Genomic DNA, 57671 nt, shown 5'->3' on the forward strand with positions numbered 1-57671 from the left:
CGTTTTGGACCCACCTGATTCCATGCCGAACTCAGAAGTGAAACGAAATAGCGCCGATGGTAGTGTGGGGCTTCCCCATGTGAGAGTAGGACATCGCCAGGCTTTAAATTTAAGAAGCCCGCTCTTTCGAGCGGGCTTTTTTGCATCTATAGCGTTTTAAAATTAGCCCACTTTATACCTAAAAAGTGTTCATCTAAGGTGCGATATACTTGCTCTCTGCAACCTTCCAAAAGGCTTTAACAAGCGGATTCTCCAGCTGAGTTTTGTTGCAGCAAACACCAAGTTTAAAAGGTTTAATTGGTAAGACTTTTAAACGATTTATCTTTTCTCTTACCGGACTATTGTTGATTACAACATCAGGTGCGATACCTACTCCACACCCCAATGCAACCATACTTACGATGGCTTCATGTCCGGAGGTTTGTGCGTAGATCTTTGGCTTTATTTTCATTTGTTTGAGCCAAGTATTGGCCCTGTCCCTTGCCGTTCCTGCTTCTGGGAGTATGAATGGAATGACCGACCAGTCTGGTTTTTCTTTTTGTAGCTCTTCAGCAAACGCACTAACCCCAACAGGTACGATGACAGAAAGTGGGATTTCACTGATCGTTTCAAATGCGATTTTATTTGGCATCTGTTCTGACTTGGCTGATATGGCAATATCGGCTTCATCTGCTAGTATTTTGTCGATCGCTTGAGCTGGATCGCCGGTTGATAGTTTGAACTCAATGAAAGGGTTCTGAATACGAAAGTCAGAGATTAGCTCCGGAAGATGGCTGTAGCTTGCAGTAACAGAACAAAAGAGACGGATTTCTCCTTTCAATTCATCCTCGGTTCCCTTCAGGTGACTCTGATACTGCTGCCATTCGCCAAGAATCTTTAAGGCAACTGGGACTAGCTTTTTACCTTGGATAGTTAAATCAACGCTACGGTTGTCGCGTAAAAACAATTGTTGGCTGGTTTCCTCCTCTAATTTTTGTATCTGTCGGCTTAAGGCTGAAGGGCTAATATGCATTGCCGCTGCGGTCTTGGCGAAACTTTTACTCTCACAGAGATGAATGAAAAGTTGCAGGCTTTTGATATTCATTAAATTTTCATTTCCATGTTGCATAAATTGCAATAACTAATTGTGAATATATCACTTTAAGCAATCTCATGTCTGTTTTAGTATGAAGTTATTCGGTAAGGCAATTACTGACCTCAATGGAAGAATCTCAAAGGAGCACCCAGATGGCTAATTATTTCAATACCCTAAACTTGCGCGAGCAGTTGGACCAATTAGGTCGTTGTCGTTTTATGGACCGCAGTGAGTTCGCTTCAGAAGCGGATTATCTGAAAGGTAAGAAAGTAGTCATTGTAGGTTGTGGTGCTCAAGGTCTTAACCAAGGTCTGAACATGCGCGACTCTGGTCTAGACGTTGCTTATGCGCTTCGCCAAGCCGCGATTGATGAGCAACGCCAGTCATTCAAAAACGCAAAAGACAACGGTTTTGAGGTAGGTAGCTACGAAACGCTAATTCCACAAGCTGATCTAGTAGTAAACCTTACTCCAGATAAGCAGCACACAAACGTTGTTGAGACGGTAATGCCGTTAATGAAAGAAGGCGCAGCACTAGGTTACTCTCACGGTTTCAACGTTGTTGAAGAAGGCATGCAAATCCGTAAAGACCTAACGGTAGTAATGGTTGCACCTAAATGTCCAGGTACGGAAGTTCGTGAAGAATACAAGCGCGGTTTCGGTGTACCGACTCTTATCGCTGTTCACCCAGAGAACGACCCAAAAGGTGAAGGTTGGGATATCGCGAAAGCTTGGGCTGCAGCAACAGGTGGTCACCGTGCAGGCTGTCTAGAGTCTTCTTTTGTTGCTGAGGTGAAATCTGACCTAATGGGTGAGCAAACTATCCTTTGTGGCATGCTACAGGCTGGCTCTATCGTATGTTACGAGAAGATGATTGCTGATGGTATCGATCCTGGCTACGCTGGTAAGCTTCTTCAATACGGTTGGGAAACCATCACTGAAGCACTGAAGTTTGGTGGTATCACTCACATGATGGATCGCCTAACTAACCCTGCAAAAGTGAAAGCATTTGAGCTTTCTGAAGAGCTAAAAGAACTGATGCGTCCGCTATACAACAAGCACATGGATGACATCATCACCGGTCACTTCTCTAGCACTATGATGGCTGACTGGGCAAACGACGATGCAAATCTACTAGGCTGGCGTGCAGAAACAGGTGAAACTGCTTTCGAAAACTACCCAGAAACTGACGTAGAAATCTCTGAGCAAGAGTACTTCGATAACGGTATCTTGATGGTTGCTATGGTTCGTGCGGGTGTTGAGCTAGCATTCGAAGCGATGACGGCATCTGGCATCATCGATGAGTCTGCTTACTACGAGTCTCTACACGAGCTGCCACTTATCGCAAACACTATCGCACGTAAGCGTTTATACGAGATGAACGTGGTTATCTCAGACACTGCGGAATACGGTAACTACCTGTTCGCTAACGTAGCAACGCCGCTTCTACGTGAGAAGTTTATGCCAGCCGTAAATACTGACGTAATTGGTAAAGGTTTAGGTGAAACGTCTAACCAAGTGGATAACGCGACTCTTATCGCTGTGAATGAAACAATCCGTAACCACCCTGTAGAGTACATCGGTGAAGAGCTACGTGGTTACATGACTGATATGAAGCGTATCGCGGTGGGCGGCTAAATGACTGGCCTTAAGGCTCCATTTCGGTGTCGAAGGTGCTTGTTTACTATCGTAAAGTCCGCGCCTTCTCCTAGAAATGAAACCTTAATACAGCGTAATTTACTTAGTCTCAAGTAACGCAGTAGATAAACTCCAGGCAGACTGGAGTGATAAATACAAAATAAAACACAACATCTAATCAAAAGGCTTGGTCGCCGTTGACCAAGCCTTTTTGTTTTTAGCCGATTTATCTGCGCGCCGATAAGAAAAACGCTCCTTTGTGAGGAGCGCTTTGATACTTATTTTTCAGCAAGCTTTTCTTCAAGTTGCGCCAACTTCTGTTCCATTTCTGTTAGCTTTTGACGTGTACGTAGTAAAACTTGAGTTTGAACATCAAACTCTTCGCGACTTACAACATCTAGCTTGTTTAGCTGGCCTTGGATTACTTGACGAACTTTCTGATCGACATCAGAGCCCAATTCTTTTACAGGTTGAGGCATTGAGTCGTGAATCTGTTTAGCAATTTGCTCTAATTTCTTTGGGTCAAACATAGTGGCTAAAACTCCTTTTGATTTGTCCTCATTTTAAGTAAATGATACGTGAAAGTCGCCACTTAGATGGCAAAAAAGAGAGCGGCAATAAAAAAGGCCACCGAAGTGACCTTTTTGAATGCCTTAATAGCTTATCTGTTATCCGCTAATTCACGATGAGCTGCTTTCGCTTCGTCAACTCGCGCTAACTTCTCCAAGTCTTTGTCTTCAACAAATACTGGCAGAGGTTTGTGTTTTTCAGCTAGGTAGCTGTAAATCACAGGTAGTACGAATAGTGTGAACAGTGTACCGATTGCAAGGCCAGCAACGATGACGATACCGATACTGAAACGTTGCGCGGCACCTGCACCTGTTGCGTACATCAGCGGGATCAGACCTGCGATCATCGCTGCAGTGGTCATTAGGATAGGGCGAAGACGCACTTTCGCAGCTTCCATCACCGCATCAATACGAGACAGTTTATTATGTAACTGCTCTTCCTTGGCGACTTCACAGATCAAGATACCGTGCTTGGTTATTAGGCCGACCAGCGTGATCAAACCAACCTGCGAGTATATGTTCATCGAGGCCGTACCCCAGGCCAATGCGATCAAGGCACCACATATTGCCAGAGGTACAGATACCATGATGACAATAGGATCGCGGAGTGATTCAAATTGAATCGCCAGAACGAGGAAGATGATCGCAAGTGCAAGACCGAAGGTTGCATACAAGGCACTACCTTCCGTTACAAACTGACGAGATTCGCCCATGTAATCATGGTTATACCCTGCAGGCAGTTTGGTTTGTGCAATATTTTCAAACCAATTAACTGCATCCCCCATCGAAACACCAGGGCCTGTAACAGCACCCACAGTTGCTGAGTTTAGCTGGTTGAAGTGTGGCAAAGAGCGAGGCTCAGCCACCACATCAATGGTAATCAGACTGCCTAATGGAACCGCTTTACCATCCACAGAGCGTACATAGTAGTTCTTCATCGATTCTGGGTTTAGACGCCATTTACGCTCAACTTGAGGAATCACCTCATACGAGCGACCATTCAGGTCGATTCGGTTTACATAACCATCTGCCATCATGGTGCTGAGGGTGATACCAATGTCTTGCATAGTCACACCGTAGGCACCTGCTTTGTCTTTATCGATCTTGATCTTCATCGTTGCAGAATCATATTTCAGATCCAGATCGGAATAGACAAACATTGGACTGCTTGCTACTTCCGACAGAATGTCATTTGCAACGGTAAACAAACTTTCAAAGTTGTTTGGCGTTGTAATTACGAACTGTACAGGAAGGCCTGAACCAGCACCTGGTAGCTCCGGCATTTCGTAGGCAGCAATAGACATTCCCGGAATGCTCGAAACAAGCCCACCAACACGCTGTTTGATTTCTGCTTGGCTCGCTTCTCGTTCGCCCCATGGTTTGAGTGTAGCTAAACCAAACGCTTGATTAGAATCCGGTACACCGTTAAATACCTGAGCGTATTCCACTTCTGGTTGATCAGAGAGAATCTTATTCACATCATCCATGGTGTTTTGGATGTAGTCCAAATTCGAATTTGATGGTGCGGTCCCTATGAGTACTACAACACCTTTATCTTCAGATGGAGCTAGCTCGCTAGGAATAAACTTGAATAGGACTGGTAAACTTGCGAATACAATTATCGCAAACACGATCACCACTGGTCGGCTAGCCATTATTGCTTTTAACATGCTTGCGTAGCGATTAGTCATGCCATCAAGTACATGGTGAACTTTTTGCTCAAACTTGCTTGGCTTCTCGTTCGCCTTCAGCATCTTCGAACACATCATTGGTGATAGTGTCAAAGCGATGATGCCGGATACGAATACTGAACCTGCCAGTGTCAAAGCGAACTCTTTGAACAATGAACCGGTGATACCACCCATCAATGCGATCGGCGCGTACACTGCACCTAGCGTCAATGTCATCGCGATAACTGGAACCGCAATTTCACGCGTACCAATAATTGCAGCTCGGAATGGCGATTCCCCTTCTTTGATGTGACGGTCAACGTTTTCTAGTACAACGATCGCGTCATCCACCACCAGACCGATGGCAAGCACCATCGCCAGTAGCGTCATCAAGTTCCAAGAGAAACCCATTGCCTGCATCACCATTGCCACACCAATCAATGAAAGTGGAATGGTCACGATAGGAATGATTACCGCGCGGAATGAACCTAGGAACAGTGTGATAACCACAAGTACGATGACCGCTGCTTCAAGAATCGTTTTCACTACTTCGTGAATCGATTCGTTGATGGCGATAGTTGAGTCGTACATCACGTTCATTTTGATGTTACTTGGTAGGTTGCGCTCAAGCTGAGGCAACAGTTCAAGTACGTCTGCTGCAATGTTGATTGGGTTAGCGCTTGGTGCTGCGTTGATCGCCGCAACCACGGCTTCTTGACCGTTTGCACTTGCGCGATAAACGTCGTGACTCTTCTCCAGCGTTACTTTAGCGATATCACCTAGGCGGATGACATCCCCTTCACCAGTTTTCACGACCAATGCTTCAAGTTCAGCAACGTTTGATACCTGAGTATCTGCGCTACCGTTATAAAGTACGAACTCACCCGTCGCTTGACCGGTTGCAGATTGGTAGTTGTTGGCGTTAAGAACGCTCATCACATCCGTAGCGGTCAACTTCAAAGCGCCCATTTTGGCAGGATCTAGCCATACGCGCAGTGCGTACTTCATACCACCATACAGGTCAACTTTGGATACACCGTTTACAGTGAACAACTGCGGGTTGATTACACGCTCAAGGTAGTCAGTGATCTGGCTTGAAGATAACTCGTCACTCGTAAAGCCGATGTACAGTACCGCCGTTGTCGAACCTGTCGACATGGTTACGGTTGGATCTTCGGCTTCTTTTGGAAGCTGAGAACGTACTGAGTTCGTTTTCGCTAAGATATCAGCCAATGCTGCATTCGGGTCAGTATTCAACTTCATGTTGACAGTAATGGTTGATTTACCTAGTACCGATTGCGAAGTCATGTAATCAATATTATCGGCTTGCGCCACCGCTTGCTCCAATGGCTGAGTAATAAAGCCTTGGATCAAGTTGGCACTTGCACCGTAGTAACTGGTGGTCACGGTGACCACCGTATTCGTCATTTCAGGGTACTCACGAACTTGCATTTTGAACACCGCTTGCAAACCAAGCAATGCAATCAAAAAGCTGATCGATACCGCTAAAACTGGACGTTTTATAAAAACATCTGTAAAGCGCATGATGCCTCCAACTTAAAGCATTGGTGTTTCAGCAGGTGGGGTAGTTGCATCGCTTTCGACAATGCTTACTTTCGCATGGTTACTCAAACGGACTTGACCCGATGTCACTACCACATCACCTGGCTTCACGCCTTCTAGAATGTGTGCGATATCTTTAGAGCGTTCGCCAACTTTTACCACATGCTGCTTAACGCGTTTTTCGCCATCTTCTTCTGTTACGATGTAAACATTGTCGCCATATAGCGTAAATGTGATCGCGGTTTGAGGTAGAGTGACCTGATTTTCTAACTTAGGCAGAATGATGTTTGCACGCGCGAACATACCACTACGCAGTTTGCCGTCACTGTTAGGGATATCCGCTTGAACTTGAATCAAACCACTTTGTACGTTAACCGCAGGCTCAATCGCAGAAATTGAACCTTTGAAAGGCTGTTCTGGGTAGGCATCCACGAAGATATCCACTTCTTGGTCGATATTGATACGTGAAATATCGGTTTGCGGCACGGTAAAGCGTAAACGCATCACGCTGGTGTCTTCCAGGCGAACAATATCGGTACCCGCTTGTAGGTACTGACCGAGGTACACGTTACGAATACCTACTACACCATCAAATGGCGCTTTGATTTCGCGTCGGTCGATGGTCGCTTTCAAGCTTTCAATGTCCGCTTTTAAGGAGAAGTAGTTCGCTTCTGCTTCGTCATACGCTTCTTTAGAAATAGAGCCTTTTTTAAATAGCCCTTGGTAGCGTTTGTATTTCGCTTCTGCTGCTGGCAACTTGGCTTGCGAGCTCTTTAAATTCGCTTTCTCAACGTCAGAGTCAAGCAGTACTAGTGGCTGACCTGCTTTGACTTGAGTACCGGAATCAAATGCGATTTTATCGATAACACCGCTCGTTTCGTTCGCTACCGTCACGCCTTGATTTGGCTCGATAAAACCAATTGCCTCGATGACTGGTACCCAATCCACCGCTTGCACTTCAGTTACGGTTACTGGGAATGCTGGTTCAGGGCGATTGGCAAACTGCTCCATTTTGTCTTTGATATCAATTAGTCTGTATGTAACAACGCTACCAAAAAGTAATAAAACAATTGATAGCATCAAAATCCACTTTTTCATTCTATTAAGAACTCCAAGTTAGTGTTTAATAATTGCATCCCAACTGGCTTCAATAGCGGCCTCTAATGCCGTCTTATCCAGTTGATAAAATCCCAAAGCGTGTTTCCGAGCAAGTGCAACACTTGCCTCAAAACTTAATCCAGAAAGTACTTCGTTATCGAGAAGCTTGAATACTCCCTCGTCTTTACCCTGATTAAAAAGAAGATCTACTTGGGCAAACATTTGTCTCTCAAGTTCCCGAGCTTTGCTACTATTTGAACAGGGTAAAGATTCATATTGGACTCGGTTGCTGATCGCACTTAAGTTCGAGCTCGCTAGATTCCAAATATTGAGCCACATGGTTCGATAACGCTGTTTTAAAGGCATCTCTTCACTAACACCTAGTTGCACCGCAGTAGCCACACGCTTAGCAACGTTAAGGCGTAGTTCCTCTAAAAGATGTTCTTTATCTGAGAAATAACGGTAAATCGTCCCTGCTGCGACACCTGCCTCATTGGCGAGCTTTTGCATGGAAAGCCCTTGAAAGCCAGATTCAGCAATGAGTTGTTCAGCAGCGACTAAGATTTGTTCTCGTTTATCTACAGCAGGGTTATCCTTCATAATGTCACCCTTTAGTGAATGAACGTTCATTCATTATAGCTTAAATACCCGCCATTTATGCAACAGAATATTGCACTTAATTGGTGTAAAAATTACAAGAAATCAGCATAGCTTTCACGAGGCCACCCCTTTATCATAGGCGCCACATTCATCACCCGCAGAGAATTTCTATGAAGCTGAACCCTAGTCAAGATGAAGCCGTGAAATACGTGTCTGGTCCATGCCTAGTGCTAGCTGGTGCTGGCTCGGGCAAAACTCGTGTTATTACCAATAAAATCGCTTATCTGGTTCAGCAATGTGGTTACAAAGCGCGTAACATTGCGGCGGTGACGTTTACCAACAAAGCGGCACGTGAAATGAAGGAGCGTGTAGGTCAAACGTTAGGGAAAGGTGAGTCTAAAGGTTTGATGGTATCAACATTCCACACTTTAGGATTGAACATCATCAAGCGTGAGTACAAGCATTTAGGGTTGAAAGCGGGCTTCTCACTGTTTGATGACCAAGACCAGCTAGCGCTGCTCAAAGAGCTTACTGAAAAGCAGCTTGATGGTGATAAAGATCTGCTACGTCAGCTTCTGAGTTGTATTTCCAACTGGAAAAACGACATGTTGACGCCAGAGCAAGCCAAAGCGCGTGCGCAAGGTGAACAGCAACAATTGTTTGCGTTCTGTTTTGATATGTACCAAAAGCAAATGAAAGCCTATAACGCGCTTGATTTTGATGACCTAATTTTGATGCCCGTTTTACTCTTACGTAATCATGAAGACGTTCGTCAGCGTTGGCAGAATCGTATCCGTTACCTACTGGTTGACGAGTATCAAGATACCAACACGAGTCAGTATGAGCTGGTCAAATTAATTGTCGGAGAACGTGGACGATTGACGGTTGTAGGGGATGACGATCAGTCTATTTATTCATGGCGTGGTGCGAAACCTCAGAACCTCGTGTTGCTGGGTGAAGATTATCCGAATTTGCGTTTGATTAAGCTAGAGCAAAACTACCGTTCAACGAGTCGAATCCTGCGTGCGGCCAACATTTTGATAGCTAACAACCCTCACGTCTATGAGAAGTCCCTGTTCTCTGAAATTCCTGACGGTGAAAAACTCAAAGTGTTGTTGGCTAAAAATGAAGAGCACGAAGCAGAGCGCGTAACGGGTGAACTAATTGCGCATAAGTTCCTAAACCGTACCGAATATAAAGATTATGCGATTCTATATCGTGGTAACCACCAATCACGTTTGATTGAAAAGTCTCTGATGCAAAACCGTGTACCGTATAAAATTTCTGGCGGCACCTCGTTTTTTGCGCGCGCAGAGATTAAAGACATCATGGCGTATTTGCGCGTTTTGGTTAATCCGGATGACGACAATGCATTTTTGCGCATTGTGAACACTCCGCGACGTGAAATTGGCCCAGTAACGTTAGAGAAATTAGGCAGTTATGCCAATATGCGAGGCAAGAGCTTGTTTGAGTCGAGCTTTGAAATGGGGCTCGAACAGCACCTAACGGGACGTGGCCTAGAAAACCTGCGTCGTTTCACCCAATGGCTAGTGGCGATTGCTGATCAAGCTGAGCGTGGTGATACCGTCGAAGCGGTTCGTTCGCTAGTTCGTGATATCCATTATGAAGATTGGCTATACGAAACTTCAGCAAGTCCGAAAGCCGCTGAAATGCGAATGAAGAACGTTTCTGATCTTTATTCATGGATAGTGGCGGACCTAGAGGGTGACAACTACGATCAAGAAGAGAAAACGTTAAAAGAAGTCGTTCAACGTTTGACCTTGCGTGACATGATGGAGCGCGGTGAAGAAGATGAAGACAGTGATGCAGTACAACTGATGACCTTGCACGCATCAAAAGGCCTTGAGTTCCCATATGTATACTTAATTGGGTCCGAAGAAGGTATTTTACCGCACCAAACCAGTATTGATGAAGATAACGTGGAAGAAGAGCGTCGCCTGATGTACGTTGGTATTACTCGAGCGCAACGTGAACTGACTTTCACTATGTGCAAAGAGCGTCGGCAGTTCGGCGAGTTGATCAAACCGACTCAAAGCCGCTTTTTGGATGAGTTGCCATTTGATGACGTTGAATGGGAAGTAAACAAAAAGCCAGTATCAGCAGAAGAGCGTATGGCGAAAGGTCAAGCACATATTGCCAATATTCGAGCAATGTTTAAGAAGTAAAGTAACCTTGTTCTCACTGACTAAAAACAAAAAGGCTTGCCAACTGGCAAGCCTTTTTCGTTGATGTCTTTACTTATAGACCTTCAATCATGTGGTCAATTGCTGCGATGATTTCATCGTCAGAACAGTCCATACAGGTTCCTTTGGCTGGCATCGCATTGAAGCCTTCTAATGCGTGCTTCACTAACGTATCTTTGCCTTGTGCAATACGCGGTGCCCAATCATCGGCATTACCTGTTTTAGGTGCGCCGTTTACACCAGATGCGTGACAAGCAATACAAAAAGTACCATAAACTGTGGCGCCATCACGTGGACCGGTTGGTTCTTCTTTCACTGGCTCAGAACCCGCTAGATAAACATCACCGACAGGTTGGATGCGTTCTGCGATCGCATCGTATTCAGTTTGGCTGATGTCAGAAGCTAAAGCTGCCGTAGAAAACGTTAAGGCAGCGAACAAAACGCTAATCATTTGTCGAGACATATCCATTAAACCCACTTCACATTCCCGAGGTAAGTGACTTACCTATTTATATAGTTAGAGTATTAATGCCGAGCAGAGAAATCATTAAATTCCACTGAATGGCATAGAATGATTAGACAACTTGGTTGCAGCTGTTAAATCAATGTAAATAATGGGTGATTATATCCCGATAACTTGTTGCAATAAACAACAAGTTATCCATGACAGGGCGTGAATCACATCAAAAATCCACTTTAACGGAAGATAACTGTCGAAAAAGAGACCAAACGATAAAAAAAGTAAAAAAAGTACTAGACGGCATAGTGTGATATCCGTATTATTCCACTCCGCCGATAGGGCATGCGCCCGTAGCTCAGTTGGATAGAGCGTTGGCCTCCGGAGCCAAAGGTCGAAGGTTCGAATCCTTTCGGGCGTACCATTGCCTCGGAGGATACATCGGTAAAAATCAGTGGTGGCTATAGCTCAGTTGGTAGAGCCCCGGATTGTGATTCCGGTTGTCGCGAGTTCAAGTCTCGTTAGCCACCCCATTCTTTCTTTTTTAGATTGAATGCGGTAGCATTGCTCCCAATCTTGATTCAATCAAGATAAAACATCGTCGGTGAATAGCGCAGCTTGGTAGCGCATCTGGTTTGGGACCAGAGGGTCGGGGGTTCGAATCCCTCTTCACCGACCACTATTTAGTTTATGGCTCTAATAGAGCGGTAAACAGCAAAAATTGATGGTGGCTATAGCTCAGTTGGTAGAGCCCTGGATTGTGATTCCGGTGGTCGCGAGTTCGAATCTCGTTAGCCACCCCATTAATTAAGGTGACTTCTTAGTTGAAGTGTCCTGTCTGATTTGAGAAAATCAGTAAATACAGTTCGGTGAATAGCGCAGCTTGGTAGCGCATCTGGTTTGGGACCAGAGGGTCGGGGGTTCGAATCCCTCTTCACCGACCACTATTTAAAGCCTCAGTCGAAAGACTGGGGCTTTTTTACATCTCTCCTGAAAAGAATCGGCATTCCATTTCAATTTTCCCCAAAAGTGTACAGCTCTAGGGGCTTTTGACCACCTATGATCTAAATGCTTTTCGAGCTGACAAAATAAACCCCAGAGCAGTGTCTGGGGGGTTGTAGTTTTCTAATCCGCTGCTTTTATTGGGCGAGTGTTTTAAGGATTTCTTTTACTTCTACCGTTTTTTGGATTTCAAAACTTGGCGTTATATCCGTTGAGTTACTTGCGCCTGTCGCATTCACCCACACACTCAAAATGCCCATATTGTTAGCGCCAGCAATGTCAGCAGGTAAAGAGTCGCCCACGTGTAGAGCCTCTTCTGGTTTTACTTCGACCAAGTCGAGCGCTTTTTGGAAAATACTTGTAGCAGGTTTCTCTTCTGGCTCTTCTCCTCCCACAATAATATGGTCCACCCAGTTGCTCATTTGTGTCGCGTTTAATTTAGGGTGTTGAGAAAAAATCGGGCCGTTAGTGATCACGACGAGTTTGTAATGTTGACGAAGGTCGCTGAGCATTTCTTTTACACCAGGGAAGAAAGTGAACGCGCCCATACGTGCAGAGTCAAAGTAGTCTTGAGCTTGTTGAGCCTCTTTTGCAGTGATGCTGACGCCTTGCTCCGCCAAGATGTTTTGGATCAGGCCACAACGGAAAGCATTTTCATCGGGTAGCAGAGCCACAAGGTGAGGGAACTCAGCATTCAGCTTTTTGTATACACCCTGCAAGTAGCGCTGCAAAAACGCTTTTGGCTCGGTAACTTGTGGGTAGGTCTTATGAATCCAAGTTGTAAACGCTTGTCCTGCAACTTTATCGGCTTGTGACGTTGCACATAAAGTCTCGTCCATATCAAAAAAAATCGCTTTAAGCACAGGAGCTCCTTTTATTTACGGCTTGGCTTTGACACTGTTCATCTATTATCCCACTCTCAATTGTGTCGTAAAGGGTTAAAATCGGCGAGTTTTCTTATGACGTACGAATGAGGATAGCGGTACTTTCCTTTGCTTAGTCAATAAACCGCTTAAGTGGCGCATAATCTGCGTTGGAGCAGGATTTGTGTGGTTTTGCTGTTTTGTTCACGTTTTGACCGATCCTTTCTCTTCCTAAGTTTGGCTTTTTGTATTTGCCGACTATTTTATTAATAGTTTTTTATGTTGAAAAAACACTTTTTGCATATGATATTGTTTGTTAAATGTTAATAAATGCACATGAATAATATGGTTAATGATCTTGTTTAGCTCATGTTTACTTTTAGAGCATTTTTCTAGTTTTATTGGTGCATGACGCACAAAAATAGTGTGATATGAAAATGGTTAAATACTTGTTAATGCATTTTTATTCGCTAATTGTGCGTTTATTTAATGTTTTTTCGGCGGAATATACTTTAATTGTTGCTTTTTTGTGTGATTTTTGCCAAATTATTTCCGCATTAAGATTTCAGAGTATTATTCTGAATTTGAACGGATTCATTCAGGTGATGAATGGTGCCTTTGGCATGATTCGATACCACAGACAAGGCAGTAGAGGTCTGAAATGTCACTATTAGAAGTGAAAAACCTTCGTATTGAATACCCATCCCGACACGGCGTTCACGCTGCCGTGAAGTCACTTTCTTTTCATATTGAACGTGGTGAAATCGTGGGTGTTGTTGGCGAATCAGGTGCGGGTAAATCCACCGTTGGTAACGCCGTTATTGATTTGCTTAGCCCTCCAGGTCGCGTTGCTAGCGGTGATGTATTCTTGGATGGAGAAAAAATTTCTGGCCTATCACCAGAAGCGATGCGTAAGGTTCGCGGCTCGAAAATAGGTTTTATTTTCCAAGATCCGATGACCTCGCTCAATCCACTTTTTACTGTTGAGCAACAGCTGAAAGAGACGATCCACGCTAACATGAAGGTCTCTGATGAAGAGGCGTATCAGCGCGCGCTTTCTCTTATGCAGCAGGTTGGTATTCCTCAACCAGAAAACCGCTTAAAGCAGTACCCGCACCAATTCTCTGGTGGTATGCGTCAGCGTGTTGTCATTGCCATTGCTTTGGCTGGTGAGCCTGATCTCATCATTGCGGACGAACCAACTACGGCGTTAGACGTTTCTATCCAAGACCAAATCCTCAACTTGATCCGCGAGCTGTGTATCAAGAACAATGTCGGCTGTATGTTGGTTACTCACGATATGGGTGTCGTCTCCAACGTCACCGATCGCGTGGCGGTAATGTATCGTGGTGACTTGGTGGAGTTTGGACCAACAGCCAAAGTATTGGGCGATCCTGATCATTCTTATACTCGCAGTCTAATTTCAGCGGTACCACGTTCAGACAGAAAGCTAGATCGTTTCCCGTTAGTAAGCTATATCGAAGAAGCGGCGGAAATGGAGCCACTCGATATCAAGAACCACTGGTTAGGACAAAGCCAAGATGAGCGTGAGTACACTGGCCCGCTTTTGGACGTGAAGAACGTCAATCTTCGCTTTGTGACCAAAGACTCTTTGTTCGAGAGCCGCCGAGAATACGTGCAAGCATCTAATAATGTGAGCTTTGAAGTGCACGAAGGCGAAACCTTTGGTTTGGTGGGCGAGTCTGGTTCAGGTAAATCGACCATTGCACGTGTGATTGCTGGTTTATACCAACCTAACTCTGGTCAGGTGAAATTCGAGGGCATTGACCTGACCGCTTTAACCTCTGAGAAAGAGCGCCGCCCGATGCGTCGTCAAATGCAGATGGTGTTCCAAAACCCATATACTTCAATGAACCCTCGTATGAAGGTATTCGATATTATTGCTGAGCCAATCCGTTTCCATAAATTGACGAAAAACGAGTCGGAAACTCGCCAAATCGTGAATGACCTATTGGATCATGTTGGTTTGGGTCGAATGGCTGGGCTTAAGTACCCTCATGAATTCTCCGGTGGTCAGCGTCAGCGTATTTCTATTGCGCGTGCGTTGGCGACTCGTCCTCGACTTTTGATTTGTGATGAACCGACCTCAGCACTGGACGTATCGGTACAGGCACAAATTCTAAACTTGCTGAAAGATCTGCAAAGTGAGCTGAACTTGACTATGTTGTTTATCAGCCACGATTTACCTGTTATTCGTCAGATGTGTGACCGAGTAGGTGTGATGCAAATGGGTACACTTTTAGAAGTGGCACCAACAGAACAGTTATTCACGGCACCTCAACACGAATACAGCAAAAAATTGATTTCTCTGATGCCGGAGTTTACTGGCTTGCGAGAAGAGATCGAAACGGCATAAACCAAGCAATTCGCTTGGCTAACCTTTAGTCATAACAAAGACGCAAACACAACAACAAGGGATCCGTATCCCCGCATGAAGGAGTTATGCAAATGAAAACCATGAAAAGCAAATTAGCAGTGGCGCTAATGGCTGCGGGCCTAAGCTTTAACGCAATGGCAGCAGATATCAAAGTTGGCTATGCAGCTGACCCAGTATCGCTTGACCCACATGAGCAGCTATCAGGTGGCACACTGCAAATGTCACACATGGTATTTGATCCGTTGGTTCGCTTTACTCAAAAAATGGATTTCGAGCCTCGCCTAGCAGAAAGCTGGGAACGTATTAACGATACGACTGTTCGTTTCAAACTACGTGAAGGTGTGAAATTCCATTCTGGCAATACTCTAACGGCTGACGACGTCGTGTGGACGTTCCAGCGTTTACAAAGCTCTCCTGACTTTAAAAACATCTTCGACCCGTACGAAAAAATCGTCAAAGTTGACGACAACACGTTCGATCTTGTAACTAAAGGTCCTTACCCACTAGTGTTGCAAACCGCAACGTACATTTTCCCAATGGACAGCAAGTTCTACACTGGCAAAACTGCGGACGGCAAAGACAAGTCTGAGTTAGTGAAGCACGGTAACTCATTTGCATCGACTAACGTATCTGGCACGGGTCCATTCATTGTGACTTCACGTGAACAGGGCGTAAAAGTGGAATTTGAACGCTTTAAAGATTACTGGGACAAAGAGTCGAAAGGTAATGTTGATAAGCTAACACTTGTGCCAATCAAAGAAGACGCAACTCGTGTAGCAGCGCTGCTTTCTGGCGGTGTAGACATGATTCACCCTGTAGCGCCAAACGACCACAAACGCGTTGAAGATGCTGACGGAATCGACCTCGTCACGCTGCCTGGTACTCGTATCATCACGTTCCAACTAAACCAAAACAGCAACGAAGCATTGAAAGACGTTCGCGTTCGCCAAGCGATTGTTCACGCAATCAATAACGAAGGTATCGTGAAGAAAATCATGAAAGGCTTCGCAACGGCTGCTGGTCAGCAAAGCCCGGCAGGTTACGTAGGTCACGATGACAAGCTAGTACCTCGCTACGATTTGAAGAAAGCGAAAGAACTGATGAAAGAAGCGGGTTACGAAAACGGCCTGACGCTAACGATGATCGCACCAAACAACCGTTACGTGAACGATGCGAAAGTAGCACAAGCGGCGGCGGCAATGTTGTCTAAGATCGGTATCAAGGTTGATCTGAAGACCATGCCAAAAGCGCAGTACTGGCCTGAGTTCGACAAGTGTGCGGCAGACATGCTGATGATCGGTTGGCACTCAGATACAGAAGACTCAGCGAACTTCAACGAGTTCCTAACTATGACTCGTAACGAAGAAACCGGTCGTGGTCAGTACAACTGTGGTTACTACTCAAACCCAGAAATGGACAAAGTGGTTGAAGCTGCGAACGTAGAGACGGACCCTGCGAAACGTGCAGAAATGCTGAAGGGCGTAGAAGCGACACTATACAACGACGCAGCATTCGTACCGCTACACTGGCAAAGTGAAGCATGGGGCGCGAAGTCTAACGTGAAAGCGGCAGATATCGTTAACCCAATGGTAATGCCTTACTTCGGTGACCTAGTGGTTGAATAATCACGGTTAGTCGACTTTGAGGAGGGATGGATTTCCCTCCTCAACTTAAAGCACTCGACTCAGTTTTGTTTCAGTCGGATTGAGTTGGTTATTTAGACTGAATTTTCTCTCTAATTTAGAGATCTATGGATAGTTAAGGGGCAAGGAATGTTTTCGTTTCTGGTCAAGCGCCTGTTTCAGGCACTGATAGTGATGTTTGTGATCAGTTTGGTGGCGTTTGCCATTCAGGACAACCTGGGTGATCCGCTGCGTGAGCTTGTAGGTCAGTCGGTTTCGGAATCGGAGCGTCAAGCGCTACGCGACGACTTGGGCCTGAACGATCCCTTTATCACAAAGTACACGCGCTTTGTGGGTAATGCACTGCAAGGTGATTTGGGTACCTCATATTTTTTCAAGCGACCTGCGGTTGAGGTGATCCTCGACAAGCTGGTAGCTACATTAGAGCTCGTGTTTGGCGCGACGCTTATCATCATTGTTTTCTCTATTCCGCTTGGGGTGTACTCTGCGATTCATCCTAAGAGTGTTTTTACCAAATTTGTGATGGCGATGAGCAGTGTCGGTATCTCGATTCCGGTGTTCTTAACCGCAATCATGCTGATGTATGTCTTTTCAATAGAACTCGGTTGGTTGCCTTCCTATGGGCGAGGTGAAACCGCTAACGTACTCGGTTGGGAATCTGGCTTCTTTACCATTGATGGTATCAAGCACCTCATCCTACCTTGTATTGCGCTAGCGTCTATCATGTTGCCGTTGTTCATCCGCTTGGTGCGTTCAGAAATGCTGGAAGTTCTGAGTTCGGAATACATTAAGTTCGCCAAAGCAAAAGGTTTGAACTTACAAAAGATTTATTACCAACATGCACTTAAGAACACCATGCTACCAGTATTGACGGTAGGTGGCGTGCAGATTGGTACCATGGTGGCCTACACCATTCTTACTGAAACCGTGTTCCAATGGCCGGGCACTGGCTTCCTTTTCCTAGAGGCAATCAACCGTGTAGATACACCGCTGATCACTGCCTACGTTATCTTTGTTGGTCTGATCTTCGTGGTAACCAATACCATCGTTGACTTGCTGTACGGCATCATCAACCCAACTGTGAACCTAACTGGAAAAGGAGCTTAATCATGAGCCAATCAAATTTAACACCAGCTCCTGCTCCATCAGCGTGGCAGCGTTTCAAAGAGTCAGATTTTCTGTATTACTTCAAACGCGACAAAGTGGCGATGGCGAGTTTTACCGTCTTTATGATGTTCTTAGTATTGGCATTGGCTGCACCGATTCTTGCGCCAACAGACCCGTACGATCTGACGTCTATCGACATCATGGATTCTGAGTTGCCACCTTCGTGGATGGAAGATGGCGATGAGCGTTTTGTTCTTGGTACTGATGAGCAAGGCCGTGATATTTTATCGACCATTCTTTACGGTTCTCGTTTGTCTTTGACGATAGGCTTTTTAGCCGTCGGTCTTCAGTTGATTCTGGGTATCATCATTGGTTTGTCGGCGGGTTACTTCGGTGGTCGTATCGATAGCTTCTTGATGCGCTTTGCGGATGTTCAACTATCGTTCTCAACCATGATGGTGGCGATCATCGTATCGGCCATTTTCAAAGCCAGCTTTGGCAGCGATTTTTACAGCCAATACGCAGTGGTGATGCTGGTGGTGATCATCGGTGTGGCTGAATGGCCGCAATACGCACGGACTATTCGTGCCTCGGTATTGGCAGAGAAGAAGAAAGAATACGTCGAAGCGGCGCGTGTGATGGGCTTTAAAGCTCCGCGAATCATGTTCCGTCACATTCTGCCGAACTGTCTATCGCCAATCTTGGTTATCTCGACGGTACAGGTAGCGAACGCGATCATGTCGGAAGCGGCACTGTCATTCCTAGGTTTGGGTCTTCCTGTTGATCAGCCGTCACTAGGTGCGCTGATCAGCATCGGCTTTAACTACATCTTCTCAGGTGCGTGGTGGATTACTGCCTTCCCAGGCATCGTGTTGGTTACACTGGTTCTGGTTATCAACTTATTGGGTGACTGGTTACGAGACGTATTCAACCCGAAACTGTACAAAGGTTAAGAATTTTCCCGCCAAGCGTTGTAAATTCGCTTAATTCCTTCCTAAACTGAGAGCCGGATGCAAATTCCGGCTCTTTTTTTGCTAGTTATTCTTTGTTCACATTTTTTTGGCGCTTTGCCGCCATAATGACCTTACCCACTAATTTAGAGTGAAGTGTATGGAAATGAAGAAGGCACAACACCCATCTCGTATCTTCCAAGCAAGCCTAGCTTTCGGCTTGTTGCTGGTATGCGCCCAGTTTTCTAGCCCAGTATCGGCGGAGGAGTTCCTTTGCCAAGCCACTCAAGCCAGCGAGAAAGAATTACCGATGCTTGAGAAAACGTGCCCAATTGGTAACGGAGTATGGGGAAAGAAAGTGCCGCAGGGGGGCAACTACCTTTACTGGATTCAATGCGGATTGCTACCCAAGCCTATGTCTCTCGCGAAAGCTAAGCCTCTCTATAGTAAAATCACGACTGACGTATGGATGAAGCCTGAATCCAAAGGCTATCGCTGTTTGATTGGACCTTACAAGGCATTGTCTGATGCGAGGGATGACTTACGAGGAGTCAAAACCTTGTCGAACTACAAAGAGGCGTTCATCCGAGTGGTTGGGAAAGGGACGAAACAACCAGTAACACCACCTACACCTAAATCTACTGTATCGTCGAAATCAGCCGCATCTTCGGTTAAGCCAACACCGACGGTGACCCCGAAACCCGCGCCAGTTCCTGCTGTGCGAGCTGATACCGACGCCTTTAAAGCGCGGGCAGAGAAGCCAGATACCAAGGCAAAAAGTTCACGTGATAGCTCTTCGTCTACGCCTGTTGCTAAGACCAAAGCGAAGCCAATTGTCACTGGAAATGATGACATTGAAGTTCGGTTGAGAACTTCAGTACAGGGCAAAACGTACGTGGTCCCATATTTACTCGATCACCATAATCAGTTTTACATGGAACATGGTAAGCCGTGGAACCGCCTCAACTACGAAAACTCGCACAAAGTATGTCAGCAACTGGGTATGAACTTAGCTAACCCTGCAGAGTTTAAAGCGCTGAGGGCGTCTGGGGTGATGGAAAAAAATCAATGGCCACTGCAACTGCCGTATTGGGGCAAAGATAAGAAAGGTTTGTTCGCCGATCGTGAGCCCAATCAGCTCACCGGGACCTCATTATTGAACGTGGTGTGCGTGAAATAACGACTCAGATATTGCGGTCAAAATATAGAAGAAAGCCCCGAGTTCGGGGCTTTTTTGCGGTCTCAAATATTATCGCTATTTGAGTGGCGTTTCTTTGTGACAGTTAGAGCAGATATACACTTCTTTGATGCCGACCAATCGTTCCCAAAGTGTTCTGCGTCTTCTACGCAAATGCACGCTATCACAGCAAGGGTTAACGATGGTTGCTTTAGTCATCATCACCAGGCTCCAAAATCGGTAGTGAACTCGCGATGCTTGTCATGGCTTCTTTGCTGTTAGAGTACAGACCATATTCCGGTGCGGATTCATGACCGTTTTGTTCTTTACTCCAACGAATACCAATATAAAAGTCACCAAAATCGCGGTTGATGTAACGATGACGAGTTTTGTAATCTGACTCTGAGCCTGTTTCTTCTAGAATCAGCAGTTCACGGTCTTCATCATTCTGGATTTCCCAATTACCTGGAGTTTGGAATCCTGTTGGCATGAACGAAGTGTAGTTGTAAGTATCAGTGTCGTATTCGTACGCACCTGACGAGTATTTCAGGACTGTGTCGTCGCCTGTGCCATTACTTTCTACCATCAAGTCATGCTCTACCGTGCCGTGTTTGATGTGTTCTGCAACCGAAAGTGATTCTGCAAATGGGGTATTGCTTGAGTCCATCCAGAACAGCTCATCATCTGATATTTTAACGATCATTTGAGTGCCGTTATGCTCGGTTTTGTGCTGGTACAACATTTCATACTCGTCGCCGTAGCTGTTGTATAGCTTACCGTCTTTCAGCTCAACGTCGTTACAGTCTTTATTGTTGTATTCTGTGTAACCAGTTTGTTGGTCCAGATCGGCAAGAATGGCGTAAGCATCGTGTTCCCATGTGTCTTTTAGGAAGTCACTGATGTTCGCTTTGTACTCTTGATTCATCTCATCGTGGTTTGAACCCCAGCAGAATAGTAGGCCTTCAGAATCTTGCATCAACATGGCGTAGCCAATTTCACCATCTTTCTGTGCAAAGCTACCCATTTTCCATTCTTGACCGTTGAAGTGCTCGTGAGTGAAGCCCAAAGTCGGTACTACTGGTGGTGGCGTGACGCCTTCGATAACCGTTGGCATGCTGAGCGCAATTTGTACCGCGGTATGGCCATCTGTTGCGCTAATCGCAAGTGTTGCTCCAGCTTCACCTGCTTTTGTTGGTGTGCCTTTAATGGTGATAATTGCATTACCATCCTCAGATACTGTTAGACCTTCAATGTCCACATAGTCCGCTGAGTAGTCGGTGATATGACCGTCTTTATCTTGGAACAAGCTAGAAATATCGAGCGTTTGTTCAAATACTTCACCTTGTTGTAGGTACCAACCATCAACGATGGACTGCAGATGCGCTTGTTCTGTTTCTACAACCATTGGTGGTAAGTTTGCCGATTCGATTTCGAACTTAAATACGGTGCTTACCGTACCCAAAACCTTACCTGACGAATCAATGTCTTGCGCCGTTAGAACAATCTCAAAATCACCAGCTTTCTCTACGATTGCAGTTGGTTGTAGAACAATCAGGTTGCCAGTTTGCACAACTTCAATGCCTGTGCCTGCAAAGTTGTGCGTCAGTTTGGTTGTCACAAGGTTTTGGTCTTTGTCTGCAAATAGACCTTCAATGTCTAGCTCTAAGCCATCAAAGTCCACGCCTTGTACGATTTTTGGTAGTTTTTCTAGCTTATCTTTAGCTGCCTTTTCGACGATTTTGTTTACGGTTAGCTTGTTATTAACTGCCGTTTCAGGTGCTAAGGTGTCGCTGTCTGGGGTCGCGTCAGTGATGATTGGACGTAGATTTGGGTCATTGATGTTTTCGCCAGATGCAACAAGACGTTCCACTTCTTGGTTTGCCGCTTGAGCAAACTCCGTGGCTTTTTTCTCGTAGTTCGTTGGGTTTTGTGCTTTCGAGTCGGTCAGAATCTGAGCGGTTTTATGTAGTTCGGCGTTTTTTGTCGCACCTTCAACAAAATCACTGTACAGATCAATTGGTGCTTCTTCTGAGCCTCCTAGCGCTTGGTTTACTTTCGCTTTCGCGTCTTCTTCACTAATGGCTGGATCTTTTGCCATTTCAATCGCAACAAGGTCCGTGATAGGTGAAATCACGTTTGACGATGTTGGTGCACGGAACACGATTTCGTGGGCCATGGCTTGGCCTGGATGATCCATATCAACCGTGTATTTGCCAGCGTACTCTTTAGCATCCAAAGCGATAAGCTGTTTCTGCTTTGCACCGTTTGGTGTAATGGTCTGCAGCGCTAGAGTGCTTTCTGGTTTTGCATCCAATTTAAGCTGACCTTTCTCATCGGTCAGACCAAGGAATGTTTCTTGAGTGTCCCATTGGCCGTTGTTGTTCGTATCTTCAAAAACAACGGCATGCTTGAAGTAGCCGTCAAAACCTGTGATCACAACGCCGTCGTTAGCACTGTTTGAACCACCATCTGAACCGCCACAGCCTGTAAGAGCGATAGCCACTGACGCTGCTAGTAAACTCACCTTATTCATTATTTATTTGTCCTTGTTTCGTTTCCGAATGAGAAAGTCGCTTTTTTTATTATTTTTTTCCTTAGATCTCACTAGTGAGATATAAGAGAGTGGTGTCTTTTTAATGACTATTGAGCTTAGGTTCAAGACACGAAAATCCGCACAAAACCCGTAAAATTTATTTCTATTTTTTGTCTATGATGGAAAATTGATAATTTGATCACGCTTCCAGTTTTATTTTGGTGATGATTGTTTTGTCAAAATAACCATCTGTAAATAAAGGTTTATTGGGTGTTAGTAAGGGCTGGGGCGTGATAAATCATGTTGATCTTAAACTCCTCAACGCGATCAGCAAATTGAGGATGAGGTTTAAGCACATAACTGTAGACTTCGCCTGGAATGAATATGTCGTAATCTGTGTATTCAAGGTTGTAAAACATAAATGTTCGTTGCCAGTAATTATCTGGCCATTCAGCACAATGTATAGGATTTACGCCGTCAAAATCCATTGAGCTAGAGATAATATCGGCAAACTCGCCTCGCCCCGCTACGATAGAGCTGTACCAGTAAAATAAATAATCATGACAAAATAGGTCATGTTGATTTGATTTCATATTGAGATCAGAGTCCAGCTTGTGCACTGGTTCGTTACCCTGAACACTTCTATCAAATATGTAGTTGCTAGCAGTCCCGTTTATGTAACCCCCTCCTGAAATGGGAAAGAGGTAGTCAAACAACGTTCCTTGATATTCGTACTCACCAGTGTGGACATTGATGCGTTTTTCCATGGACTGCTTGTTTTTTTGCATGGTGTAGCTTTCGAATTGTTTACCATCAAACACGGTGGTGAAGTAGTTCCGAGTATCTTCATGAACCTGAGATGGGTATTCTTTTTTGATGGTCCAAATTTGGCGTACACCTTGGACATAAACGATCAACGAGTCATCACTGATTTTGTACTTGCCCACTTTTTTCAAGTCTCCCTTTTCAGGACACTGGCGTTTGTTGTGTGAGGCGGCATAACTTACTTCGCCCCCCTCAAACTGAAAGGCCTCGCAATACACCACTTCATACGCGTACGCGATACCGGCAAGACTTTGTGTCGTCTCTAGGCGATAAACTACATCGCCAACTAACGAGTGTTCTGTGTCATTTTGATCGGGTGTGATAACGGGTAACTCAAAGCGCGTTGTGACCCATGCATGATCGCTATTACCGTGATAATCATCGCGCGCTGCTACCGCTAAATATGTGGTGGTTTTTATTTCCTCAGGCGCTCCTTGCACCATCATTTGTCCTTGGTTGAGGACTCTTAACCCATTGGCGTTTTCAAGCCAAATCTGAGTGGTGAGGAGATCGCCATCTGGGTCTTCAAAAAGCTGGTTAAGGTTGAGCGAATAACTCACCGGAGAGTTTTGTTTCAGCTCCCAAGCATAAATAATGGTTTGTAGCTGCTGTTCCACAGTGAGGTTGATGATGGGTTTATTATTCTCTGATGGGTCCTCTTGTGGTCGGCTGTTCTTATCACCCAATGCTGACTCGTAAAACGTGTTGTCTTCTGTGGTATGAAATGGATTCGTAACAGGGCCTGGTTGTCCTAAAAGGGCGGAGTTAAATGCGTCATCTCCCGTTTTTTTAGGAGTGCGATCCAACGCAGAACCTGTCAACGCTTGCTTTACTTCAACTAAAGATGTGCGCTCATATTGACGATGTGCTTGCTGGGTTGACTTGTCGGCGTTGTCTGACGAGTCTTTCACAGATGCCAAATTGTGTTTGTTTGAAATGAAGTAAATACCGAACAAACCGACGCATACTGCGCCGATTATCCAAAGCTTTTTGTTCATGATTACGTGTGCGCCATTCGTGATTGTAGCCAACTGCGAGAGAATTTGAGGTCTTTCTCTATCAGGCTTGCGCTGCACTCGAGTAGCTCACTGATTTCTTGGTTTTTCATGCCCATTAAATACTTGAGTTTGAGTGCGCTCGATTGGCGTGGATAGCGGCTACTGAAACTATCCAGAGCTTTATCCATGATAATCAATTGTTCGAAACGATCTTCTTCATCTCTCATCAATGTAATGTGTTGACGCTTTTGTGCTTGGTGCGAGCGTGCGTTGTCGATCAAGATTTGACGCATCACTTTGGCGGCCATCAAAAAGAAATCGCGCTTTGTTTCAATTTCACTCATGTCGCAGTTGGACATTTTCAGGTAAGCATCATGAATTAATGCCGTGGTACTGTTGACGCTGTCTGCCAGTACTTTGTTGTCGGTGCCGTACTTTTCTGCATTTCGTTCACGCTCGTGTTGGGCGATCTTACGCAACTGTAAATAAGCAAACTGATAGAGCTCGCTCTCAGCTCGTTTATCACCAGATTGCCATTGTTGAATGATTTGTGTCAGTGCTACTGCTGTTGCCATGGTTATACATCCTCGCTCACTTTGACAAATTCAGAAATGGTGTGGGTTTCAATGCGATCGGAACCGTCTTGGTTGCGGAGAACATCTTGTTGATAGCGATATAAAATGCCTTGCTCCCAAGTTGCACCAGCAGGCAAGTATTCCCAGGTGGTGTAATTGATTTCGGATGGGGTTGTTGACCAACGTACCATGACGTTCATTTGCGCGAGTTCGGCTTTGGGGGCGCTATTGTTGACCCACCACATGTCGGCAAATTCGCGGGTAACATCTTGGGTGTACAGGCTTGTATCGGTTGGGCAGGTGTCCGTATTTTGCGGCAGTCGCATGACTTGTTGGTGGCGCATCAATAGGCACGATTGTGTCATGGACTGTTGGTGGTATTCGGTTTGCTGCCACACACCGAGGTAGTCAATGTCGTGTTCGCTAGTATTGGGATACGTAAACCAGAGCATTTCTGTGCGGTTATTGTGTTGGATGTTTTTTTTACGCCCGAGACCTTGTACTTTTTCCATCAATAACTCGGTGCTCGGATCAAAATTGAGGGCAACGGAGCGGTACTTCCAGTCGCCTTCATCATCGAAGTCTTCGAGAGAAAAGCCATTCAAGTCGTTGCGGGTGCACCCTGTGATTGAACAACCAACGATATTAAACCAATCCGCAAACTTGCTTATCGGTTCGACGACATCTTCCGTGATAGGGCGTTTCATCGAGAGGAAGCAGCCTTGAAAATGATCGCCAATGCTTGGGTGTTCAATCAATGAGTCTTTGGTGATGGTGAATCGAGTTTCACCAATAGGAGGACGATATTTGGGATGATGCTGATAGCGTAGATCGTAAGCACAAGCGCGGCCTTGCCAATCCTTCTTTTTGATGACGATGTTTTTGAACGTCATGTCGCGAGGTTCAAAAATGATCTCATCAGAGGAAAAATTTTTTTCAATGTACTGCTGGCTTTCGTTTAGGTGCTCAATCGCCTCATTGACAGATACCCAATCGAGATTGAGGTAGCGTTTAGCGTCATCCAGGTAATTGAGATCAAGGCCTTTGAGCTGGCTTTGAAAGTGAGGATCAGACAGCACACGGTTTGCTAGGACAATTTCCTCACGATTCTCAGGCGTGCTGTCGAGAGAAAGCAGCAGACGCGTCATATTGATGCTGCGGCTAGGTTTGGTTGTCGCCATCGTCGGCGTCAGCACTTCTTGGCTTGATAAGGTCGTCAGCAGATAACCTTTATCATCGTTACCAAGGAAGAAGCTAATTACATCACCGGGTTGGTAATGAAATGCTCCTTGCTGAGTGACGCCAGTGATATTGGAACTGGTTTTGTAATACAGGCCAGTCACTGGGGCGTCGATAAAGTAGCCTTGCTTCAAGGTTGAAGCTGGTGGGTGTGAAGTGGCAACTGAAACGTCTGCTGCCAACGTGGACGTAGCCGTCAATGCAGACAGCCAAAATACCACTGAACGTGTATACATCTTGTTTTAAGCCTTATTGGTTGGTGCTGTCCTTAGACGCACAATTTGGCTGACAACTCATTGGTGTAGTTAGGTGCTTCTCTGGCACCGGTGTCATCATCGCCAACAACATTTTTTGTTTTATATGTTTGGGGATATCTGGGTTAGAGAGTATCCGCCTTCGTGTTAACTCCATCATGGAGTTCACTGAGAGATGTTCGACATTTTGCCCCTTCGCGTGGAAGATGAGGCGAGTCATTTCGTACATCATATCTTCTGCAATCTTCTTCTCTTGTTGCAGCTGGATATTCTTTTGCATCATGGCGCTGCCAAATAACACACCAGAGAGCACAATGATGCCTGACAATACCGAAGCAAGGGGACGTCGTTGTACCAAGCGAAAGGCGCTATACAATGGCCAGTTTTTTTTCTGCTCGATTGGACGGCGTTCGATAATTCGTTCGATATCAATGCGCAATGCTCGAACATTGATATATCGCATTTGAGTGGCAGGACGCGTTGCGCGTCTTATCACCCAGTAAACATCAGACCAAATTGTTGGTGATGGAAACATCAAAGCGAGAATTTTGCCTAAGGAGTACACGTCGCTTTGCTCTGTTAGAACCTGTCCTGCTTGCTGCTCTGGGCTGGCAAAATTTTGGCTAAACGCAATCAGCGCTGAGGGTGAATCTTCTCGGTTGGAGTGCGCTTTTTGAGTCAAGTTGAAGTCAAGCAGCTTGGGACGCTTGCTACGATCAATCAGTATATTTTCTGGTTTTAGATCGGCATGCAAAACCTGGTGCTGATGGGCGTGCTCCATCGCCTGACAGATCTGCTTAAACAGCAGCAGCTTCTCCGTTTTTTCTAGCTTATTTTCAGATAGGTACTCATCCAAAGTTTGACCAAACACCCGCTCCATCACGATGTAAACCGAATCTTGATGGAGACCGCCGTCAAACACTTTCGCGATGTAAGGATGGTTTAGACGCGCGAGAAGTTGAGCTTCATCGAAGAGTGCGCGTTGCCCTAACACATTGCTCAAATTGCTTTGAATAAACTTGATAGCCAGATCTTGCTCGAACGTTTCATCTGCACGTAGAGCTGCGTATACGACACCCATGCCACCACGCCCCAACTCATGAGTTAGGCGGTACTTACTGATGATTTCTCCGCTTAGATCGACGTCTTGGTTCGTTGCCTGATGAGCACCAAAATAAAGTAACTGCGTTAGTTGTTCTTCCGGTGTCTCGTTGGCTAAAAGAGGAACGAGTTGTCGATACAGCTCAGGTTGACTTCGTTGCAATGCTTGGAGGTATTGCTGCTTTTGGGAGTCGTCCAGATCAAGCAGGTGGTAGTAAATCTGGGTTTCGCTAGAGCCTAACTGCACTGTGACTAATGTCTTATTCTTTTAGGTACGGCATTTTATAAGAACTTTGATATAAATGTCATTTATTTATTCGGTTTTGATTCACAATCCATGAAACGCAATTTGATGGCTAATGGAGTAATAACGTCATGATTTTGCGAATTATTTTCACTGAACTTGTCGGCAGAGAGTCTATTCGTCATAATGTTACTTGTAACATTACTGATAAATCACATATTTATGGCTCAACAGAATAAGAAAACTCGTACGACATTGCAGGATGTCGCAGACCAGGTTGGCGTCACGAAGATGACCGTTTCACGCTATATGCGTAACCCTGAATCGGTGGCAGAAAAGACTCGGGCCAAGATTGCGACTGCGATTGAAGAGATGGGTTACATCGAAAACCGTGCACCGGCGATGTTGTCAAAGTCCTCCAGTAAAGCCATTGGTATTTTACTGCCGTCTTTGTCCAACCAAATTTTTGCTTCCTTTGTTCAGGGCATAGAGATGGTGACCAAAGCCAATGGCTATGAGACGCTTTTAGCGCATTTTAGCTACGATGAGCTTGAAGAAGAGCGCAAGATCGCGTCATTACTCTCTTATCAAGTCGATGGGCTTATTCTAACTGAAAGCCATCACACGCCGCGTACATTACAGATGATCAAAAATGCGGGCATTCCGGTGGTCGAAACCATGGAACTGCCATCGGAGCCGATTGATATGGCGGTTGGACTCGATCATGAAGATGCGTCGTACACCGTGGTTAAGCAGATGCTAGATACGGGGAAGCGTACAATCGTCTATTTTGGCGCGCGTCTGGATACGCGAACCAAATTGCGGATGCAAGGTTACGATCGCGCGATGACAGAAGCAGGGCTAGAACCCAAACATGTATTAACTGGTGATCATTCTAGTTTTTCTTTAGCGCATGATTTGCTCGAACGCGCACTGGAAACGCACCCAACGCTCGATGGGGTGTTCTGTACCAACGATGACATCGCAATTGGCACCATGCTGAGTGCGCAGCAACGTGGCATTCAAGTTCCACAGCAATTGGCAGTGGCGGGCTATAACGCGCTGGATATCGGTCAAACCATCAGCCCGAAACTGATCAGCGTTGATACGCCGCGTTTCCAAATTGGTGTAAAGAGCGCAGAGCTATTAATTGCGCGCCTGAAAGGCGAAACGCAAGAAGAAAAAGTCTTCGATATGGGGTATCAGATCACGTCGGGAGAGAGTGTTTAACTAATTGTTAACTGCTCTTTGTATTCGCTCATCAATGGTATTGGTAGGTTAGGGTATGGCACATCAGCTGGATGCATTGGATCTCAACTTAATGCGTTTATTAAAAGCCGTGGTGGAAAACCGCAGCATCAAGCTGGCCGCAATGCAGCTTGGCATTTCTCAACCGAGCGCCAGCCGCGGCGTGATGAAGTTGAAGCAAGTGTTTGATGACCCGCTTTTTGTGCGTAAAGCACATGGGGTAGAGCCATCACCCATGGCGATTCGTCTCGCCGCCGAGTTCGACAATATGGTTGCACCACTGGAAAAAGTGGTGCAAGAATTTGAAGTGTTCGACCCACTGCAATACCAAGGGCAGATTGCGATTGTAACTGACCCTTATTTGATGGATGAACAAGGGCAGCGACTGCTCACTGGCTGTCATCGAGCCTTTCCCAAAGCGCACTTTGCCTTTTCCAGCTGGAATACTTACTCGCACGATGAAATGTTAGAAGGCGAGCACGATTACTGCATTCTTGACCAAGAGACCGAGCTGTCGAAAGACATTTACATGCGCCCGTTATTCGTTGAAAAACGAGTGATTTTGGCGCGCAAAAACCACCCAACGTTGTCGAAAGTCAGCAATGATTGGGACACGGTGTCCAAACTACCACTCGTCTCTTTGCCTGCGCCTGCATCATATAAACCGCTTTGTACCGTGGAGTCCGAGTATCGACGTATGGGTTATGAGCCAGTAGTGTTACTGAAGTCCTATAATTTGCGTTTGGCTTGCCAAATGTTGCAAGAAACCGACGCGATTATGTATGCCAGTCAAAGCTCGGCATTGTTGATGCCAGAACTCGCCTCTTACGCAATGCCACCCGTTAATCGTGAGTTCAGTCAGTTTGTGGTCTCTGGCGGTTTCCTTCAAACCAACCGCAACCATCCTTTGCACAGACACCTACATAAAGTGGTGCGACAAACCCTCAATACGCCGCTGATTTTTACGCAGTGACGTCACCTGATGGCATCAGCTGAATGAGAGAGCAGATGCTTTAACCTTATCAATGTTGTGTGATTACATAGACAACTTATTTCTTAAGATATTCAAAAATGAATATCTCAATTACCTGTCTCTTTTTCCTACCCAGCGCTAACCTTATCTCAAATAGTCAGGAGAAGTGGCTCATTTTTATCTTTTTAACTTTTTGAATGTCGATACAGGTACGTGGCATTCACCATTCTCCGTTATGCATTTTTTTAATTTCTGATGGAGGATTAATCATGCTAGTTGCACGTCTATTTTTATTGCTCGCCATCGTTGCCGAAGTGGCTGGCACCAGCACTATGTCTCTTATCGGACAAGGGCACGGGTGGTGGGGCTACATCGTAATGTATGTGCTGATCGCAATCTCTTACTACTTTCTCGCGTTTGCCGCGAAGAAAATATCTATCGGTGTGGCATACGCTGTCTGGGAAGGGTTAGGTATCTCGTTGATCACCGTGGTGTCGATCATCGCCTTTGATGCCAACTTAAACCATCAAGAGTTGTTTGGTTTGATGTTAGCCGTTGTTGGCATTGTGTGTGTGACCTTAGGGGAATCACATGGTCAACCTAACGCCAAGAAAAATGCCGATAAACCGGCAAAAGAACGTTCATTTTCTACTAGTACAAGGTGCGAATCATGAGTCAATTTTTTACGATGTCATTTGGATTTGTCGTGATGGCTGCCTTGGTCGATATCATGGCCAATATGGCGCTGACACGCTCAAAAGGTTTTAAATATAAAGGCTGGGGCATTGCGGCGATTGTGTTGGTACTGACAGCATTCACGCTGTTGGCACAAGCGGTGAAAGAGATCGACTTAGCCATTGCTTATGCCTCTTGGGGTGCGATCGGTATCTTGGGTACCGCAGTGGGTGGAGCCTTGCTGTTTAAGCAGAAACTCAAGCCAATCGGCTGGTTTGGTATCTTTGTGGTGATTGCTGCCGTCGTGGTGATGAAGACCGCTTGATGTAATTTAATGAATGCTAGATATCGTCATTCTGAGTAGCAAGAGACGAGTGTGATTCAGAATCTACCAACAAAAAGTGCTGTGGAAGAGGGGTTTTCTCTGGCTTCACAGCACCTTGATATTAGATTCCTGATCTCGCCTAGGCTCGTCGGAATGACGGACTCATTCATTTTTAAAAAGAACAGAGGCCAATCCTAAAGTTCGTCATTTTGAACAGCAAGAGACGAGCGTGATTCAGAATCTACCAACAAAAAGTGCTGTGGAAGAGGGGTTTTCTCTGGCTTCACAGCATTTTGCTATTAGATTCCTGATCTCGCCTAGGCTCGTCGGAATGACGGATTCATTTTTTAGAAAGAACCGTGATCAACCCCCAAAGTTTGTCATTCTGAACAGCGAAGGACGAGCAAGATTCAGAATCTACCAACAAAAAGTACTGTAGCAGAGGTGCTTTCTCTGGTTTCACAGCATTTTGCTATTAGGTTCCTGATCTCGCCTAGGCTCGTCGGAATGACGGATTCACTTTTTTAGAAAGAGCAGTGACCAATCCTAAAGCTTGTCATTCTGGACAGCGAGGGACGAGCGTGATTCAGAATCTACCAACAAAAAGTGCTGTGGTAGAGGGGGGGGCTCTGGCTTCACAGCGCGTTGATAGTGGATTCCTGATCTCGCTTAGGCTCGTCGGAATGACGGATTCATTCGTTTTTAGAAAGAGCGGTGGCCAATCTCAAAACTCGTCATTCTGAACAGCGAGGGACGAGTGTGATTCAGAATCTACCAACAAAAAGTGCTGTGGGAGAGGGGTTTTCTCTGACGTCATAGCATGTCGATATTAGATTCCTGATCCTGCTGAGGCTCGTCGGAATGACGGATTCATTCGTTTTTTAGAAAGAACTGAGGCCAATCCCAAAGCTTGCCATTTTGAAAAGCGAGGGATGAGCGTGATTCAGAATCTACCAACAAACAGTGCTGTGGCAGAAGTGTTTTTTCTGGCTTCACAGCACGTTGATAGTGGATTCCTGATCTCGCCTAGGCTCGTCGGAATGACGGATTCATTCGTTTTTTAGAAAGAACTGAGGCTAATCCCAAAGCTCGTCATTCTGAACAGCGAGGGACGAGCGTGATTCAGAATCTACCAACAAAAAGTGCAGTGGCAGAGGAGTTTTCTCTAGCTTCACAACACGTTGATAGTAGATTCCTGATCTCGCCTAGGCTCGTCGGAATGACGAGGTCTTTCTTCTCGCCTTAAACAATAAAGCTTGCGCCTTCTTCTGCACTCGATACGTTTTGGCGGATCACGCTAAACAAGCCTCGTCCCCAAGTTTGTTGGGTCGATTCGGTATCGAAATGAATCAACTCGCGACCAGTGGTGTCGCTTAAGTTGTTCAGTTCGCCCGTTTGGCAATCAAGGCGAATCAAATCACCGTTGCGCACTAAACCAATCGCGCCACCACGAATGGCTTCTGGAGAAACGTGAATCGCAGACGGAATTTTACCGGATGCACCAGATAAACGACCGTCCGTCACTAGCGCGACTTTAAAGCCCGCTTTTTGCACGTTCCCTAAAATTGGCATCAGCTTGTGCAGTTCAGGCATGCCATTTGCCGCTGGGCCGTTGTGTGTGACCACAACGATGCAGTCTTTGTTCAGCTCGCCACGTTTGTACGCGGCCTCCACTTCGTGTTGGCATTGGAATACGATCGCAGGTGCCACAATCACGCGTTGCTCTTCTTTCACCGCAGACACTTTCACCACGGCTTTGCCCAAGTTACCGTGAAGTACGCGAGTGCCGCCGGTGTTTTGGAAAGTGGCGTCTGGTTTGGCGATCACGTCACCGTCTTGGCTGCCTTGGCACGGCGTCCAAGTCAGTTGGCCATCGACAAGGCTCGGCAGCGTCATTTGGTCTTCAAATTCACCAAACACGGGTTTCACATCGCGATGCAAAAGCTCGGATTGGTTCAATCGGTGCAATAACGCGGGCACGCCCCCCGCGTCTTGGAACGCGTTCATATCGGCTGGGCCGTTCGGGTAAACGCGAGCTAACAAAGGAACCACATCCGACAGATCGCTGATGTCTTGCCACGTGAGCAAGATGCCAGCAGCACGCGCCACGGCGATCATATGAATGGTGTGATTGGTACTGCCGCCAGATGCGAGTAGAGCGATGATGCCGTTGACCAAGCTCTTTTCTGTGACCACTTCTGCCAACGGACGGAAGTGTGCAGAACCCGCCGTCATTGAGGCGATTTTCAGAGCCGCGTGATCGGTTAACGCTTTACGCAGTTGGGTATGGGGATGGATGAATGCCGAACCTGGCAGCATCAAGCCCATGGCTTCGAACACCAACTGGTTGGTGTTGGCTGTGCCGTAAAACGTACACGTCCCCGCAGAGTGGTAAGCGCGACACTCCATATCCAGCAGAGCGTCTTTGCCGACTTCACCCGCTGCGTATTTTTGGCGCACGTCGACTTTCTCTTCGTTGCTGATGCCCGTAGCCATCAGACCCGCTGGTACAAACGCAGTCGGCAGGTGCGCGTAAGACAGTGCGCCCATCAGTTGCCCCGGTGCGATTTTGTCACAGATGCCAAGCAGTAATGTGGCATCAAAGACATTGTGACTCAAAGACAACGCCGTTGATTGCGCAATTAAGTCACGCGAAAACAGCGACATATCCATGCCTGCTTGACCTTGAGTCACCCCATCGCACATCGCTGGCACACAACCTGCGACTTGCGCCGTATGGCCGTAGTCCGCCAGCACTTTTTTGATTTGTGCTGGGTAGTCTTGGTACGGCTGGTGGGCGCTCAACATGTCGTTGTAGGCGCTGATCAGCGCGACATTGGCATGAGTAAAATCGAGAATATTTTTCTTTTCAGAAGAGCAAGAAGCGGCGACTGCATGGGCTAAGTTACCACAAGATAAACCAACACGGCCTTTGCCAGCTTCGGCTTGCACTTCGGTGCGAGCAAGAAAGGCAGCGCGCGCTTCACGGCTGCGCTCGGTCAAACGTTGTGTAACCTCAAGAACAACAGAGTGAGTCATTACGCCACCTCGATAGCTTGCATTTTGATTAGCTCAGTAGCAGAGCGTTCCACCACGTCGCTGATGTCTCCGTCGATACTGACGATCAGAGTTTGAGGCTCGTTGTCTGGGCGCTCTAGTGTCTCGAATTGGCTCTTCACCATGTTTTCTTTCATGAAGTGGCCTTTGCGCATACGCATGCGATTAAGGATCAACTCCATATCGCCATCAAGGAACAGGAAGGTCACGTTGTTGTTGCCTTCGCGGATCTGATCGCGGTAAATCTTTTTCAGTGCTGAACAGACAATGATGCCGTGTTCGTTTTTGCTTTCTAGGCTGTACGCCGCATCACGAATGCGTTCTAGCCATGGCTTGCGATCATCATCGTTCAGAGGCTGGCCCGAAGCCATTTTCTGAATGTTCGCTCGTGGATGAAGATCATCACCATCAATGAATTTACGCCCTAGCTTTTTCGCTAGATGCTCACCAATTGTGCTTTTACCACTAGCACAAACGCCCATAACGATGACACTACTACCAGCCATAACTTATCCTCATAACCAAATTTGCGCGTGATCTCAATTTTTGAATTCACTTTAAAATATGGGTTTATCTTATTCATGTTATCGGTAACATGTTACCGGTAACTGAAATAAATGTGAACCATAACACAAACAATAATTCTTAAAGGTGAACCTATGGAGCAATTAACCCAAGCCCCAGATCCTACGTTCCTACTGACGATTGCAGGCCTTGCCATTGCAGCGTTACTCGTTCTGATCATTAAACTGAAAGTCCATGCTTTTGCTTCCCTTACTATGGTGAGTTTAGGTACGGCAATCGCCACTGGCGTTCCTTCAGAGAAAGTCGTATCGACCATGATGGGCGGCTTCGGCGGCACGCTGGCTTCCGTGGCATTGCTGGTTGGTCTTGGTGCGATGATCGGTAAAATTCTTGAAGTGACTGGCGGTGCGAAAGTGCTGGCAGACACTTTGATTGGTCGCTTTGGTAAAGAGCGCGCACCATTTGCTTTGGGCGTCGCTTCATTACTGTTTGGCTTCCCAATCTTCTTCGATGCTGGCCTTGTAGTGATGATGCCAATCATCCTAAGTGTGGCGGCTCGTTTTGGTGGCTCACCAATTAAATACGCGTTGCCTGCAGCTGGTGCTTTTGCGGTTATGCACGCGTTTGTTCCACCACACCCAGGTCCGGTTGCAGCGGCAGAATTCCTTGGTGCAAACATCGGTCTGTTATTGGTGGTGGGTATTCTGGTGGCTATTCCAACTTGGTACCTTGGCGCTTACCTATTTGGTTTGTACGCGGGCAAAAAATTCGATATCCCACTATCTAAAGCCTTCTTTAATGGCGAAGCGATGGTGGATGAGCGCAACGCACCAAAATTTGGCACGGTTATGACCATCCTTGTGCTGCCAGTCCTGCTAATCTGTTTGGATACGGTACTGAACACACTGGCGGTTGCGGGTGTGATTGATGGCAAAACGGCACTGGTTGAGTTCCTACGTATGCTAGGTAAAACTCCAGTCGCGTTGCTGATTACTTTGATTGTCTGTCTGGCTGTGTTTGCCAAAGACTACGGCATGGCAAAACTAGAAAAATTGTGTGGTGAGTCATTGGCTCCAATCTGTGGCGTTATCCTAGTAACGGGTGCTGGTGGCATGTTTGGCGGCGTACTGCGTTCAAGTGGTATCGGTGATGCACTGGCTGACGTTCTTACAGACACAGGTATGCCTGTGATTGTGGCGGCGTTTGTGATTTCAACTTGTCTGCGTGTTGCTCAAGGCTCGGCAACCGTAGCGCTAACCACTACGGCGGCTCTTATCGCGCCAGTTGTGGCAGCATCAACAGGTTTGAGTGAACTCGACCTTTGCTTTATCGTAATCGCGATTGCGGGTGGTGCAACGGTACTGTCTCACTTCAATGACTCTGGTTTCTGGTTGGTATCTCGTCTGCTTGAGATGGATGAGAAAACCACATTAAAAACTTGGACGGTAATGGAAACGTTACTTGGCAGTATCGCGTTTATTATCGTCGCAACATTAAGCTTTATTCTTTAGAGGTTCCCCATGACAACACTTGAACAACGATTAAGAGAAATCAAAATCGTCCCAGTTATCGCAATCAACGACGTAGCACACGCTCTGCCACTGGCAAAAGTGTTGGTAGAAAACGGTTTACCATGTGCGGAAGTGACATTCCGCACCGAAGCTGCGGCGGAGTCGATTCGCATCATGCGTGAAGCGTACCCAGAATTGTTGATTGGCGCGGGCACCGTTCTGACCACAGAACAAGTGGACATCGCGATCGAAGCGGGCGTGGACTTTATCGTTAGCCCAGGCTTCAACCCAACCACAGTGAAATACTGTCAGCAACGTGGCGTGACTATCGTACCGGGTGTAAACAACCCAAGCTTGGTTGAGCAAGCGATGGAAATGGGTCTGCGTACGTTGAAGTTCTTCCCTGCTGAGCCATCAGGCGGCGTAAGCATGCTGAAAGCACTCACGGCGGTTTACCCAGTTGAATTCATGCCAACAGGTGGCGTAAGCCCATCCAACGTGGAAGATTACCTAGCGCTGAAATCGGTTGTAGCTTGTGGCGGTACGTGGATGGTGCCAACCGCAATGATGGACAACGGCGATTGGGAAGGCATTGCTGAATTGGTTCGCGCAGTTAAGTAAAACGCACAAACGGCTCCGAAATGCCCCCGAACGTTGGGGAACGTGATACGAAAAAGGGTCATCAAGTAACTTGATGACCCTTTTTCTTTTTGGGATGAAACGGCTTTAGAAGTGATGCTTCATAAAGCGCTTAATAAAGCGAATGAAATCGGCTTCGGCTAGCTTCGCGCACTTCAATGTTTGGGCGTGAGACAATTCTACATCTCCCAAGCCTTCTGCCATGTTGGTGATCGCACATACTGCCAATACGGGTAAGCCGCAATGCGCCGCAGAAATCACTTCTGGCACGACCGACATGCCCACGACATCACCACCGATGATTTGCATCATGCGGATTTCGGCTGCGGTCTCAAAGTTGGGGCCTGTGTAAGAGACAAACACACCTTCATTCAGGTGAATACCATTGGCTTTGCCGACTTCAAACGCTTCTGCACGTAGGTCTTTGTCGTACGCATTGGCGAGGCTGAAGAACCTCGGGCCGTACTCTTCATCATTCGGACCGATCATTGGCGATTCAGGCATGGTATTGATGTGGTCATGAAATACCACCAGAGAACCGACGTCGATGCGTTCAGGGCGAAGTGAGCCTGCCGCGTTGGTGACGAGCAGAAACTCACAGCCCAGCTTTTTAAAGGTGCGCACGGGCGTGGTCATGACCTTCATTGAGCCGTGTTCGTAGTAGTGACCGCGACCTTTCATGCACACTACGTCTACGCCGCCCATGGTACCAAGCACCAACTCACCAGAGTGGCCTTGCACGGTACTAACCGGAAAGCCTTCGAGCTCTTCGTATGGAATGACCACTTTGTCTTGTAGTTCGTCTGCCAATACGCCTAAGCCAGAGCCTAAAATAAACGCCGCTTTAGGTTGGAAGTTTGGTTTGCGTTCGCGAATGGTTTGTAGCGCGCCGATTACTGGATCGTGATTCATGTTAGTCACCTTCTGGTTGTGTGTTGATTCCATTGTGTGACTTTCTGCGCTGGTTATCTTTGCTTTATTCGCTACTATCATCCTTAAAAAGAGGATGATGAAATTCGCTAGGACTCAATGCATGAAGTCAGAACCATTTGAGCGCGTGACGCTGAAGATGCTGCGTTACTTTTACGAGGTCGCACAAACCAAGCATTTCACTAAGGCGGCTGAGAATCTCAATATCACCAATTCGCCGTTGAGCAATCGCATCAAAGAGTTGGAAGAGGTGCTTAACGTCAAACTGTTTGAGCGCGATTCAAGAAATGTCATGCTGACGGAGGCCGGGCGATTGTTGGAGTCCAAATGCCAACTGATTTTTCAGACCTTGGATGTCTCGCTCAATCAAGTGCAGCAAGTGGGGTTGAACCAGAGAAATATCCTGCGAGTTGGTGTGGTAAGTAGCGCATTTTGGGGCGGATTTGATCGTCTGTTACAGCGCTTCCATGCTGAGCATGACACTTATCACGCCGACATTTTTGACCTTAACCCAGAGACGCAAAAGAAGCATCTGAGCGAGAAGAAAATCGATGTGGGCATTGTGCGTTTTGCTGATGCACTCAACATTTATCCGTATCAGTCGGTATCTTTGGGCAAAGATGTGTTTGTGGTGGCGGTGTCGGAGCAACATGAGTTAGCCAGCAAATCTTTGCTGCGGCTCCAAGATTTAAAGACGTGTGAGTTTGCGTTTATGAGTTTGGCGAATTCTGCCTCGGCAAACTTCATCATCAATGCCTGTCTGCAAGAAGGCTTTTCACCCCATATTGGCAAACAAGTGGTGGAGCCAAGCACCTTGATGGCATATGTAGCAAACAGCAATACCGTGACGTTGGTTCCGTCGACGTTTTCTCAGCATCATTGGCATGGGATTCGTTTTATCAAGCTGAAAGAGTCACTGCGTGCAGACTTGTGTCTGATTCATGATGGTAAGCAAGAGAGTGCTATTAAAGCCGAGTTTATTCGCACATTATTAGAGAATGCGAGTTAAGCATGGGATAACAAAAAAAGGTCATCCTAAGATGACCTTTTCAAATGATTCACTGAAATCAGCAATGCGATTAGAGCGTAATTAACGCATCGTTACGAACTCTTCAGAGCCCGTTGGGTGGATAGCCACAACAGAGTCGAAGTCTGCTTTGGTTGCGCCCATCTTCATTGCTACGCCGAAGCCTTGGATCATTTCATCTACCGTGAAACCGATGCCGTGTAGGCCAACAACCGTTTCTTCTTCGCCCGCACATACAAGCTTCATCTTACATGGTTGACGGTGCTTAGTAACAGCGGTGTACATCGCAGTAAAGCCAGATGTGTAGACTTTGATGTTGTCTTTGCCGTACTTCTCTTCTGCTTCTTGCGTTGTAAGACCGATAGTGCCGATTGGTGGGTGGCTAAATACCACAGTTGGTACCAAATCGTAGTCCATCTTCGCGTTTGGTTTGTTGTTGAACAAACGCTCAGAAAGTTGACGACCCGCTTTCACTGCTACTGGCGTTAGCTCGATACCGCCTTCCATGATGTCACCCACACAGTAGATGCCTTTCACGTTGGTTTCTTGGTATTCGTCTACCTTGATGTAGCCTTTTTCGTTCGTTGCCACACCGGTTGACGCTAGGTTGATTGCGTCTGTCGCAGGGTGACGACCGATTGCCCAAATCAGTTGGTCAACGTTTTGGCTTTCACCGTTTTCTAGGTGCAGAGTTAGGCTGCCATCGGCTTCTTTTACCACTTCTTTTGGTACAGAGTGGGTGTGCAGTTTTGGACCTTCTGCGTCCATCACTTCAACCAACGTATCGATGATCATTGGATCGAAGCTACGCAGTGGTGACTCTTTACGTACGAACAGGTGCGTTTCTGTACCTAGCGCGTGCAGTACGCCAGCAATTTCAACTGCGATGTAGCCAGCGCCCACAACCGCAACGCGTTTTGGTTGCTCTGCTAGGTCGAAGAAGCCGTTTGAATCGATGCCGTATTCAGCGCCTGGAATGTTTGGAATAGTAGGACGACCACCAACCGCGATCAGGATGTGATCTGCTGTGTAGTGTTCACCGTTTACTTCGACAGTTTTTTCGTCAACAAACTTAGCAAAGCCTTTAATCACGTTTACTTTATTGTTGCCAAGAACGCGATCGTAAGATTGGTGAATACGACCAATGTACGCCTGACGGCTCTCAACCAGTTTGCTCCAGTCGAAACCTTTCACGTCGACATCAAAACCGTAATCTTCTGCGTACAGGTTCATTGCTTCTGCGATTTGCGCGCCATGCCACATCACTTTTTTCGGTACACAACCTACGTTTACACAGGTACCGCCAAGGTCTTGAGCTTCGATTAGCGCAACTTTCGCGCCGTACATCGCCGCGCGGTTTGCAGATGCGATGCCGCCACTGCCGCCACCGATACAGATATAGTCAAAATGAGTCGCCATTACTTTCTCCAAGAGCTTATAAATTTTATCTGGTACATAGATAGATTGGGATGACCTTGCCCGAACTCAATGCCACCGTTATCCCACTATCATAAATCGAATTCGACTAATTCCTAAATGGGAAAAAGCGACAATACTTATGACAAATAGCGATGAGAGGCACAAAAAGAAGAATAAGCACGATTGGAGGGAGAAGGTGAGAGCATAAAAAAGCGCAACGAGAATATCGTTGCGCTTGAAGATATCAGTACTGAAGTGCTTACTCTGGCACAATCCAGTCCACTTTCCAGTGGCCAGTTGCTGGTGCGATCGCGTCTTGCAGGAATGGCAGAATCTCTTTCATCTGGCTTTCCAGTTTCCAGGGCGGGTTAATCACAATCATGCCGGATGCCGTCATGCCGCGCTCGTTGGTATCTGGTGCAACACCTAACTCGATTTGCAGAATTTTACGAATGCCCAGTGCTTCCAAGCCTTCGATCATATCTTCGATGTCGTGGCGGTTTACCACTGGGTACCAAATCGCGTAGATACCGGTTGCCCAACGTTTATGGCTCTGATGAATCGCTCGCACCACATCGCGGTACTCTTTCGCGAGTTCGTATGGTGGGTCAATCAGCACCAAACCACGACGCTCTTGTGGCGGTAAGCTTGCTTTGAGGCGTTGGAATCCGTCTTCTTTGAAGATGCTCACTTGGCGATCACGATGGAATTCTTGCTCTAACAATGGGTGATCGGCCGGGTGCAACTCGGTCAGCACCATGCGATCTTGTGGGCGGATTTGCGCGCGCGCCACACGTGGTGAGCCTGGGTAGTAACGCAGCTTCTCGCCATTGTTGAGCACTTTAATGGCATCGATGTAGCTTTTGATGTCTTCAGGAATGCTTGGGTTATCCCAAATACGTGCGATGCCTTGTTTGTATTCGCCCGTTTTTTCAGACCATTCGTGAGTCAGATCGTAACGGCCCACACCCGAGTGGGTATCGTGATAAACGAATGGCTTATCTTTTTGTTTCAGCGCATCAAGAATGAGGCTTTGAACGATGTGTTTGACCACGTCGGCATGGTTGCCAGCGTGGAAGCTGTGGCGGTAACTTAACAAATTAAACTCTCGAAACACTCTTTGGCTGAGTGTGGTCTGTGATTCTCACTCTATGGCGGTATTATACTCAAGTAACTTAAAGATGTAGAACTTCCAATCAAATCTGTTCCTCTGATAAGGGGACGCTATTGAAATTTCTTTAAGTCACCCACACTTACTATTGGTAATCGAATTGAACTAGGTGAGTTTCTCGCACTCAAAAGGGTGTGAAATTTCATTTAGGTATAACAAGACTCAAGGACAGAGTAGCGCTGGTTGACTATATGATGGTCATCGCGGCATAGAGAAAGGGAACGGAGCTCCCCCAATCCATGTTGCTGGCTCGTCTGTACATTGAGTTGGCCTATCTACACAAAATAGACAGGCAATCACAGAGTCAAAACACAAAAGGAATTATTCATGTCTAATCCTCTTCTGACGTTTACGGACCTACCTCCGTTTTCTCAAATTAAACCAGAACACATCAAGCCTGCCGTTGAGCAAGCGATTGCTGACTGCCGAGCAAAAATCGATGAAGTTCTACAAGACAACGCTCACCCAACTTGGGACAGTGTGATTGCGCCAATTGAAGAAGCGGATGATCGCTTAAGCCGCATCTGGTCGCCAGTGGGTCACATGAACTCGGTAGTGAACAGCGAAGAGCTACGTGAAGCTTACGAAAGTTGCCTACCAATTTTGTCAGAGTACGGCACTTGGGTTGGTCAGCACAAAGGGTTGTACGAAGCGTACAAAACCATCAAAGCGAGCGAAGAATTTGCAACGTTAACTCGTGCCCAGCAGAAAACCATCACTGATGCACTGCGTGATTTCGAGTTATCAGGCATTGGTTTGCCATCCGATGAGCAGCACCGTTACGGCGAGATCAGCAAACGTATGTCTGAGCTGAGCTCTAAATTCTCTAACAATGTGCTGGATGCCACCATGGGTTGGACCAAGCACATCACAGACGAGAAAGACCTAGCAGGTATGCCAGAATCGGCGCTGGCAGCAGCGAAAGCTGCCGCAGAAGCAAAAGAGTTAGATGGTTACCTCATTACGCTAGATATCCCATCTTACCTACCTGTCATGACGTACTGCGATAACCAAGAGTTGCGTAAAGAAGTGTACGAAGCGTACGTGACGCGCGCTTCTGATCGAGGTCCAAACGCAGGCAAATGGGATAACTCAGAAATCATTACTGAGCAGCTAAAACTGCGCCATGAAATTTCACGTATGCTAGGTTTCAATACTTACAGTGAAAAGTCGTTAGCAACAAAGATGGCTGAAACGCCGGATCAAGTGCTGGGCTTCCTGAATGACCTAGCGACACGAGCGAAACCGCAAGGTGAACGTGAAGTCGAAGAGTTACGTCAGTTTGCGAAAAGTGAGTTTGGTGTTGAAGAGCTGAACGTTTGGGATATCGCTTACTACAGCGAGAAACAAAAGCAGCACCTGTTCCAAATTTCGGATGAAGAACTGCGCCCATACTTCCCAGAGTCAAAAGTCGTGAGCGGTCTGTTTGAAGTGCTAAACCGCGTGTTTGGCATGACCGTTACTGAGCGCGAAGGCGTAGACACTTGGCATGAGTCCGTGCGCTTTTTCGATATCTTTGATGCTGAAGGCACACTCCGTGGCAGTTTCTACCTAGATCTCTACGCTCGTGAACACAAACGTGGCGGCGCGTGGATGGATGATTGTCGTGGTCGTCGCGTTACGCTATCTGGCGAGCTGCAAACGCCGGTTGCGTATCTAACGTGTAACTTCAACCGTCCAGTGGGCGACAAACCAGCACTGTTCACGCACGATGAAGTCGTGACGCTATTCCATGAGTTTGGTCATGGAATCCACCACATGTTGACGCAAGTTGATACAGGTGCTGTTTCAGGTATTAATGGCGTGCCTTGGGATGCGGTTGAGCTACCAAGTCAGTTCCTAGAAAACTGGTGTTGGGAAGAGGACGCGCTGGCGTTCATTTCTGGTCACTATGAGACAGGTGAGCCGCTACCGAAAGCGATGCTAGACAAAATGCTCGCAGCGAAAAACTTCCAATCTGCGATGGGTATTTTGCGTCAGCTAGAATTCGGCTTGTTCGACTTCACGCTTCACACCGAATATGACCCTGAAGTGGGTGCGCGTGTACTGGAAACTCTGGCGAAAGTGAAAGAGAAAGTCGCGGTAGTTCCTGCGGTTGAGTGGGCGCGTTTCTCACACAGCTTCGGCCATATTTTTGCTGGTGGCTACAGTGCGGGTTACTACAGCTACCTGTGGGCTGAAGTGCTGTCGTCAGACGCGTATTCTCGCTTTGAAGAAGAAGGCATCTTCAACAAAGAGACGGGTCTAAGCTTCCTGAACAACATCCTAGAAATGGGGGGCAGTGAAGAGCCAATGGAGCTGTTTAAGCGCTTCCGTGGCCGCGAGCCACAAATCGATGCACTGTTGCGCCATTCGGGTATTGCGGCGTAAATTGAGCAAAAAACATCAAGGCCAACCGTTCGGTTGGCCTTTTTTGTACAGTTTTTATAAAAAATTTTACGGATTTACGTTTCGGTTGATCGGGTTCTGCAACGATATCAATGTCTCCGTGGACTGAACCTCATCAATGGCTTGCAGCTTGTCGATCAGTACAAATTGCAGCTCTTCAATCGATTTGCACATCAATTTGACGAATATGTTATACGCGCCCGTGGTGTAGTAAGCTTCAACGACTTCGTCGAGCGCGTTGAGTTTTTCTAACGCGGAGTGGTAATCACGAGCTGCATTGAGGTTAATACCAATAAAGCAGCACACATCGTAGCCAAGCTTTTTAGTATTGATGATCACCTCCGTTCCTTCGATGATGTCAGCCGACTTCATCTTCTCGATACGCACATGGATAGTGGCAGGGCTGACATCGAACTGCTTTGCCATTTCTGCGTAGGGCGTTCTGGCGTCAGCCATCAGTGTTTTTAATATTGCGCGGTCAAGGTCGTCGAGTTTCGGCAGGCTCGCATTCATACTATGATTTCCGTTAGGGATAGAGTTTTACCTCCCTTTTATACTCATAGCGGATAGGATTCACAAGGTTTGGCAGGAGTAACTGCGGGTTAACTCCGAGCTATGGAGATAATGTGCAGCGTTTTCTGGTTATTGCCGCGCTATGTTGGAGCGCGTTTGCTACGGCCTCAGATCCGAAGGTGTTGGTCGTGCACTCCTATCATCAGGGTTTTTTCTGGACGGACTCCATACAGCGAGGCATCGAGCAACAGCTGGGCGATCGAGCGCTGGACATGCGTGTGCTCTATCTAGACTCGAAACGTAACCAGAGTGAGCAGTTTTTTGCACAACTAAAATCCTTATATCTTACGAAATTACGCAAAGAGCGATTCGATGCCATTTTAGTGAGCGATAACAATGCGCTTGAACTCATGCAGCGTTTAGCCCCAATCATCAAAGACACCCCAGTTATATTTAACGGCATTAATAACTACCATCCTTCTTTACATCGTTCTCTGAATGCAACCGGAGTCATGGAAGATGTCGATTTGGAAGCGAATCTCGCTCTTATTGAGCGCTTACATCCGAACTACACACAAGTTCTCATCGTCAGTGACCACTCGGTGACCGGTGAGGTGTTGCGTTATCAAATCGACAATTTTGTCCTCAAGTTCCCGCAATATCGAGACAAAATCGTACAACTTGTCCCAGACAGCATCATCGATCTAAAACAACAAGTCGCAAAACTGAGTTCCGATAAAGTCGTCTTGTTCTGGACCTATTACCGAGATAAACAAGGTATGGTTGGCAGCGAGCGTGACTGGGTTGGTGTCAACAAAGTCTCAAACGCGCCGCTGTTTATGGTGCATGACATTGGTTTGGGTCATGGCGCAGTTGGAGGGGTTATTCAAAGTGGTTATCGGCATGGTATTGAGAGTGCAGAGATGCTTGAATTCGTTTTGGATAACCCTGATCAGCCTCTGCCTGCCGTGAAAAAAAGTGATTCTGAAATAAAGCTCGATTACCAAGCGGTAGCGCGTTGGGGATTGGGGGCTGAACAAGAGGTTTCTGCGGTATTTTTTAATAAGCCAATGAAGCTTTCTGAACGTTTTGCCAAGGAAATTCGCCTGTTTGGTAGTCTGTTTGTGGTGATGTCGGTGGTCATTTTGCTGATGGGTTATTATTTACAGCGGATGCGTCGCAGTGAGAGCGCTGCGCGAGAAAGCCAGGCTATTCTAGAATCGATTTTCGATCAGAGCATGCAGTATATGGGCATTTTGGATGCCAACGGTGTGCTTAAATCGGGCAACGATCACCTTCAATCCTTACTTTATCACCAAGGACTGCGTTTAGACCGACCACTTTGGTTTCATCCCAACTGGAGTGAGAAAGCCCAAGCGCTGCTAGAGGAGTATTTCCATGCGCCTCACCATCAAGTGTCGACGTTTGAAGCTGAAATTTGGAGTAAAGAACACGGCGCCTTGGTGTTAGAAGTTTCGCTCAAGCCTTTTTCTCAGCAAGTAGGGAATCATAAGCAATACTTGTTTGAAGCGCGCGATATTACCAGTCGTAAATTGATGGAGGACAAGCTCTACCAACGTGAGTCAACCCTACGCAACTATTATGAGCAGCAGCCCGTGATGATGGTGACGCTTGATAGTAATAACCGAATTCAAGAAGTGAATCGATTTGCTCAACTACTTCTTGGCTACAAACCGATGGACATGCTCGGACATCGCCTGAGGGAGTTCTATTTTGATGACAAAGTGCTGTTCCCTCGCCAAGTGTTATTGCAACCCAACCAGCAAGTGCATGGTGTTTGGCGACGTGAAGTCGAGTATCGTCATGCAAATGGTCATCGTGTTTGGGTGCGCGAGAATATTCGTCCGCTGAGTGAATCTGAGCAACTGCTGATTGTGGGCGAAGATATTACCGAAACCAAACTGCTCTCCGAGAAATTGGAATACCAAGCTCGCTATGACTTACTGACGGGGACTTACAACAGAAACCATTTTGAACTAGAGCTTAAGACCGCACTGTGCGAAGTGGACAGCCATCGTCGAGTCCACGCCATGTTGTACCTCGACTTAGATCAACTAAAAGTCCTCAATGATACGGTTGGGCATGATGCAGGTGATGCGGCGATTCAATTCTGCGCAAGTATGCTGGAAGGCGTTCTGCCGTACAATTCCATCTTGGCTCGAATGGGAGGCGATGAGTTTGCGGTGTTACTCAAAGACTGTGACGAATATGGCGCCATCAATATTGCCAAACTGATCATCTCGACACTAAGCGAACACCTCTTTATTTGGGAAGACACACGCCTGTTCATCAGTTGCTCAATTGGTATCCGTATCATCGATCATACCGCTGATACGCCACAAATGGTGCACGCTCAAGCAGACTCTGCTTGTCACGCCGCTAAAGAGCAAGGCCGTAACCGCTATAATCTATTCAGCTTAGATAACGAAGAGTTGCAGCGTCGTCAGATGGAAATGCAGAGCGTCAATTTGGTGCATGAGGCATTGTCGAATCAACGTTTAGAACTGTTTGCTCAACCGATAAAAAGCTTACAAAAGCACGAGACTCAAATGTATTTTGAGATTTTGGTGCGTATTCGCAATGGGTACGGTGATTATGTTTCTCCTGCGCTGTTTATCCCTGCTTCCGAGCGCTACAACATTGCCCATTGGATTGATAAGCAGGTTATTACTCAAACACTAGAGTGGTTTGAACAGCGTCCTGAGGTGGTTGAACAGCTTGGTCGCTGTTCGATAAACCTTTCAGGTCAATCTATGGGGAATCAAGAGTTTATTGACTTCTTATTGGAGCGATTGGAAAGTTCGACTCTGCCGTGTGAAAAAATCTGCTTAGAAATCACCGAGACAGCGGCGATGAGCAATCTGGATCAAGCCATTGAGTTGTTTACCAAGCTAAAGTCTTTGGGTTGCATGATTGCATTGGATGATTTCGGATCTGGATTGTCTTCATTTGGTTACTTAAAGAAACTTCCTGTCGATATCGTGAAAATTGATGGTCTTTTCGTGCAAGATATCAACGTAAATGAAATGGACCGCGTGATGGTTCGTTCAATCAATGACTTGGCGAAGCAACTAGGCAAAGTGACGGTGGCGGAGTTTGTCGAAAATGACCAGGTCATGCAGCATTTGATAGACCTCGGTGTGGACTACGGCCAAGGCTACGGTATTGGCCATCCTAAGCCGCTTTCTGAGCTAGTGGAGCAACTGACGGCTGTATAACCTCTGCGTAGCAAGCTCAACCTAGCATTAATAGGTAACTTAGGTATACACTCAGCGCCAGTTACCTCGATTTTTATTGGAGCCTCCTTTTGCAACTGCAATTGATCTGTGAAAACCCGTCTCAACAATCTCATCTTGATGAACTCGCTGCGCGTTGGCAGCTTTCACACACTGACGATAGCGATTTTGCTTTGGTGCTAACCACCGAGCGTTTGGAGCTACGTAAAGTGGATGAGCCAAAGCTGGGTGCAATCTTTGTGGATTTGATTGGTGGTGCGGTCGGTCATCGTCGCAAGTTCGGTGGTGGTAAAGGCCAGGCAATTGCGAAAGCTGCGGGGTTGAACAAAGGGGCAACGCCAACCGTGTTAGACGGCACGGCAGGTCTTGGTCGTGATGCGTTTGTGCTCGCCTCGCTAGGTTGTAAAGTGCAGATGGTCGAGCGTCATCCAGTCGTAGCGGCTTTGTTAGATGATGGCTTGGATCGAGCGAAACAAGACCCAGAAATCGGCACCTGGGTATCTGAGCGCATGTCGCTAATCCATGCTTCTAGCCATGATGCGCTGGAACAATTGGCGCAAGATAAAGACTTTGTCCAGCCAGATGTGGTGTATCTTGACCCGATGTATCCGCACCCAGAAAATAAAAAGAAGTCGGCGCTCGTGAAAAAAGAAATGCGCGTTTTCCAATCGTTGGTTGGCGCTGATTTGGACGCCGATGGCCTACTAGGACCAGCCATGGCGTTAGCCACAAAGCGTGTAGTAGTTAAGCGCCCGGACTACGCGAATTGGCTGAACGAGCAAAAGCCAAGCATGGCGATTGAAACCAAAAAGAATCGTTTCGACGTCTACGTCAAAGCCTCGATGGCATAACCTCCTGACTCGCAAAAACTTCTCGTCACAGCATTGAACCAAGTGCTGTGACGCTGCCATTCTTTCCTGAACACTATTGATAGTTTTCACTTGCTAATTCGACACTCTGACTGTATATCTAACTAAGAATTATTATTATTTCACTTGTTGTGATGCTGTCGATAATTGGGAAGCTGGAGTAGTCGAATGTCTAAACGCTTATGTAAGATGAACCGCAAACAAATTGCGGCCAACTTGGGTGACATTCACCGTTTGGTCGTCGCACCTAAGTTCGTTTGTCGCTCTTGTGCACGCTCTTCCGCTTCTAAAGACTCATTGTGTAAGCCTGCCGCAATTCCTCCACAAAAATGCCAAGACAAGCCGTTAAACGAGCAACAAGCATGCGGTTTGTTAGCTGAAGCGCTGCCTGCGCAATCCATTTCCGTCACGTCAAAACACAGCGCAGAAAAGGCGGCGATCGTGAAACGTGTGGTCGAGCGAGTGAAAGAGAAGAAACAAGCCGCGAAAGTGGTGACACCAGTGTCGATGGCGGCTCCTGCACTGTTTGATTTGGCCGATAAAAAATCGCTCAAGAAAGCGAAAAAAGCACTGAAAAAGCACTATAAGCAGCAAAAGAAGTTGCTAAAAGTGGCGAAAAAACAACAAAAGTTACTTAAGCGTCAGCGTAAACTGGAAGCGCGTAATGCGAAACTAGAAGTGTTGCTGCCAACGCCACCTAATGCTTTGATGAACGCAATCTCACAAGCCAAAGTGCATTAATCAAATAAAAAAACGCTCTCCAGTCGGAGAGCGTTTTTTATTGTCGAAATGTTTATAGGATTAGCTGCGTTACTTATTGGCGTAGCTCATCTCTACGCGCTTTTTCACCCAGGTTTCGTTAATCCATAGGGATAGCATGATGATCGCACCGCCAATGGCGAGTCGCATGACATCAACATCGCGGTTCCAAATCACAATGTTTACAATCAAGCCCGCCGGAACCAATGCATTGTTCATTACTGCCAGTGCACCTGCGTTCACCATAGTCGCGCCTTTGTTCCAAGCAAAGTAACCAAAACCAGAAGCAATCAACCCAAGGTATGTCAGAATGCCCCATTGTGTTGCAGTGGTAGGTAGTTTGTCGAGGTTACCCATGAGCGCGAAAGCCACGGTTGCTACACAAAGTGCACCTAAGTAGAAGTAGCCAAACACGGTGTGTTGTGGCAAATCGACGGGTTCACTCTCCATGATATATTTGTAGCCCACCTGACCGATGGCAAAGCAGAGGTTTGCTCCTTGTACGACCAAAAAGCCCAGTAGGAAATCTTCATTAATGCCTGCAAATTTAATCCAGGCGGCACCAAATACGGCTATTGCAGCGGTAACTAAGTACCAAGGTGAAAAGCGACCTTTCAAGAAGTCATAGATTAGCGTGACGTAAATGGGTGTGAATACGGTGAACAGCAATACTTCTGGCACGGAAAGGAGCAAAAAAGATTGGTAGTAGAAGCAATACATCAAGCCGAGCTGGAAGCCACCGACGGTCATCAGTTTCGCGATCAGGGGTTTGCTAACGCCACGGAATTTCAAAAAGGGAATGAAAACCAGGCTCGCCAGTGCCACGCGCATGAACACCGAGAACCAAGAATCAACCTGACCGGCGAGGTAAACGCCGATCAGGCTAAATGAGAATGCCCAAAGTAGGGTAACTGCGGATAGATAAGCCATGGATGAGAATCTTTATCAACAACAAATGTGCCCGCAGTCTAACCAAGTTTTATCGCTGCGCCAATCAGTCTTTTAGCGGTACGACCAGCATATCGACTGGTGAGCAGTTAATCAGCTGTCGAGTCGAAGATAGAATCTTGCTCCAGAAATCTTGGTGATGACCACAAACCACCAAATCAATACTGTAATCTTGAATGGTATCGCACAGCTCATTACTCAAATCGCCACTACCGACTAAAGTATGGGCAATTGGGTATTGCGCATATTCAGCGAAGTTTGCCAATTGTGTGCGCGATGCTTCCATTGCTTGATGTTGCGCTTCTGCCATATTGATATCGATAAGCCCGGTGTAGAGTTCTGCGTAGTTCACGTCGATGTGAATAAAAGAGACTTTCGCATCCAGAGGTTTAGCCAGTGATACGGCTTTCTTAATCAACACTTTACTGTCGTCTGAAAGGTCGACTGCCACAAGTATGTGTTTGTAACTCATATTGCTATCTCCTTGTAAGGTCATAGTTTTAGATTAGCACCAACCCCAAAAAAAATTTGCTGAAGTGATCTCATATCGGTGCCGTAGGTACAAAGTCTTGTCTCAGTAATCATGTTATAGTGGCATTATACCCAAGTGACTTTGATATGCTGAAATAAGCGTAGTGTTACTGACTAGAGTTGAAGTGAAACTTCGCCGTGTCTGCCAGACCAAGCTATTCTCGCAGCGTCATTTATTTCGAGGTTACTTGGGTATATTGCATGCACAATAATAGGAGTTAACATGCTGTCTCAAACTATGGTCGAACAATTGAATGAGCAAATTAACCTAGAATTTTTCTCATCCAATCTATACTTACAAATGAGTGCTTGGTGTGAAGACAAAGGTTTTGAAGGTGCGGCTGAATTTTTACGCGCTCACGCCGTAGAAGAAATGGAGCACATGCAACGCCTATTCACTTACGTGAGTGAAACTGGCTCAATGCCAATCTTAGGCGCTATTGATGCGCCAAAGCATGACTTTGCGAGCCTAGGTGACGTTTTCCGCGAGACATTTGAACATGAGCAAATGATCACGGAAAAAATCAACAAACTGGCGCACGTTGCATTTACTAGCCAAGACTACTCAACGTTTAACTTCCTACAGTGGTACGTGTCAGAACAGCACGAAGAAGAGAAGTTGTTTAAAGGGATTTTAGATAAGATCGAACTGGTAGGTGAAGACGGTAAAGCGTTGTTCTTCATTGACAAAGATCTAGCACAAATGGCGAAAGAAGGTTCATCTTCAATCATGGATGCTCCAGCTGCGTAAACGCGTTTTGGGACGTTGTAAGTAGCGGGTAAAGACGAAGTGTTGGTCGTCTTTTTCTCTTGAGCATTGTTGAAGATGTAGGGAGGAAAAGATGATCAGTGGAGACACAATCTTATTTGCGCTAATGGTGGTAACTGGAGTTAATATGGTCCGGTATCTCACCGCTCTTCGTTCTCTAATTTATATCATGCGTGAAGCGCATCCGCTGTTATATCAGCAAGTTGATGGTAATGGTTTTTTTACTACTCATGGAAATGTCACCAAGCAGGTGAGGTTGTATCACTACATTAAAAGTAAAGAATATCATCATCACCACGATGAAATTTTTACTGGTAAGTGTGAAAGAGTGCGTGAATTGTTTGTTCTATCGACCGCGTTGCTCGGCGTGACGCTACTTGCGGCCTTCATTCTCTAAGAGTCAATAATCCAGAAGTTGTTCTGTCTGAGATTTTGCGGACATACAGAGCGCTTAGAGTTTAAGCGCTTTTCCCTTTCGGTATTTGTCGGTAGAATGTCGCGCCTAGAAAGCAAGGATGTGCAATGTGCACATCCTTTTTTATTTTGATTTGATACCAATCAGTCTAAGAGCTACCGATGAGTAAGAAATTTGATGTTGTTGTAATTGGCGCAGGCGCAGCAGGTTTAATGTGTGCTGCAGAAGCAGGCAAGCGAGGCCGCCGTGTTTTGGTGCTCGATCATGCTAAAAAGCCAGGACGTAAAATCCTTATCTCGGGCGGTGGTCGTTGTAACTTCACTAACTACGACGTTTCAGCTAATCACTATTTGTGTCAAAACCCGCACTTTGTTAAGTCGGCGCTCTCCCAATACACTAACTGGGATTTTATCTCGATGGTGTGTAAACATGGCATTGAGTTCGAAGAGCGTGATCACGGCCAGTTGTTTTGTGTCGAAGCATTTACGGCCAAAGATATCGTGAAGATGTTGTTAGCTGAGTGTGACATGCCGAACATCGAGCAGCGTTACCAATGCGATGTTCATTCGATTGAAAAAATTGATGAAGGCTTTCGTTTGCATGCTGGTACTGAGATTGTCGAATGTGAGTCTTTAGTTATCGCAACAGGTGGCTTGTCGATGCCAAAACTGGGAGCGACACCATTTGGTTATAAAGTCGCGGAACAATTTGGTCTTCGAGTTATCCCAACCACGGCAGGGCTTGTACCATTTACTCTGCATAAAGAAGACAAAGAAGACTTTGCTGAGTTATCTGGTATCGCGGTACCTGCGGAAATTACGGCTGAAGATGGCACCATGTTCAAAGAAGCCCTGTTGTTCACACATCGTGGGTTATCTGGTCCAGCAGTGTTACAGATTTCTTCATTCTGGCGGGCCGGACAAAAGGTGTTGATCAATCTTGTGCCAAACGATGATGTTGCTGAGTTATTAGAACGCAGTCGTGAGAAGCATCCAAATCAGTCACTCAAGAATACGCTTGCCAAAGTGCTGCCTAAGCGTCTGGTTGAAGTCTTAATTGAACGTAAAGAGCTAGTCGATAAACCGCTAAAACAGTTCAATCAAAAGGAGCTTGCGGCGATTGTGGAGCGTCTAGAGCATTGGGATATCGCCCCGAATGGCACTGAAGGCTACCGAACTGCGGAAGTGACACTCGGCGGTGTCGATACTGATCACTTATCCTCGAAAACCATGGAATGCAAAGACATTAAAGGGCTTTATTTTATTGGTGAAGTGATGGATGTGACTGGTTGGCTAGGGGGCTACAATTTTCAGTGGTGCTGGTCGAGCGGTTTTGTTGCGGGTCAGTGGGTTTAATCAAACACCAAACGCAGCCTAACTGCATAAAAGATAAGATACAAAAAGAGCACTGAGTTTTATTCAGTGCTTTTTTTGTATTCCCATAGCGAGTTACTCGTCTTGATACTTTTCGAGTTTGTTATAGAGCGTTTTCACGCTAATGCCTAACTCCTGCGCTGATTCCGTTTTATTGCCTTGATTCTCTTCAAGGGTATTGAGAATGGCGGCTTTTTCTAGCTCTTCTAGTGAAACGCCCGCCGGAACAAGGTCTTCGATGCTGGTGCCTGTTTCCAATGGTGGTGTGTCGAAGATCAGGTGTTCATCTCGGATGGTGTCATCAGCCAAAATAAATGCACGCTCGATCGTGTGTTTGAGCTCACGGACATTACCTGGCCAGTCGTGTGCAGCGATTTTTTGGATCGCAGAGTCAAGAATCGTTTTGGTTTTTGCCTCATTGGCGTTGCGGTGTGCAATAAAGTGCTTGGCCAGACCGACGATATCACCGCCTCGTTCTCGCAGTGGCGGTATCGTTAATGGGAAATGCGATAACCGGAAAAACAGATCTTCACGCAGGAACTGCTCCTCAATGGCGATTTTAGGATCACGGTTTGTAGCAGCAATGATGCGAGTATTAGCGATATGAACTGTATTACTGCCAACTGGGCGATACTCTCCGGTTTCTAGCACCCGCAATAGCTTCACTTGATGCTCGATAGGCATCTCGGTGATTTCATCTAAAAATAGCGTGCCGCCCTCTGCCTGCTTAAATACACCTTGGTGAGTTTTATTTGCTCCGGTAAAAGCGCCTTTCTCATGGCCAAACAGTTCACTATCAACCAATTCAGGGCTAATGGCACCACAGTTAATCGCTATAAAGGGCTGTTGTTTACGCTCACTCGCTAAGTGGATGGTCTGCGCCACCAGTTCTTTGCCTGATCCACTTTCACCGACAATAAGGACGTTGGCTTCTGTTTTAGCAACGCGCCTGATCATACGATAGAGCTGATGCATCGGAGAGGAAGAGCCGACCAAAAGACCAAATTGGTCAAGATCGCTGGTGGACACTTTACGCCCTTGCTCTTGTTTGTGTTGATAGTACTGGCTGACTTCGCTCAGGGTGTCCGTCAGAATGGCAATATCAACGGGCTTTCTGTAGTGAAAAATAGCACCCAAGTTCATCAGCTTATCCAAGTTCTCGTTTGGAGCGCCTGAGCTAATGATGATCAAGTCCATATCGTAGATGTCTTCGATATTAGAAAGACGTTGATAATCTGCACTAGTAAAGTGGGCGACTTCAACAATCGCAACTTCCGGTTTGAGTTGTAGGAAATCTTCAATCCATTGGTCTGCGGCATCGATGTCATGCAGACGAAATTTGTTCAGTTCCTGGCAAGAAGCGATGGCATTTTTAAGTGATGGATCTTGTATTCTTAGAAACAGGCTTGGCATCGACATAGAAATGTCCTCTTTACTATGACAGAAACAATGTACGTGGATTATTCTCACTTCACAAGACAAAATATTGTCAGCATAGATTTAAGGATTTGTTCGGTATTTTTATGTTGTTAGCCCCTTTTTGATATATATCGGTGAGAGCCATCAGTAGATATTTCCTTTTGTTCAGATTTTTATTTTTAAAATAATAATTTTGCTATTAATTGATTCTGGAGAAATAGCCTTTCTGTTTTATCAGGTTATTTCGGCACAAGTGACGGAGGCTTTATCACCGATTAAAAATTACATTTTTTACGTGTAAATAATTCATGCTTATACTTTATTGCTCATCTCATTTTTACCTCTTTCCTTTATTAGTTACTTAAAAACAATGAGTTATAAAGTTGGCACATGGTTTGCTCCTAGGGAAGTGCAACGTCAATAAAGGAGAATTACCATGAATAACATCGCAGCTAAAATTGTACTTACGTCAGTTCTTGCTACTTCATCTACAGCAGTCTTAGCGAGTGATAAATGGGAAAAAGAATCCATGGACGCTTGGCTAGATGGTAAAGCTGAAACCACACTACTGCTAAACAGTAACCTCAACTCTTTTGATATCAATACCGATGTTGAGAATCAGGTCGTTACCCTTTCTGGTTCGGTAAACAATGATCTTGAAAAATCACTTGCCGAAGAGCTTGTTACTGGTCTTGATGGTGTGAAAAAAGTAAACAACGAATTGTCAGTAGTGAATGAAGGCAAGAAAGAAACTGATTCAGAAGCTTTAGCTACACTGACCGATTCTAAAATCACGACTATAGTTAAAACGCGCCTACTAATGGATACCAATGTGAGTGGTACGGATATTGATGTAACGACGGAACGCAAAACGGTAACGTTGGCAGGTAAAGTTAATTCAGATGCGGAGCATGATCTTGCAATTTCAATTGCAAATAACACCAATGACGTAAATAAGGTGATTGATAAGCTAGAAGTGGTTCAATAATAGCGAGCCGAGTGATTTAACCCACTTTTATTAGGAGGTAACACTATGGTTCGTTGGATGTTTATTTTTCTGGCACTGGCACTAATTTCTGCACTATTAGGCTTTACCGGTATTGCAGGAGCTGCTGCCTCTATCGCGCAAGTGATATTTTACCTATTCCTATTGTCATTAATTGTATCAATAGTGATTGTTCTGCTGGGAAGAAAAAACGTAAATAGATAGGAGATTTCATGCGACTTACGTCATTTATTTACCGTATCGCCGCAGTATTCGGTTTGGTGTTTGCGTTGGCAGCTTGTAGTGAAGAAGGGCCAATGGAACAGGCCGGCAAAAAGATAGATGAAGCCGCCGAAGAAACCCAAAATGCGATTGAAGATGAATGTGAAAACATTAAAGAAAATCTAAACGCTGAAGACCAAGACTGTTAGCCGAATCAGGTTAGGTTTTTTACGCATAGCTATGTAAGAGAGGGGCGGTCAATCACCGCCCTTCCTTTTGTCCCAATTGTTTACAATCAGATAAGGAGTCAAAGATGAAAAACATATTTGATGTACTGAAAGAGAGTCATGAAAAGCAGCGCCTTTTACTCGATGCTCTGATGGAAACGTCTGGAGATTCCCCTGCTCGTGAAGAGTTTTACCACAACCTTAAAGAGGAACTCGAACAGCACGCAGCGGCAGAAGAGCGATTTTTCTACGCGCCTTTAATAGATAGCGATAAGACCATTGATCTCACTCGCCATGGCATCGCAGAGCATCATGAAATTGATAAAGTGATTGCACAGCTTGATGCAACCGATATGAGCTCGCCAGCGTGGCTCAACCTAATGAAAACCTTGCGTCACAAAGTGTTGCACCATCTTGAGGAAGAAGAGCAGCGTTTCTTCCAGTTAGCCGGTAAGGTAATGACCGATAAGCAGAAAATGAAACTAGCGGATGGTTATGTTGAAGAGATGGCAAGCTAGGTAGAGTGTTGGACCTTTTCGTGCCATTTCGGCACGGGAAGGCACTCAATCAAGGCGTTTACTCAAGTTCATGTATCCAAGCTCAATCCCCCGTGTATTCTAACTTCCACTAAAAAGTGCACTCGCTGAAGGCAAGGAGAGCGAATGTTTATCATCAAATATTATATTCTTGGCGCTCTGATCAGTTTATTGGCCGCTATCTATACGCCTCAAATTATCGTTAGTCTGCTGTTCTTGTGGATATCTCTTTCTTTAGCGTTGGTCAGCGTAGCCTACGTATTCGACATTCCCTCTATTTTTAGAAAAAACCAAGATGGCAAGATTGTCAGATGGATTCGCTGGGCATTCATCCCATTTTTATTGGGGGCTAGAGCGTATAACGCCTGGGAAAGACGGCGTGATACAGTACCTCCAATCCAAAAAGTCAGCGACAATTTATACCTATCTCGCCGTTTGTTTCAGAGTGACTTAGATTTTCTCGAATCCAATGAGATCTCTTGTATTGTCGATGTCACTGCAGAATTTGCAGGCCTTGAAAGTGCGATGACCGACAAGCAGTTTCATTACCTTTCGATTCCGGTACTCGACCACAAAGCCCCAACGCTAGAGCGCCTTCGCCATGCGATTAACTGGATTGATACTCAAATCTCGTGCTCGCGGGCTGTGGTTGTGCATTGTGCGTTAGGGCGTGGTCGTTCAGTGTTTGTTGTGGCGGCGTATTTACTGAGCAAAGACCCGTCACTGACGGTTGAATCTGTGATGAAAAAAATCAATGACGTACGTAGTACCGCGAGATTAAATAAATTACAGATTAGGACGTTACGAGCGATCAGTGAAAAAGGCGTACTGGGGCTGGATCAATCCACTTGGATGGTGGTTAACCCTGTTTCAGGTGGCGGCAAATGGGAGGAAAACGAACAGCACTTGATTCGTGAGCTAACCCAAAAATATCGCTTGAGTATTCATCAAACCACCACAAACCTCAGCGCCGAGCAGCTAACACAACAGGCAAAAGAAAGTGGAGCTAAGCAAATCATCGTAGCTGGTGGCGATGGCACAGTAACAGAGGTGGCTAGCCAATTGGTGGATACCGACCTAAAACTCGGTATTGTTCCGCTCGGAACTGCCAATGCGTTATGTCATGTGCTCTATGGCGTTGGCGCCAAATTCTCACCGGTCGAAAAAGCGTGTGAAGC

48 protein-coding genes, 5 tRNA genes and 1 rRNA gene (1 of these 54 running past the window's edge) are annotated in these 57671 nt (G+C 46.2%); 32 read left to right on the forward strand and 22 right to left on the reverse strand.

From position 1 onward, the window contains the following. Nucleotides 1–102, forward strand: a 5S ribosomal RNA gene (rrf, locus tag KJB35_RS12640); the annotation flags it as partial. A 91-nt stretch (nt 103–193) separates the two neighbouring features. On the opposite strand, the gene ilvY is transcribed toward rrf, so the two are convergent. Beyond that, nucleotides 194–1084, reverse strand: a complete 891-nt coding sequence (gene ilvY, locus KJB35_RS12645; protein WP_005379097.1) for an HTH-type transcriptional activator IlvY — start codon at nt 1082–1084, stop codon at nt 194–196. Between the two features lie 143 nt (nt 1085–1227). Between ilvY and ilvC the strand changes: the two genes are divergently transcribed. After that, nucleotides 1228–2712: a ketol-acid reductoisomerase gene (ilvC, locus tag KJB35_RS12650; RefSeq protein ID WP_005379098.1), complete on the forward strand. Its 1485-nt coding sequence runs from the start codon at nt 1228–1230 to the stop codon at nt 2710–2712. 278 nt (nt 2713–2990) lie between these two features. Here the strand turns inward: ilvC and KJB35_RS12655 are convergent, their stop codons facing one another. The 4 genes from KJB35_RS12655 to KJB35_RS12670 all read right to left on the reverse strand — a co-directional run bounded on the left by KJB35_RS12655 (nt 2991) and on the right by KJB35_RS12670 (nt 8212). Further along, on the reverse strand, nt 2991–3242 hold the full coding sequence (locus KJB35_RS12655) for an accessory factor UbiK family protein (protein WP_005379099.1): 252 nt from the start codon (nt 3240–3242) through the stop codon (nt 2991–2993). 131 nt (nt 3243–3373) lie between these two features. Beyond that, entirely contained in the window at nt 3374–6496 is a 3123-nt protein-coding gene (gene vmeD / locus KJB35_RS12660) for a multidrug efflux RND transporter permease subunit VmeD (RefSeq protein WP_033907400.1), read from the reverse strand. 12 nt (nt 6497–6508) lie between these two features. Then, nucleotides 6509–7612 carry an efflux RND transporter periplasmic adaptor subunit gene (locus tag KJB35_RS12665; RefSeq protein ID WP_042523871.1) on the reverse strand — a complete coding sequence of 368 codons (1104 nt, stop codon included), beginning with the start codon at nt 7610–7612 and terminating at the stop codon, nt 6509–6511. Between the two features lie 18 nt (nt 7613–7630). Next, the gene (locus KJB35_RS12670) at nt 7631–8212 is read right to left on the reverse strand and encodes a TetR/AcrR family transcriptional regulator (RefSeq protein ID WP_005384254.1); all 582 of its coding nucleotides are present in this window, start codon (nt 8210–8212) and stop codon (nt 7631–7633) included. A 170-nt stretch (nt 8213–8382) separates the two neighbouring features. Here KJB35_RS12670 and rep point away from each other — a divergent pair, with 170 nt between their 5' ends. Continuing rightward, nucleotides 8383–10398, forward strand: a complete 2016-nt coding sequence (gene rep, locus KJB35_RS12675; RefSeq protein ID WP_005379104.1) for a DNA helicase Rep — start codon at nt 8383–8385, stop codon at nt 10396–10398. A 73-nt stretch (nt 10399–10471) separates the two neighbouring features. Here the strand turns inward: rep and KJB35_RS12680 are convergent, their stop codons facing one another. Further along, the gene (locus KJB35_RS12680) at nt 10472–10885 is read right to left on the reverse strand and encodes a cytochrome c5 family protein (RefSeq protein WP_005384252.1); all 414 of its coding nucleotides are present in this window, start codon (nt 10883–10885) and stop codon (nt 10472–10474) included. Between the two features lie 335 nt (nt 10886–11220). Between KJB35_RS12680 and KJB35_RS12685 the strand changes: the two genes are divergently transcribed. From KJB35_RS12685 to KJB35_RS12705, 5 genes are all read left to right on the forward strand, one after another. Continuing rightward, nucleotides 11221–11297 (forward strand) — tRNA-Arg (locus KJB35_RS12685). A gap of 33 nt (nt 11298–11330) precedes the next feature. Then, nucleotides 11331–11406: transfer RNA gene (locus KJB35_RS12690), tRNA-His, on the forward strand. A 69-nt stretch (nt 11407–11475) separates the two neighbouring features. After that, a tRNA-Pro gene (locus KJB35_RS12695) sits at nt 11476–11552 on the forward strand. A gap of 48 nt (nt 11553–11600) precedes the next feature. After that, nucleotides 11601–11676 (forward strand) — tRNA-His (locus KJB35_RS12700). A gap of 64 nt (nt 11677–11740) precedes the next feature. Further along, nucleotides 11741–11817 (forward strand) — tRNA-Pro (locus tag KJB35_RS12705). A 195-nt stretch (nt 11818–12012) separates the two neighbouring features. Here KJB35_RS12705 and KJB35_RS12710 read toward each other — a convergent pair. Next, nucleotides 12013–12738: an HAD family hydrolase gene (locus KJB35_RS12710; protein ID WP_033907401.1), complete on the reverse strand. Its 726-nt coding sequence runs from the start codon at nt 12736–12738 to the stop codon at nt 12013–12015. A gap of 661 nt (nt 12739–13399) precedes the next feature. Here KJB35_RS12710 and KJB35_RS12715 point away from each other — a divergent pair. The 5 genes from KJB35_RS12715 to KJB35_RS12735 all read left to right on the forward strand — a co-directional run bounded on the left by KJB35_RS12715 (nt 13400) and on the right by KJB35_RS12735 (nt 20016). Beyond that, complete coding sequence (locus tag KJB35_RS12715; protein WP_005379108.1) at nt 13400–15115, forward strand: ABC transporter ATP-binding protein; 1716 nt, start codon at nt 13400–13402, stop codon at nt 15113–15115. Between the two features lie 92 nt (nt 15116–15207). After that, nucleotides 15208–16761: an ABC transporter substrate-binding protein gene (locus tag KJB35_RS12720; RefSeq protein ID WP_005379109.1), complete on the forward strand. Its 1554-nt coding sequence runs from the start codon at nt 15208–15210 to the stop codon at nt 16759–16761. 147 nt (nt 16762–16908) lie between these two features. Next, nucleotides 16909–17886 carry an ABC transporter permease gene (locus tag KJB35_RS12725; RefSeq protein WP_005379110.1) on the forward strand — a complete coding sequence of 326 codons (978 nt, stop codon included), beginning with the start codon at nt 16909–16911 and terminating at the stop codon, nt 17884–17886. Between the two features lie 2 nt (nt 17887–17888). Continuing rightward, nucleotides 17889–18839, forward strand: coding sequence for an ABC transporter permease (locus tag KJB35_RS12730; RefSeq protein ID WP_005384239.1), 951 nt, complete (start codon nt 17889–17891; stop codon nt 18837–18839). Nucleotides 18840–18996: 157 nt separating this feature from the next. Then, the gene (locus tag KJB35_RS12735) at nt 18997–20016 is read left to right on the forward strand and encodes an SPOR domain-containing protein (protein WP_213908236.1); all 1020 of its coding nucleotides are present in this window, start codon (nt 18997–18999) and stop codon (nt 20014–20016) included. Between the two features lie 75 nt (nt 20017–20091). Here the strand turns inward: KJB35_RS12735 and KJB35_RS12740 are convergent, their stop codons facing one another. The 6 genes from KJB35_RS12740 to KJB35_RS12765 form a co-directional block, all read right to left on the reverse strand. After that, nucleotides 20092–20235: a hypothetical protein gene (locus KJB35_RS12740; protein WP_012841245.1), complete on the reverse strand. Its 144-nt coding sequence runs from the start codon at nt 20233–20235 to the stop codon at nt 20092–20094. Continuing rightward, the gene (locus KJB35_RS12745) at nt 20225–22546 is read right to left on the reverse strand and encodes an acid phosphatase (protein WP_213908237.1); all 2322 of its coding nucleotides are present in this window, start codon (nt 22544–22546) and stop codon (nt 20225–20227) included. The genes KJB35_RS12740 and KJB35_RS12745 overlap by 11 nt, the downstream gene beginning before the upstream one ends. Before the next feature lie 263 nt (nt 22547–22809). Then, the gene (locus KJB35_RS12750) at nt 22810–24369 is read right to left on the reverse strand and encodes a hypothetical protein (RefSeq protein ID WP_213908238.1); all 1560 of its coding nucleotides are present in this window, start codon (nt 24367–24369) and stop codon (nt 22810–22812) included. 2 nt (nt 24370–24371) lie between these two features. Beyond that, a complete protein-coding gene (locus KJB35_RS12755; RefSeq protein WP_005379118.1) occupies nt 24372–24944 on the reverse strand; it encodes a sigma-70 family RNA polymerase sigma factor in 573 nt (190 codons plus the stop codon). Nucleotides 24945–24946: 2 nt separating this feature from the next. Continuing rightward, nucleotides 24947–26419 (reverse strand): chromosome partitioning protein ParA, encoded by a 1473-nt coding sequence (locus KJB35_RS12760; RefSeq protein WP_213908239.1) that lies wholly within the window; start codon nt 26417–26419, stop codon nt 24947–24949. Nucleotides 26420–26432: 13 nt separating this feature from the next. Beyond that, nucleotides 26433–27785 carry a serine/threonine-protein kinase gene (locus KJB35_RS12765; RefSeq protein ID WP_053349772.1) on the reverse strand — a complete coding sequence of 451 codons (1353 nt, stop codon included), beginning with the start codon at nt 27783–27785 and terminating at the stop codon, nt 26433–26435. Nucleotides 27786–28004: 219 nt separating this feature from the next. Here KJB35_RS12765 and KJB35_RS12770 point away from each other — a divergent pair, with 219 nt between their 5' ends. The 4 genes from KJB35_RS12770 to KJB35_RS12785 all read left to right on the forward strand — a co-directional run bounded on the left by KJB35_RS12770 (nt 28005) and on the right by KJB35_RS12785 (nt 31003). Beyond that, nucleotides 28005–29012, forward strand: coding sequence for a substrate-binding domain-containing protein (locus tag KJB35_RS12770; protein WP_047103689.1), 1008 nt, complete (start codon nt 28005–28007; stop codon nt 29010–29012). A gap of 55 nt (nt 29013–29067) precedes the next feature. Continuing rightward, entirely contained in the window at nt 29068–30003 is a 936-nt protein-coding gene (locus tag KJB35_RS12775) for a LysR family transcriptional regulator (protein WP_005379132.1), read from the forward strand. A gap of 269 nt (nt 30004–30272) precedes the next feature. Then, the gene (locus KJB35_RS12780; RefSeq protein ID WP_005379135.1) at nt 30273–30677 is read left to right on the forward strand and encodes an SMR family transporter; all 405 of its coding nucleotides are present in this window, start codon (nt 30273–30275) and stop codon (nt 30675–30677) included. Then, a complete protein-coding gene (locus KJB35_RS12785) occupies nt 30674–31003 on the forward strand; it encodes an SMR family transporter (protein ID WP_005478614.1) in 330 nt (109 codons plus the stop codon). The genes KJB35_RS12780 and KJB35_RS12785 overlap by 4 nt, the downstream gene beginning before the upstream one ends. Before the next feature lie 1242 nt (nt 31004–32245). On the opposite strand, the gene edd is transcribed toward KJB35_RS12785, so the two are convergent. Together edd and KJB35_RS12795 are read right to left on the reverse strand one after the other, a co-directional pair. Next, nucleotides 32246–34042: a phosphogluconate dehydratase gene (gene edd / locus KJB35_RS12790; RefSeq protein ID WP_238842886.1), complete on the reverse strand. Its 1797-nt coding sequence runs from the start codon at nt 34040–34042 to the stop codon at nt 32246–32248. Continuing rightward, nucleotides 34042–34566, reverse strand: coding sequence for a gluconokinase (locus KJB35_RS12795; protein ID WP_047103696.1), 525 nt, complete (start codon nt 34564–34566; stop codon nt 34042–34044). The genes edd and KJB35_RS12795 overlap by 1 nt, the downstream gene beginning before the upstream one ends. Before the next feature lie 153 nt (nt 34567–34719). Between KJB35_RS12795 and KJB35_RS12800 the strand changes: the two genes are divergently transcribed. After that, the gene (locus tag KJB35_RS12800; RefSeq protein ID WP_182016010.1) at nt 34720–36096 is read left to right on the forward strand and encodes a GntP family permease; all 1377 of its coding nucleotides are present in this window, start codon (nt 34720–34722) and stop codon (nt 36094–36096) included. 9 nt (nt 36097–36105) lie between these two features. After that, the gene (locus KJB35_RS12805; protein ID WP_005379148.1) at nt 36106–36717 is read left to right on the forward strand and encodes a bifunctional 4-hydroxy-2-oxoglutarate aldolase/2-dehydro-3-deoxy-phosphogluconate aldolase; all 612 of its coding nucleotides are present in this window, start codon (nt 36106–36108) and stop codon (nt 36715–36717) included. A 105-nt stretch (nt 36718–36822) separates the two neighbouring features. Here KJB35_RS12805 and xapA read toward each other — a convergent pair whose 3' ends face one another. Next, nucleotides 36823–37647 carry a xanthosine phosphorylase gene (gene xapA, locus KJB35_RS12810; RefSeq protein WP_005379149.1) on the reverse strand — a complete coding sequence of 275 codons (825 nt, stop codon included), beginning with the start codon at nt 37645–37647 and terminating at the stop codon, nt 36823–36825. 121 nt (nt 37648–37768) lie between these two features. On the opposite strand from xapA, the gene KJB35_RS12815 reads away from it, so the two are divergent. Beyond that, complete coding sequence (locus tag KJB35_RS12815) at nt 37769–38674, forward strand: LysR family transcriptional regulator (protein ID WP_005379156.1); 906 nt, start codon at nt 37769–37771, stop codon at nt 38672–38674. Between the two features lie 81 nt (nt 38675–38755). Here the strand turns inward: KJB35_RS12815 and gorA are convergent, their stop codons facing one another. Continuing rightward, on the reverse strand, nt 38756–40111 hold the full coding sequence (gene gorA, locus KJB35_RS12820; RefSeq protein WP_005379157.1) for a glutathione-disulfide reductase: 1356 nt from the start codon (nt 40109–40111) through the stop codon (nt 38756–38758). 259 nt (nt 40112–40370) lie between these two features. Next, entirely contained in the window at nt 40371–41210 is an 840-nt protein-coding gene (locus KJB35_RS12825) for a 23S rRNA (adenine(2030)-N(6))-methyltransferase RlmJ (protein WP_005379158.1), read from the reverse strand. A gap of 399 nt (nt 41211–41609) precedes the next feature. Between KJB35_RS12825 and prlC the strand changes: the two genes are divergently transcribed. Next, nucleotides 41610–43652 (forward strand): oligopeptidase A, encoded by a 2043-nt coding sequence (gene prlC / locus KJB35_RS12830; protein WP_017635033.1) that lies wholly within the window; start codon nt 41610–41612, stop codon nt 43650–43652. Between the two features lie 66 nt (nt 43653–43718). Here prlC and asnC read toward each other — a convergent pair whose 3' ends face one another. Beyond that, nucleotides 43719–44183: a transcriptional regulator AsnC gene (asnC, locus tag KJB35_RS12835; RefSeq protein ID WP_005389595.1), complete on the reverse strand. Its 465-nt coding sequence runs from the start codon at nt 44181–44183 to the stop codon at nt 43719–43721. A gap of 113 nt (nt 44184–44296) precedes the next feature. Between asnC and KJB35_RS12840 the strand changes: the two genes are divergently transcribed. The 3 genes from KJB35_RS12840 (at nt 44297) to KJB35_RS12850 (ending at nt 49050) form a co-directional block, all read left to right on the forward strand. Continuing rightward, nucleotides 44297–47422 carry an EAL domain-containing protein gene (locus tag KJB35_RS12840; RefSeq protein ID WP_053307269.1) on the forward strand — a complete coding sequence of 1042 codons (3126 nt, stop codon included), beginning with the start codon at nt 44297–44299 and terminating at the stop codon, nt 47420–47422. Nucleotides 47423–47511: 89 nt separating this feature from the next. Next, nucleotides 47512–48291 (forward strand): class I SAM-dependent methyltransferase, encoded by a 780-nt coding sequence (locus KJB35_RS12845; RefSeq protein ID WP_017635032.1) that lies wholly within the window; start codon nt 47512–47514, stop codon nt 48289–48291. Between the two features lie 186 nt (nt 48292–48477). Beyond that, on the forward strand, nt 48478–49050 hold the full coding sequence (locus KJB35_RS12850) for a hypothetical protein (RefSeq protein ID WP_017635031.1): 573 nt from the start codon (nt 48478–48480) through the stop codon (nt 49048–49050). Between the two features lie 69 nt (nt 49051–49119). On the opposite strand, the gene KJB35_RS12855 is transcribed toward KJB35_RS12850, so the two are convergent. Both KJB35_RS12855 and uspA read right to left on the reverse strand, forming a co-directional pair. Next, nucleotides 49120–49998 carry a carboxylate/amino acid/amine transporter gene (locus KJB35_RS12855; RefSeq protein WP_017635030.1) on the reverse strand — a complete coding sequence of 293 codons (879 nt, stop codon included), beginning with the start codon at nt 49996–49998 and terminating at the stop codon, nt 49120–49122. Nucleotides 49999–50062: 64 nt separating this feature from the next. Further along, a complete protein-coding gene (gene uspA / locus KJB35_RS12860; RefSeq protein ID WP_005379165.1) occupies nt 50063–50488 on the reverse strand; it encodes a universal stress protein UspA in 426 nt (141 codons plus the stop codon). Nucleotides 50489–50770: 282 nt separating this feature from the next. On the opposite strand from uspA, the gene ftnA reads away from it, so the two are divergent. From ftnA to KJB35_RS12875, 3 genes are all read left to right on the forward strand, one after another. Further along, nucleotides 50771–51298: a non-heme ferritin gene (gene ftnA, locus KJB35_RS12865; protein WP_005379167.1), complete on the forward strand. Its 528-nt coding sequence runs from the start codon at nt 50771–50773 to the stop codon at nt 51296–51298. Between the two features lie 91 nt (nt 51299–51389). Beyond that, nucleotides 51390–51713, forward strand: coding sequence for a universal stress protein UspB (gene uspB, locus KJB35_RS12870; RefSeq protein WP_005379169.1), 324 nt, complete (start codon nt 51390–51392; stop codon nt 51711–51713). A gap of 179 nt (nt 51714–51892) precedes the next feature. Further along, complete coding sequence (locus tag KJB35_RS12875) at nt 51893–53086, forward strand: NAD(P)/FAD-dependent oxidoreductase (RefSeq protein WP_005379170.1); 1194 nt, start codon at nt 51893–51895, stop codon at nt 53084–53086. A gap of 93 nt (nt 53087–53179) precedes the next feature. Here the strand turns inward: KJB35_RS12875 and KJB35_RS12880 are convergent, their stop codons facing one another. Beyond that, a complete protein-coding gene (locus KJB35_RS12880) occupies nt 53180–54523 on the reverse strand; it encodes a sigma-54-dependent Fis family transcriptional regulator (RefSeq protein WP_005379172.1) in 1344 nt (447 codons plus the stop codon). A 436-nt stretch (nt 54524–54959) separates the two neighbouring features. On the opposite strand from KJB35_RS12880, the gene KJB35_RS12885 reads away from it, so the two are divergent. From KJB35_RS12885 to KJB35_RS12905, 5 genes are all read left to right on the forward strand, one after another. Further along, nucleotides 54960–55511, forward strand: a complete 552-nt coding sequence (locus KJB35_RS12885; RefSeq protein ID WP_005379174.1) for a BON domain-containing protein — start codon at nt 54960–54962, stop codon at nt 55509–55511. Between the two features lie 45 nt (nt 55512–55556). Next, complete coding sequence (locus KJB35_RS12890; RefSeq protein ID WP_005379177.1) at nt 55557–55733, forward strand: DUF1328 family protein; 177 nt, start codon at nt 55557–55559, stop codon at nt 55731–55733. Between the two features lie 8 nt (nt 55734–55741). Further along, on the forward strand, nt 55742–55939 hold the full coding sequence (locus KJB35_RS12895) for a hypothetical protein (protein WP_005379178.1): 198 nt from the start codon (nt 55742–55744) through the stop codon (nt 55937–55939). A 104-nt stretch (nt 55940–56043) separates the two neighbouring features. After that, nucleotides 56044–56475 carry a hemerythrin domain-containing protein gene (locus KJB35_RS12900; protein ID WP_005379185.1) on the forward strand — a complete coding sequence of 144 codons (432 nt, stop codon included), beginning with the start codon at nt 56044–56046 and terminating at the stop codon, nt 56473–56475. Nucleotides 56476–56619: 144 nt separating this feature from the next. Next, nucleotides 56620–57671: the 5' portion of a diacylglycerol kinase family protein gene (locus tag KJB35_RS12905; RefSeq protein WP_005379192.1), read on the forward strand. It continues 613 nt past the right edge of the window; the window shows 1052 of its 1665 coding nt (coding positions 1–1052); its start codon is at nt 56620–56622; its stop codon lies beyond the right edge, outside the window.

This window comes from Vibrio sp. D431a, from assembly GCF_030248655.1.
In the GTDB taxonomy this organism is placed as follows: domain Bacteria; phylum Pseudomonadota; class Gammaproteobacteria; order Enterobacterales; family Vibrionaceae; genus Vibrio; species Vibrio alginolyticus.

What these genes read in the sequence shown, in the direction of transcription:
- ilvY (WP_005379097.1), bottom strand. Translation starts at nt 1,084, where the DNA reads ATGAATATCAAAAGCCTGCAACTTTTCATTCATCTCTGTGAGAGTAAA.
- ilvC (WP_005379098.1), top strand. Translation starts at nt 1,228, where the DNA reads ATGGCTAATTATTTCAATACCCTAAACTTGCGCGAGCAGTTGGACCAA.
- KJB35_RS12655 (WP_005379099.1), bottom strand. Translation starts at nt 3,242, where the DNA reads ATGTTTGACCCAAAGAAATTAGAGCAAATTGCTAAACAGATTCACGAC.
- vmeD (WP_033907400.1), bottom strand. Translation starts at nt 6,496, where the DNA reads ATGCGCTTTACAGATGTTTTTATAAAACGTCCAGTTTTAGCGGTATCG.
- KJB35_RS12665 (WP_042523871.1), bottom strand. Translation starts at nt 7,612, where the DNA reads ATGAAAAAGTGGATTTTGATGCTATCAATTGTTTTATTACTTTTTGGT.
- KJB35_RS12670 (WP_005384254.1), bottom strand. Translation starts at nt 8,212, where the DNA reads ATGAAGGATAACCCTGCTGTAGATAAACGAGAACAAATCTTAGTCGCT.
- rep (WP_005379104.1), top strand. Translation starts at nt 8,383, where the DNA reads ATGAAGCTGAACCCTAGTCAAGATGAAGCCGTGAAATACGTGTCTGGT.
- KJB35_RS12680 (WP_005384252.1), bottom strand. Translation starts at nt 10,885, where the DNA reads ATGGATATGTCTCGACAAATGATTAGCGTTTTGTTCGCTGCCTTAACG.
- KJB35_RS12715 (WP_005379108.1), top strand. Translation starts at nt 13,400, where the DNA reads ATGTCACTATTAGAAGTGAAAAACCTTCGTATTGAATACCCATCCCGA.
- KJB35_RS12720 (WP_005379109.1), top strand. Translation starts at nt 15,208, where the DNA reads ATGAAAACCATGAAAAGCAAATTAGCAGTGGCGCTAATGGCTGCGGGC.
- KJB35_RS12725 (WP_005379110.1), top strand. Translation starts at nt 16,909, where the DNA reads ATGTTTTCGTTTCTGGTCAAGCGCCTGTTTCAGGCACTGATAGTGATG.
- KJB35_RS12730 (WP_005384239.1), top strand. Translation starts at nt 17,889, where the DNA reads ATGAGCCAATCAAATTTAACACCAGCTCCTGCTCCATCAGCGTGGCAG.
- KJB35_RS12735 (WP_213908236.1), top strand. Translation starts at nt 18,997, where the DNA reads ATGGAAATGAAGAAGGCACAACACCCATCTCGTATCTTCCAAGCAAGC.
- KJB35_RS12740 (WP_012841245.1), bottom strand. Translation starts at nt 20,235, where the DNA reads ATGATGACTAAAGCAACCATCGTTAACCCTTGCTGTGATAGCGTGCAT.
- KJB35_RS12745 (WP_213908237.1), bottom strand. Translation starts at nt 22,546, where the DNA reads ATGAATAAGGTGAGTTTACTAGCAGCGTCAGTGGCTATCGCTCTTACA.
- KJB35_RS12750 (WP_213908238.1), bottom strand. Translation starts at nt 24,369, where the DNA reads ATGAACAAAAAGCTTTGGATAATCGGCGCAGTATGCGTCGGTTTGTTC.
- KJB35_RS12755 (WP_005379118.1), bottom strand. Translation starts at nt 24,944, where the DNA reads ATGGCAACAGCAGTAGCACTGACACAAATCATTCAACAATGGCAATCT.
- KJB35_RS12760 (WP_213908239.1), bottom strand. Translation starts at nt 26,419, where the DNA reads ATGTATACACGTTCAGTGGTATTTTGGCTGTCTGCATTGACGGCTACG.
- KJB35_RS12770 (WP_047103689.1), top strand. Translation starts at nt 28,005, where the DNA reads ATGGCTCAACAGAATAAGAAAACTCGTACGACATTGCAGGATGTCGCA.
- KJB35_RS12775 (WP_005379132.1), top strand. Translation starts at nt 29,068, where the DNA reads ATGGCACATCAGCTGGATGCATTGGATCTCAACTTAATGCGTTTATTA.
- KJB35_RS12780 (WP_005379135.1), top strand. Translation starts at nt 30,273, where the DNA reads ATGCTAGTTGCACGTCTATTTTTATTGCTCGCCATCGTTGCCGAAGTG.
- KJB35_RS12785 (WP_005478614.1), top strand. Translation starts at nt 30,674, where the DNA reads ATGAGTCAATTTTTTACGATGTCATTTGGATTTGTCGTGATGGCTGCC.
- edd (WP_238842886.1), bottom strand. Translation starts at nt 34,042, where the DNA reads ATGACTCACTCTGTTGTTCTTGAGGTTACACAACGTTTGACCGAGCGC.
- KJB35_RS12795 (WP_047103696.1), bottom strand. Translation starts at nt 34,566, where the DNA reads ATGGCTGGTAGTAGTGTCATCGTTATGGGCGTTTGTGCTAGTGGTAAA.
- KJB35_RS12800 (WP_182016010.1), top strand. Translation starts at nt 34,720, where the DNA reads ATGGAGCAATTAACCCAAGCCCCAGATCCTACGTTCCTACTGACGATT.
- KJB35_RS12805 (WP_005379148.1), top strand. Translation starts at nt 36,106, where the DNA reads ATGACAACACTTGAACAACGATTAAGAGAAATCAAAATCGTCCCAGTT.
- xapA (WP_005379149.1), bottom strand. Translation starts at nt 37,647, where the DNA reads ATGAATCACGATCCAGTAATCGGCGCGCTACAAACCATTCGCGAACGC.
- KJB35_RS12815 (WP_005379156.1), top strand. Translation starts at nt 37,769, where the DNA reads ATGAAGTCAGAACCATTTGAGCGCGTGACGCTGAAGATGCTGCGTTAC.
- gorA (WP_005379157.1), bottom strand. Translation starts at nt 40,111, where the DNA reads ATGGCGACTCATTTTGACTATATCTGTATCGGTGGCGGCAGTGGCGGC.
- prlC (WP_017635033.1), top strand. Translation starts at nt 41,610, where the DNA reads ATGTCTAATCCTCTTCTGACGTTTACGGACCTACCTCCGTTTTCTCAA.
- asnC (WP_005389595.1), bottom strand. Translation starts at nt 44,183, where the DNA reads ATGAATGCGAGCCTGCCGAAACTCGACGACCTTGACCGCGCAATATTA.
- KJB35_RS12850 (WP_017635031.1), top strand. Translation starts at nt 48,478, where the DNA reads ATGTCTAAACGCTTATGTAAGATGAACCGCAAACAAATTGCGGCCAAC.
- KJB35_RS12855 (WP_017635030.1), bottom strand. Translation starts at nt 49,998, where the DNA reads ATGGCTTATCTATCCGCAGTTACCCTACTTTGGGCATTCTCATTTAGC.
- uspA (WP_005379165.1), bottom strand. Translation starts at nt 50,488, where the DNA reads ATGAGTTACAAACACATACTTGTGGCAGTCGACCTTTCAGACGACAGT.
- ftnA (WP_005379167.1), top strand. Translation starts at nt 50,771, where the DNA reads ATGCTGTCTCAAACTATGGTCGAACAATTGAATGAGCAAATTAACCTA.
- uspB (WP_005379169.1), top strand. Translation starts at nt 51,390, where the DNA reads ATGATCAGTGGAGACACAATCTTATTTGCGCTAATGGTGGTAACTGGA.
- KJB35_RS12875 (WP_005379170.1), top strand. Translation starts at nt 51,893, where the DNA reads ATGAGTAAGAAATTTGATGTTGTTGTAATTGGCGCAGGCGCAGCAGGT.
- KJB35_RS12880 (WP_005379172.1), bottom strand. Translation starts at nt 54,523, where the DNA reads ATGTCGATGCCAAGCCTGTTTCTAAGAATACAAGATCCATCACTTAAA.
- KJB35_RS12885 (WP_005379174.1), top strand. Translation starts at nt 54,960, where the DNA reads ATGAATAACATCGCAGCTAAAATTGTACTTACGTCAGTTCTTGCTACT.
- KJB35_RS12890 (WP_005379177.1), top strand. Translation starts at nt 55,557, where the DNA reads ATGGTTCGTTGGATGTTTATTTTTCTGGCACTGGCACTAATTTCTGCA.
- KJB35_RS12895 (WP_005379178.1), top strand. Translation starts at nt 55,742, where the DNA reads ATGCGACTTACGTCATTTATTTACCGTATCGCCGCAGTATTCGGTTTG.
- KJB35_RS12900 (WP_005379185.1), top strand. Translation starts at nt 56,044, where the DNA reads ATGAAAAACATATTTGATGTACTGAAAGAGAGTCATGAAAAGCAGCGC.